48 protein-coding genes, 1 tRNA gene and 1 pseudogene (1 of these 50 running past the window's edge) are annotated in these 57,671 nt (G+C 61.4%); 14 read left to right on the forward strand and 36 right to left on the reverse strand.

The window, feature by feature from the left end:
* Window positions 1–965: aminotransferase class V-fold PLP-dependent enzyme (locus OSA81_10040; protein ID MDE0899347.1), on the forward strand; the 965-nt coding region annotated here is incomplete at its 5' end.
* Here OSA81_10040 and OSA81_10045 read toward each other — a convergent pair.
* The 4 genes from OSA81_10045 to OSA81_10060 form a co-directional block, all read right to left on the reverse strand.
* Complete coding sequence (locus tag OSA81_10045; protein ID MDE0899348.1) at window positions 962–2,272, reverse strand: DEAD/DEAH box helicase; 1,311 nt, start codon at window positions 2,270–2,272, stop codon at window positions 962–964. The genes OSA81_10040 and OSA81_10045 overlap by 4 nt on opposite strands.
* 164 nt (window positions 2,273–2,436) lie before the next feature.
* A complete protein-coding gene (locus OSA81_10050) occupies window positions 2,437–3,840 on the reverse strand; it encodes an MATE family efflux transporter (GenBank protein MDE0899349.1) in 1,404 nt (467 codons plus the stop codon).
* A 101-nt stretch (window positions 3,841–3,941) separates the two neighbouring features.
* The gene (locus tag OSA81_10055) at window positions 3,942–4,994 is read right to left on the reverse strand and encodes an alcohol dehydrogenase catalytic domain-containing protein (protein ID MDE0899350.1); all 1,053 of its coding nucleotides are present in this window, start codon (window positions 4,992–4,994) and stop codon (window positions 3,942–3,944) included.
* A 21-nt stretch (window positions 4,995–5,015) separates the two neighbouring features.
* Complete coding sequence (locus OSA81_10060; protein MDE0899351.1) at window positions 5,016–5,375, reverse strand: DUF3127 domain-containing protein; 360 nt, start codon at window positions 5,373–5,375, stop codon at window positions 5,016–5,018.
* 205 nt (window positions 5,376–5,580) lie between these two features.
* Here OSA81_10060 and fbaA point away from each other — a divergent pair, with 205 nt between their 5' ends.
* Window positions 5,581–6,615, forward strand: a complete 1,035-nt coding sequence (gene fbaA / locus OSA81_10065; protein MDE0899352.1) for a class II fructose-bisphosphate aldolase — start codon at window positions 5,581–5,583, stop codon at window positions 6,613–6,615.
* Between the two features lie 149 nt (window positions 6,616–6,764).
* Here fbaA and OSA81_10070 read toward each other — a convergent pair whose 3' ends face one another.
* The gene (locus OSA81_10070) at window positions 6,765–7,037 is read right to left on the reverse strand and encodes an OsmC family protein (GenBank protein MDE0899353.1); all 273 of its coding nucleotides are present in this window, start codon (window positions 7,035–7,037) and stop codon (window positions 6,765–6,767) included.
* A complete protein-coding gene (locus OSA81_10075) occupies window positions 7,038–7,232 on the reverse strand; it encodes a hypothetical protein (protein ID MDE0899354.1) in 195 nt (64 codons plus the stop codon). It abuts the gene before it with no gap.
* Window positions 7,233–7,467: 235 nt separating this feature from the next.
* On the opposite strand from OSA81_10075, the gene dnaE reads away from it, so the two are divergent.
* Window positions 7,468–10,962 carry a DNA polymerase III subunit alpha gene (dnaE, locus tag OSA81_10080; GenBank protein ID MDE0899355.1) on the forward strand — a complete coding sequence of 1,165 codons (3,495 nt, stop codon included), beginning with the start codon at window positions 7,468–7,470 and terminating at the stop codon, window positions 10,960–10,962.
* 162 nt (window positions 10,963–11,124) lie between these two features.
* Here dnaE and OSA81_10085 read toward each other — a convergent pair whose 3' ends face one another.
* The 9 genes from OSA81_10085 to OSA81_10125 form a co-directional block, all read right to left on the reverse strand.
* Window positions 11,125–13,215, reverse strand: coding sequence for a M1 family metallopeptidase (locus tag OSA81_10085; GenBank protein MDE0899356.1), 2,091 nt, complete (start codon window positions 13,213–13,215; stop codon window positions 11,125–11,127).
* Between the two features lie 8 nt (window positions 13,216–13,223).
* The gene (locus OSA81_10090) at window positions 13,224–14,114 is read right to left on the reverse strand and encodes an MBL fold metallo-hydrolase (protein MDE0899357.1); all 891 of its coding nucleotides are present in this window, start codon (window positions 14,112–14,114) and stop codon (window positions 13,224–13,226) included.
* Between the two features lie 87 nt (window positions 14,115–14,201).
* Window positions 14,202–15,512, reverse strand: a complete 1,311-nt coding sequence (locus OSA81_10095; GenBank protein ID MDE0899358.1) for a citrate synthase — start codon at window positions 15,510–15,512, stop codon at window positions 14,202–14,204.
* 183 nt (window positions 15,513–15,695) lie between these two features.
* Entirely contained in the window at window positions 15,696–16,007 is a 312-nt protein-coding gene (locus OSA81_10100; protein MDE0899359.1) for a hypothetical protein, read from the reverse strand.
* A 62-nt stretch (window positions 16,008–16,069) separates the two neighbouring features.
* Window positions 16,070–16,152, reverse strand: a tRNA-Leu gene (locus OSA81_10105).
* Between the two features lie 148 nt (window positions 16,153–16,300).
* The gene (locus tag OSA81_10110) at window positions 16,301–19,480 is read right to left on the reverse strand and encodes an amidohydrolase family protein (protein ID MDE0899360.1); all 3,180 of its coding nucleotides are present in this window, start codon (window positions 19,478–19,480) and stop codon (window positions 16,301–16,303) included.
* Window positions 19,481–20,240: 760 nt separating this feature from the next.
* Window positions 20,241–20,621: a copper resistance protein CopC gene (locus OSA81_10115; GenBank protein MDE0899361.1), complete on the reverse strand. Its 381-nt coding sequence runs from the start codon at window positions 20,619–20,621 to the stop codon at window positions 20,241–20,243.
* Between the two features lie 36 nt (window positions 20,622–20,657).
* Complete coding sequence (locus tag OSA81_10120; GenBank protein ID MDE0899362.1) at window positions 20,658–21,362, reverse strand: copper resistance protein B; 705 nt, start codon at window positions 21,360–21,362, stop codon at window positions 20,658–20,660.
* The gene (locus OSA81_10125) at window positions 21,359–23,011 is read right to left on the reverse strand and encodes a copper resistance system multicopper oxidase (protein MDE0899363.1); all 1,653 of its coding nucleotides are present in this window, start codon (window positions 23,009–23,011) and stop codon (window positions 21,359–21,361) included. Before OSA81_10125 ends, OSA81_10120 begins: the two co-directional genes overlap by 4 nt.
* 169 nt (window positions 23,012–23,180) lie before the next feature.
* Between OSA81_10125 and OSA81_10130 the strand changes: the two genes are divergently transcribed.
* Together OSA81_10130 and OSA81_10135 are read left to right on the forward strand one after the other, a co-directional pair.
* Window positions 23,181–23,711, forward strand: a complete 531-nt coding sequence (locus tag OSA81_10130) for a hypothetical protein (GenBank protein MDE0899364.1) — start codon at window positions 23,181–23,183, stop codon at window positions 23,709–23,711.
* Between the two features lie 44 nt (window positions 23,712–23,755).
* A complete protein-coding gene (locus OSA81_10135; protein ID MDE0899365.1) occupies window positions 23,756–24,214 on the forward strand; it encodes a nuclear transport factor 2 family protein in 459 nt (152 codons plus the stop codon).
* Window positions 24,215–24,712: 498 nt separating this feature from the next.
* Here the strand turns inward: OSA81_10135 and OSA81_10140 are convergent, their stop codons facing one another.
* The gene (locus OSA81_10140; GenBank protein MDE0899366.1) at window positions 24,713–26,119 is read right to left on the reverse strand and encodes an amidohydrolase family protein; all 1,407 of its coding nucleotides are present in this window, start codon (window positions 26,117–26,119) and stop codon (window positions 24,713–24,715) included.
* 208 nt (window positions 26,120–26,327) lie between these two features.
* Here OSA81_10140 and acnA point away from each other — a divergent pair, with 208 nt between their 5' ends.
* The gene (gene acnA, locus OSA81_10145) at window positions 26,328–29,135 is read left to right on the forward strand and encodes an aconitate hydratase AcnA (protein MDE0899367.1); all 2,808 of its coding nucleotides are present in this window, start codon (window positions 26,328–26,330) and stop codon (window positions 29,133–29,135) included.
* Window positions 29,136–29,177: 42 nt separating this feature from the next.
* On the opposite strand, the gene OSA81_10150 is transcribed toward acnA, so the two are convergent.
* From OSA81_10150 to OSA81_10160, 3 genes are read right to left on the reverse strand one after another with little or no spacing between them, the layout of a single operon-like run.
* Window positions 29,178–29,951 (reverse strand): hypothetical protein, encoded by a 774-nt coding sequence (locus OSA81_10150; protein MDE0899368.1) that lies wholly within the window; start codon window positions 29,949–29,951, stop codon window positions 29,178–29,180.
* A gap of 13 nt (window positions 29,952–29,964) precedes the next feature.
* Complete coding sequence (gene floA, locus OSA81_10155; protein MDE0899369.1) at window positions 29,965–30,954, reverse strand: flotillin-like protein FloA; 990 nt, start codon at window positions 30,952–30,954, stop codon at window positions 29,965–29,967.
* Between the two features lie 37 nt (window positions 30,955–30,991).
* Window positions 30,992–32,350: an ATP-dependent Clp protease proteolytic subunit gene (locus tag OSA81_10160; protein ID MDE0899370.1), complete on the reverse strand. Its 1,359-nt coding sequence runs from the start codon at window positions 32,348–32,350 to the stop codon at window positions 30,992–30,994.
* A 236-nt stretch (window positions 32,351–32,586) separates the two neighbouring features.
* Between OSA81_10160 and OSA81_10165 the strand changes: the two genes are divergently transcribed.
* From OSA81_10165 to OSA81_10200, 8 genes are all read left to right on the forward strand, one after another.
* Window positions 32,587–33,387 carry an enoyl-CoA hydratase/isomerase family protein gene (locus OSA81_10165; protein MDE0899371.1) on the forward strand — a complete coding sequence of 267 codons (801 nt, stop codon included), beginning with the start codon at window positions 32,587–32,589 and terminating at the stop codon, window positions 33,385–33,387.
* Between the two features lie 90 nt (window positions 33,388–33,477).
* Entirely contained in the window at window positions 33,478–34,938 is a 1,461-nt protein-coding gene (locus OSA81_10170) for an aldehyde dehydrogenase family protein (GenBank protein MDE0899372.1), read from the forward strand.
* A 34-nt stretch (window positions 34,939–34,972) separates the two neighbouring features.
* A complete protein-coding gene (locus tag OSA81_10175) occupies window positions 34,973–36,169 on the forward strand; it encodes a thiolase family protein (GenBank protein ID MDE0899373.1) in 1,197 nt (398 codons plus the stop codon).
* Window positions 36,166–37,032 carry a 3-hydroxyacyl-CoA dehydrogenase family protein gene (locus OSA81_10180; protein ID MDE0899374.1) on the forward strand — a complete coding sequence of 289 codons (867 nt, stop codon included), beginning with the start codon at window positions 36,166–36,168 and terminating at the stop codon, window positions 37,030–37,032. Before OSA81_10175 ends, OSA81_10180 begins: the two co-directional genes overlap by 4 nt.
* Window positions 37,033–37,072: 40 nt before the next feature.
* Window positions 37,073–37,855 carry an enoyl-CoA hydratase-related protein gene (locus OSA81_10185; protein MDE0899375.1) on the forward strand — a complete coding sequence of 261 codons (783 nt, stop codon included), beginning with the start codon at window positions 37,073–37,075 and terminating at the stop codon, window positions 37,853–37,855.
* 118 nt (window positions 37,856–37,973) lie between these two features.
* Complete coding sequence (locus OSA81_10190; GenBank protein MDE0899376.1) at window positions 37,974–38,936, forward strand: class A beta-lactamase-related serine hydrolase; 963 nt, start codon at window positions 37,974–37,976, stop codon at window positions 38,934–38,936.
* Window positions 38,933–39,154 carry a DUF3311 domain-containing protein gene (locus OSA81_10195; GenBank protein ID MDE0899377.1) on the forward strand — a complete coding sequence of 74 codons (222 nt, stop codon included), beginning with the start codon at window positions 38,933–38,935 and terminating at the stop codon, window positions 39,152–39,154. The genes OSA81_10190 and OSA81_10195 overlap by 4 nt, the downstream gene beginning before the upstream one ends.
* Window positions 39,154–40,611: a sodium:solute symporter family protein gene (locus tag OSA81_10200; protein MDE0899378.1), complete on the forward strand. Its 1,458-nt coding sequence runs from the start codon at window positions 39,154–39,156 to the stop codon at window positions 40,609–40,611. The genes OSA81_10195 and OSA81_10200 overlap by 1 nt, the downstream gene beginning before the upstream one ends.
* Window positions 40,612–40,686: 75 nt before the next feature.
* Here OSA81_10200 and OSA81_10205 read toward each other — a convergent pair whose 3' ends face one another.
* The 17 genes and pseudogenes from OSA81_10205 to OSA81_10285 form a co-directional block, all read right to left on the reverse strand.
* Entirely contained in the window at window positions 40,687–41,715 is a 1,029-nt protein-coding gene (locus OSA81_10205) for a lytic transglycosylase domain-containing protein (protein ID MDE0899379.1), read from the reverse strand.
* A 181-nt stretch (window positions 41,716–41,896) separates the two neighbouring features.
* Entirely contained in the window at window positions 41,897–42,151 is a 255-nt protein-coding gene (rpmA, locus tag OSA81_10210) for a 50S ribosomal protein L27 (protein MDE0899380.1), read from the reverse strand.
* Window positions 42,152–42,186: 35 nt separating this feature from the next.
* The gene (gene rplU, locus OSA81_10215) at window positions 42,187–42,504 is read right to left on the reverse strand and encodes a 50S ribosomal protein L21 (protein ID MDE0899381.1); all 318 of its coding nucleotides are present in this window, start codon (window positions 42,502–42,504) and stop codon (window positions 42,187–42,189) included.
* 97 nt (window positions 42,505–42,601) lie between these two features.
* Window positions 42,602–44,116 carry an Rne/Rng family ribonuclease gene (locus OSA81_10220; protein ID MDE0899382.1) on the reverse strand — a complete coding sequence of 505 codons (1,515 nt, stop codon included), beginning with the start codon at window positions 44,114–44,116 and terminating at the stop codon, window positions 42,602–42,604.
* A gap of 287 nt (window positions 44,117–44,403) precedes the next feature.
* A pseudogene (locus tag OSA81_10225) lies at window positions 44,404–45,600 on the reverse strand (acyl-CoA dehydrogenase family protein).
* 492 nt (window positions 45,601–46,092) lie between these two features.
* Window positions 46,093–46,338 (reverse strand): hypothetical protein, encoded by a 246-nt coding sequence (locus OSA81_10230; GenBank protein MDE0899383.1) that lies wholly within the window; start codon window positions 46,336–46,338, stop codon window positions 46,093–46,095.
* 10 nt (window positions 46,339–46,348) lie between these two features.
* Window positions 46,349–47,122: an enoyl-CoA hydratase-related protein gene (locus OSA81_10235; protein ID MDE0899384.1), complete on the reverse strand. Its 774-nt coding sequence runs from the start codon at window positions 47,120–47,122 to the stop codon at window positions 46,349–46,351.
* Window positions 47,119–47,496 (reverse strand): hypothetical protein, encoded by a 378-nt coding sequence (locus tag OSA81_10240; protein MDE0899385.1) that lies wholly within the window; start codon window positions 47,494–47,496, stop codon window positions 47,119–47,121. The genes OSA81_10235 and OSA81_10240 overlap by 4 nt, the downstream gene beginning before the upstream one ends.
* Complete coding sequence (locus tag OSA81_10245) at window positions 47,493–48,887, reverse strand: DUF1446 domain-containing protein (protein MDE0899386.1); 1,395 nt, start codon at window positions 48,885–48,887, stop codon at window positions 47,493–47,495. The genes OSA81_10240 and OSA81_10245 overlap by 4 nt, the downstream gene beginning before the upstream one ends.
* Complete coding sequence (locus OSA81_10250) at window positions 48,884–50,536, reverse strand: hypothetical protein (GenBank protein MDE0899387.1); 1,653 nt, start codon at window positions 50,534–50,536, stop codon at window positions 48,884–48,886. The genes OSA81_10245 and OSA81_10250 overlap by 4 nt, the downstream gene beginning before the upstream one ends.
* Complete coding sequence (locus OSA81_10255) at window positions 50,506–50,922, reverse strand: cobalamin B12-binding domain-containing protein (protein MDE0899388.1); 417 nt, start codon at window positions 50,920–50,922, stop codon at window positions 50,506–50,508. The genes OSA81_10250 and OSA81_10255 overlap by 31 nt, the downstream gene beginning before the upstream one ends.
* Window positions 50,923–50,935: 13 nt before the next feature.
* Window positions 50,936–52,651: a methylmalonyl-CoA mutase family protein gene (locus tag OSA81_10260; protein MDE0899389.1), complete on the reverse strand. Its 1,716-nt coding sequence runs from the start codon at window positions 52,649–52,651 to the stop codon at window positions 50,936–50,938.
* A gap of 97 nt (window positions 52,652–52,748) precedes the next feature.
* Window positions 52,749–53,831 (reverse strand): methylmalonyl Co-A mutase-associated GTPase MeaB, encoded by a 1,083-nt coding sequence (gene meaB, locus OSA81_10265; GenBank protein ID MDE0899390.1) that lies wholly within the window; start codon window positions 53,829–53,831, stop codon window positions 52,749–52,751.
* On the reverse strand, window positions 53,828–55,489 hold the full coding sequence (locus OSA81_10270; protein MDE0899391.1) for an AarF/UbiB family protein: 1,662 nt from the start codon (window positions 55,487–55,489) through the stop codon (window positions 53,828–53,830). The genes meaB and OSA81_10270 overlap by 4 nt, the downstream gene beginning before the upstream one ends.
* 46 nt (window positions 55,490–55,535) lie before the next feature.
* Window positions 55,536–56,888, reverse strand: a complete 1,353-nt coding sequence (gene mgtE / locus OSA81_10275) for a magnesium transporter (protein MDE0899392.1) — start codon at window positions 56,886–56,888, stop codon at window positions 55,536–55,538.
* A gap of 142 nt (window positions 56,889–57,030) precedes the next feature.
* Complete coding sequence (gene ybeY / locus OSA81_10280; protein ID MDE0899393.1) at window positions 57,031–57,459, reverse strand: rRNA maturation RNase YbeY; 429 nt, start codon at window positions 57,457–57,459, stop codon at window positions 57,031–57,033.
* 9 nt (window positions 57,460–57,468) lie between these two features.
* A protein-coding gene (locus OSA81_10285) for an HDIG domain-containing protein (protein MDE0899394.1) crosses the window boundary here: on the reverse strand, window positions 57,469–57,671 show its 3' end. The gene runs 2,116 nt beyond the window's last position; the window shows 203 of its 2,319 coding nt (coding positions 2,117–2,319); its start codon lies off the right edge, out of view; the stop codon is at window positions 57,469–57,471.

Below are 57,671 nucleotides of genomic sequence, written 5' to 3' on the forward strand. Positions count from 1 at the left end.
CCCACCACACGGCCCTGGTAACAGCACGCCGCGAGCGACTGCCGGAAGACTTCCGGTCTGGCACGATGTACACATCCGACCAGACGCACCACTCGGTCCGGAAGTCTGCCGTCCTCGCAGGATTTCCTGAAACGAGCGTCCGAGAGATCGCGACGAACGAGCGTCAAGAGATGAAGATCGACGCCCTCAAGGCGCAGATCGCGGAAGATCGGGCCGCGGGACTCACTCCCTTCCTCGTCGTGGGAAGCGCGGGCACGACCAATACCGGTGCCGTTGATCCGCTTATTGACATCGCCGATGTGGCCGAGCGTGAAGGCATGTGGCTCCACGTGGACGGCGCTTACGGGGGATTCTTCGCTATGACGGAGCGGGGTCAGGAAGCCATGAACGGCATCGAACGCGCGGATTCCGTCACGCTTGATCCGCACAAAGGGCTCTTTCTCCCATACGGCACAGGCTGTCTGCTCGTACGCGACGAGGAGTCGCTCCGGCGGGCACATGCCACGTCCGCAGACTACATGCCCGTGATGCAGCACGACGCAGATTTTGTCGACTTCTGTGACCTCTCGCCTGAGCTGTCGCGAGACTTCCGAGGCCTCCGCGCCTGGCTACCGATCAAGATGTTCGGGATCGATGCCTTTCGAGACGCACTCGACGAGAAGCTCGATCTCGCCCGCTGGGCGACCGATCAGCTCCGTACGATCCCCGATTGCGTGATCGTGTCGGAGCCTCGCCTCTCGCTCGTCGGGTTTCGACTCGAACCCGACGGACTGTCCGACACCGCGCTCGACAAACTCAATCGTGACCTCATCGAGCGCGTGAATGCGCGTCGGAACGTCTACCTGACTGGAACTATGGTCGACCGTCGGTTCGCACTCCGGATCTGCGTCCTGTCCGTCCGCACACACATGGACCGGATGGCCTTGTGTCTGGACGACATCCGAGCGGCCATCGCCGAGCTCTAGTCCGGGCGCTTTCCGTAGCGGCGCCGACGGGGACGCGAACTCGTCTCGGCATCACCAGACTTCGCCTCGCCAACCTTCTTTTTCGCGGCCTTTTTGGCAGCGTTCTCACGTGCCTTCGCCCGCGTCGCACGGATCGCCTTAATGCGTTCTCCCCGCGGCACTTCGAGCGGAGCCTCGGCGGTCGCGCCGTACTCGAAGCCCTCGAGTCGGACTCTCTTGATCTTCGATCCAACCGCCTTCTCGATGCGATGGATCTGCCCTTCGTCCTCAGGCGTTACTAGCGTGAATGCCTCACCGAGCGCATCCGCGCGAGCCGTCCGGCCTACGCGATGGATGTAGTCTTCGGGCACAGCTGGCACATCGAAGTTCACGACATGCCCAAGAGCCTCTACATCAATGCCTCGCGCGGCGATATCCGTCGCAACCAGCACTCGAAAATTTCCGGCCTTGAAGCCGGCGAGCGCCTTGGTGCGCTGCGCCTGCGAGCGGTTTCCATGGATTCGATCGGCCAGAATGCCATGGCGATTCAGGACCTTCGCCAGGCGGTCCGCGCGGTGCTTGGTACGCGTGAAGACCAGCGCCTCCTGAATCTGCCCTTTCAGAAACAACTCCGTCAGGAGCGCGCCTTTCAGTGAAGCCGGGACCGGGTACAAGGCCTGCGTAACACCCTTGGCCGGAGCGGCTTTCCGTTGGAGCGCGATCTTGATCGGCTTCCGCAGGATCTGCGCCGTGAGCTTTTCGATCGCTGGCGGCATGGTCGCGCTGAAGAAGAGCGTCTGCTTCGGCGTCGGGATGTGCTTGAGGATCCTCTTGATATCGGGCATGAAGCCCATATCCAGCATGCGATCCGCTTCGTCCAGCACCAGAAATTCGAGTCCCGACAACGCAGCGTATCGGTACTGGAAGTGGTCCAGCAGGCGACCGGGGGTCGCGATGATGAAGTCGGCACCCGTCCGGAAGGCCTTTTCCTGCGGGCCCATGCCTACACCACCATGTACCGCGGCTGCCTTTATACCCGTATGGGGCGCGAGCGCATGGGCATCGGCAAGAATCTGGAGTGCCAGTTCGCGCGTGGGTGCGAGCACGAGCGCCCGAGTGGTCCCCCGCGGCTTGTCCATGAGTTGATGCAGAATGGGCAGGAGGAATGCAGCGGTCTTCCCACTTCCCGTCGCAGCACAGGCGAGAAGATCCCGGCCAGTGAGGGCCTGGGGGATCGCCTGTTCCTGAATGGGGGTTGGGCGTACGAAGCCCAGGTCCTCGACGCCTCTAAGAAGAGTCGGGTGCAAATTAAGTGCAGCAAAAGCCACGATATGTCCGGTTGATGGCGCACAGGGGCCGGCCGGAACATCCGGCTCGATAAGCTGGCGCAGAGTTTGTGCGAGGGCACGCCTCCGGATTCGGAGGCTCTTAGGTGGGATCCCGCAGAGCAGAAGCTAGTGGAAAAGAGGTGACGGGTGTAAGAGGGGCACCGCTAGGCGTGCCCTGGGGCCACCTTCCGCGTTGGATCCGACTTCCACATGAGGTGACGGATCATGAGCCCTGATGTGATCGTCGCCGCGACCCCGCCTGAGAGGATCCCTATCCAGACGCCCTCGATCGACTGATCGAAGATGTTCACCTGAGCATAGGCCATCGGGACGCCGACGAGCAGAACGCGGAGCGTGGTAATGAAAAGCGCCGGGAAGCCATGACCCAGCCCCTGCAGTAGTCGACCCGTGGTCATCCCGATCGCCATCATCGGGTAGACGAAGATCATGAAGCCCAAGTATGTCGTTCCGATGAGGATCGCCTCGGGGTCGTCGGTGAAGATCGGCAGGATCGCACCAGAACTCAGGAACGCGCCGGCTCCGATCACGGTCGCGAGCGTGATGGCCCAGCGGTAGGTATACAGAGACGTGGAGCGCACCAGATCCACTCGACCAGCACCAGCGAACATCCCGACCACCGTGACCGCCGCCCCTGAGAGGCCGAAAATCGGCAGTACGACGATCATGTCCACCTTGGATGCGGCGCCGTAGGCCGCTACTGAGACAGATCCGAAATCGGAGAGCAGAAGATTGTAAAGGATCGTCCCCACTGACATGACGAACATGCTGGCTGCGATGGGGACAGCCAGGCCGAGCAGAGGCTTCAAGACCACGACGCGCGGTGTGAGCGCGGACACCCGCAGCTTCACGAACGCCTCTTTTCGACGCAGGAGCAGAACCGCAAACGAGGATGCCGAGATGACCACGGCAAGAACCGTTGCGTACGCCGCGCCTCTTAGCCCCAAACCAAAACCGAAAATAAACAGCGCATCGAGCCCAATATTCGAGATCGTCGAGACCATCAGTACGATCATGGGCGTCTGCGCATCCCCTTCACCCGTCAGAACCGCTCTCAGCACAGACGAAACGAAGAACAGCGGCATAAAGAGGGCGAGCACCCGGAAATACTCCCAGCCCAGTCGAGCGACATCTCCCTCAGCCCCCAGCAGCGTCAGCATACGGGGGCCCGCAAGCAGGCCTGCGACACCAACCACCAGGCCGAGCAGAAGTCCCGCACTGATCGCAGTTCCGGCAACCGCATCGGCGCTCTCGGCATCCCCTCGACCGACGGCCTGAGCCACCATCGCAGTAACCGCAGTTCCCAGGCCCATCGTCAGGGCCATCACCAGGAAGAACAGTGGAGCAACGAAGGTGGCCGCCGCGAGCGCGTCCGTACCGAGGGTGCCGATGAAGGCCGTGTCCGCAACCACGTACATGGTGTGCACGGTCATGCCTGCGATCATGGGCAGAGCCATGATCCAGAGTGCTCGCCGCGGGTTCCCCAGAAACTCGTCCAAGCGATCTGTGCGACCACCCTTTTCGGGGGTCGCCATGGTCGATTTAGACATGTGGGCACTCGCCGGTAGGCACATTGGGGCGGCCCGCTGGGCAACCATGGTCAAAAGCTAACAGAGGCGAAAAGACCGTTGAGGGTATCTCCCTCTGGTCGCTACGACCCCGGGCTAAGCACGACCTTGTTCCAACCCGGCTCCCGAGCAGCGAAATGCCGATATGCATCAACGCCCTCGGAGAGCGGCAGACGGTGCGAAATGAGCGTCTTGATCAGGTCCTCTTTCCGCGCGGCCAATGCGAGCGAAGCCGGCATATAGTCTCGGGCAGGACAGCGGCCGGCGGCATAGCTGAGGTTCCTGTCGTAGAGCTCACCGGGAGAAAGAGCGAGGTGCTGCTCCGTGTGGACGCCCAGGGCGGCGATTCGGCCTCCAGGGCGAAGGAGATCCGCAGCCGCTCGGGTCGCGGCGGCACTCCCGACCGCTTCGATCGCCGCATCGGCTCCTCGCCCCTGCGTGACGGCCTGCACGATTCCAAGTGGATCATCGGTCTGGAAGTTGACCCCAGTCGCACCAAACGTCGCCGCCGTTTCCAAGCGCGACGCGACGTTATCGACCGCAACTACCTCACGGGCGCCCCGATCGAACGCAGTGAGGATGGCAAGCAGGCCGACCGGACCACATCCCACGACGACAACCATGTCTCCATCGACCACGCCTGAGATATCCGCCCCGAATGAAGCGGTGGAGAGGATATCGCCAGAAAGAAGCGCGACGGCTTCGTCGAGGCCATCAGGCACCGGCACGAGCGTCCCATCAGCATGCGGCACCCGTACATACTCGGCCTGGGCTCCGTGGAGCCCGGACCCGCTCTCTAACCAGCCAAACAACTGACTGTGGTCGCATCGCGCCGTAAGTCCGCTGAGACAATAAAAACACGAGCCACAACTGGTCGTGAAGGGCGCAACTACGCGATCCCCGACGGAGAACGACGTCACTGAAACGCCCACCTCGACGATCTCGCCCAGCAGCTCGTGTCCCATCACGGTGCCGACATCGAGCCCCACCTCGCGACCGAAGTAGGGATGCAGATCCGAGCCACATACTCCTGCGGTGGTCACACGAACGATGACATCGGTATCGTCGACCAACTCAGGATCAGGGACGACCTCATATGAAAGTGATTCGAGATCGTGGAAAGTGATGGCGTGCACGCAGACGCCCCCTTAAGAGTTCTAGAAAGGCAACTCGTCGTCGCTGTCATCACTCGAAGGCTCGGGCCACGGCTCGTCTCCACCGGCCGGCGGGCCTGAACCCTCACCACCGGCCTTCCGCTCGACCCGCCACGCCTTCACATCCGTATACCACTTACCGTTGTACTCGCGGCTCTCGATGTCGATGTGCGCGGTAAGTGTCTCCCCATCCTTCACCCCGAACTCGTCGATCTTGTCACCCCAGACCACAAGGCAGACAGGCTTCGGGTACTGACCAGGGGTCTCGAGGACGAATTCCTGCTTTCGCCAGGTCCCGTTCTTACTCTCGCCTGACTTCTCTTCGAGGATTTGAATGACTTTTCCGGTGATTTCAAGACTCATCGGTTTTTTCTGGAGCTGAGATGGTGTGGTAGAACGCGGGCCGAATGGACCGTTTCATGGATTGCGCACCAAGGCTGTCGAATCAGTGGGGTTCGCGCTAGGTGCACTCTTCGGAAATCCCTATATTGAAGAACAGGTTCTCAAACCCTGCGGCGCTATGGATCGCGCCTCACCTACATCATCTGCCCTCAGCACGCTCAGACCCATGCCCATCGCCACCCCCGCGCAGTTCGCTCAGATGCTCGATTCGGCCCAGGCCGGCGACTACGCCTACCCGGCCATCAACTGCACCTCCATTCTCACGCTCAACGCGGCGATGAAGGGGTTTGCAGACTCGAAATCCGATGGAATTATTCAGTTTTCGACGGGGGCGGGCCAGTTCGCCTCGGGATTGAACCACAAAGACGCGGCGTACGGCTGCATCTTGCTCGCCGAGGCCGCTCATCGGCTCGCCGAGCAGTACGATGTGCTGATCGCCCTGAACACCGACCACTGCCAGCCTGAGAAGGCCGCGGGGTTTCTGAAGCCGCTCATCGAGGCCACCGCGGAGCGGCGCGCCCGGGGTGAAACGAACCTGTTTCAGAACCACATGCTTGATGCGTCGATTCTGCCGCTCGACGAGAATATCGCAATTTCAAAGGAATATCTGAGACTTTGCGCCGAGCAAGAGATCATTCTCGAAGTTGAGGCTGGTGTCGTCGGGGGCGAAGAAGATGGCTCTGCTGGCACGGAGGACATGCCCGAAGACAAGCTGTATACGACTCCGGATGACATGGTCGCGATCTTTGAGGCGCTCCACGAGCTGGGGCGCTTCACCTTCGCGGCCACATTCGGGAACGTGCATGGGCACTACAAGCCCGGCGCCGTCAAGCTTCGACCCCATATCCTCAAGGATGGCCAGGCCGCAGTTACCAGGAAGCACGGCGCCGATGCTCAGATGGACCTGGTGTTCCACGGCGGCTCAGGCAGCCTCCTCGAAGAGATCCGGGAGACGCTCGCGTACGGGGTCATCAAGATGAACGTCGATACCGATGCCCAGTACGCGTTCACCCGGCCCATCGTCGACCACATGCTGACGAACTATGAGGCGGTGCTGAAGGTCGATGGCGAGATCGGCAACAAGAAATTGTACGACCCGCGCTCGTATCTGAAGAAGGGTGAGCAGAGCATGTCAGAGCGCGTGGCTATCGCGTGTGATGACCTATTGAGCGATGGCAAGTCGCTGTTCGGACAGACCTAGAAGCGAGTCGCCGCCAAGGTCGTTGAGGACACAAGTAAATACACAGAAAGGACATGAGAGAATCTTCTCATGCCCTTTCTACATTAAGACAAGTCACCGTACCCGGAGCCCGGCAGCCGATATAGCCGCTCAGTCACCGGTGACTGAGCCTACCCTGCTTGCTCGAGTTCGTACTCCGTCGTGATCTCGATCGCGCTCTTCAGCGTCTTGTAGACCGGACACCGGTCCGCGTGCATCGCATGCACTCGCTCGACCGTCTCCCGATGCTCCTCATCGGCCTTCAGTTTGTATGTGACGTGGATGCGACGGATCACCAGGATACCATCGTCCTTTCCGACCTCTCCACGTACATATCCGCTGAGGTAGCCTTCTCCAGCACTGATCCCGCGCGCCTCCAGCGCGCCTCCGAAGGTTCCGGTCAGTCAGCCGCCGGTCGACGCCATGACATAGTCGAGCGTCGTAGTGATTTCACGGTCGGGATCGGCACCATAGTGCTCCTTGATCGCGCCGTGAACGCCGAACTCGACCGGGCCATCGTGGGCCGGGAGATAGGCGCGTCGGAAAGTTCCTGTGATCCGGTCGATCCGGATGTCGGCCGTGTACACGGTATCTAACATGGGACTCCTCATGAAATGGACGCCGATGGTAAGGCGATTCCACTCCAGCGGAAAGACGAACCAGCGAAAGACCTCAAGATTATTGCATTCCCCAAGTCTTCGGCTTATCTTCGGTGTCCGCGTTCCAGCAGGGAGCGAGGGGCTCGAGTGGCCGCCTTCGGGGTGGCCCAGGCGTGTTCACGGCACGTCCCGGGATCGGATGAGGACGTGATGCGCGGGCCGAAACACCACCACGATGACGATTCCCTACGTCGAGCTGCACTGCCATTCAGGATTCTCTTTCCTGGACGGCGCGTCCCACCCGGAAGAGCTCGTCATGCGGGCCGTCGAGCTGGGCTACCCGGCCCTCGCACTGACTGACCACAATGGCCTGTACGGCTCAATGGAGTTCGCCCAGGCCGCCCGACAGGCGAAACTGCAGCCGATCACCGGCGCCGAAGTCACATTGCGCGAATGCTTTACAGGTGTCGACGAGCCCGAGGGCGGGCATCATGTCACACTGCTCGCTGAAACCCCACAAGGCTACGCGAACCTCTGTCGCCTCCTGACCGAAACGCACATGCACTCGGAGCGGGGTGATGCCCGGCTCCCACTGGAGTCCCTCCTCCGCCTCCCGGAAGGGCTGATTCTCCTCACCGGATGCCTAAAAAGCCCTGTTGCCGCTGCACTCGACTCATCCGTAGCCGACGCGGAGGCGTTCACGAGTAGACTGATCTCAGCGTTCGGACCCGGAAACGTCTTCATGGAGTTGCAGGACAACGCAGTGAAAGGCGACAGAGCCCGAAACAAGGGCCTGGGGCGGCTCGCAGGGCGCATGGGCCTTGGTGTGGTCGCCACGGGGAACGTGCACTACCACCGCCCCGAGCGGCATCGCCTGCAGGACGTGCTCGTTTCGATCCGTAGCCGGGCCACATTAGACGGCGCACACGGCGCCAGAAGGGCCAACCGACTCTTTCACCTCCCCGACGCCTGGGAGATGCACCATCGCTTCCAGAGCCGTCCTGAGGCAGTCACGAACACGCTCCTGATCGCCGAACGGTGCGCACAATTCGATCTGACCGAGGACCTAGGCTACGAATTTCCTGATTTCGCTGGGTCAGAGCGCGGCGGGGGCATCGAATCGCTCGCTGCCATGTGCCTCGGCAAGATCAGCCAGCTCTACGAGCCGGGAAGCGAAGAGGAGCGCGATGCCGAAGAGCGGCTTCACACCGAATTGTGCCTCGTCGACCTGCATGGCCTCGCCGGGTTCTTCCTGGTCTACCGTGACATCATGAAGCTGGCCGGCGAAGTCGCTCGGGAAGTACGCGGAGAGGCGCCCCGGGCCAGTTCCGGGCTGCCGGCCGGACGCGGACGTGGATCATCCGTTTCCTCGATCATCTGCTATCTGATCGGCCTGTCCCATATCGACCCGGTCAAGAACAATCTCTTCCTCGGTCGCTTCCTGAACGAAGCACTGCGCAGCGTCCCGGACATTGATCTCGATTTCCCAAGGGACATAAGAGAAAAGTTGATTTTACGCGTGTATAACAAGTACGGACATGAACATACGGGACTCGTCTGTACTTTCCCAACGTACCGACTGAAGTCTGCAGTGCGTGAGATCGGCAAGGTCCTGGACCTCCCCCTCGGCGAGTTGGAGAAGCTTTCGAAGCTCGCCGAACACCGTTCCGCATCAGGGCTCGCGGACGAGATCGCTTCCCTGCCGGAGTTCAAGGACCGGGCCGATGGCCACCTCTGGAAACTGCTCGGAGAGCTGGCCGAAGACGTGTCCGGACTTCCACGTCACATTTCGCAGCACGTCGGCGGCATGATCATCTCGAGTCGCCCCTTGGTCGAAATCGTCCCACTCGAGCCGGCCGCCTGGGAGGGCCGCGTCCTATGTCAGTGGGACAAGGATTCGTGCGAGGACGCCGGCTTTATCAAAATCGACTTCCTGGCCCTCGGAATGCTGTCCTTGGTCGAGGAAAGCATCGATCTGATTGCCGAGCGGCACGGGGAAGCTCCCGATCTCTCCCGAATCGACTTCGAGGACGAGGTCATTTACGACCGGATCTGCTCCGGGGACACGGTGGGGCTCTTCCAGATCGAAAGTCGGGCTCAGATCCAGATGCTCCGGCGCACGCGACCCCGAAACCTCGACGATCTTTTCGTTCAGGTCGCGATCGTGCGCCCGGGGCCAATCGTCGGCGGCGCGGTGAACCCCTATGTGCGCCGTCGAGAGATGCTGCGCGAGAACCCAGACTACGAGGTCCCCTACCCCCATCCGCTCCTCGAGGAGGCTCTGGGAGAGACGCTGGGGGTGATCATCTTCCAGGATCAGGTCCTAAAGGTCTGTCAGGCCCTCGCGAACTTCTCCGACGGCCAGGCGGAGTCCCTGCGGCGTGCCATGAGCCGGAAACGCTCCAGAGAGGCCCTGACGGCCCACTGGGATGACTTCAGGGAAGGAGCCATGGCCAACGGCATCGACAAGACCACGGCCCGGGAGATCTTCACACAAGTCACCGCGTTCTCGGAATTCGGCTTCCCGAAATCACACGCCGCAGCCTTCGGCCTGCTGGCGTATCAATCGGCCTGGATGCGGCACTACTACCCAATTGAGTTCTATGTGGGGCTGTTCAACAACCAGCCCATGGGCTTCTACTCGCTCGATACTCTAGGCCGAGACGCCCGCAGGAACGGAATCAGAACCCTTCTGCCCGACGTAAACCACAGCGGCGTCGAATGCACGGCCGAGGGTGACGACCTGCGCGTGGGCCTAGGGTTCTTGCGAGGCTGGGGTTCAGAAGTCGCCGAGCGGGTCGTCAACGAACGCCTGAACAATGGTCCGTACCGGTCGATCGTCGAATTCCTGCGACGCACCCCTGCCGCACTCAAGCGTCCTGCCATCGAAAACCTGATCTGGGTCGGTGGATTCGGTGATTTTGGCCTTACCCGACGGGAATTGCTCTGGCAGGCCGGGCTCTGGCTCGGCCCGGAGACAGACGGCGACAGCAGCGGTGGCCGCGAAGACCATGCACAAACCGAACTGGCGCTCGACGACCCCTACGCAGGCATGGCGTTTCCGGACCTTGGGGAGCACGACCAGATGATTGCGGAATACCGCATGCTCCAATTCTCTGCGAACCTGCATCCGCTCACACTGCTACAGCACGCGCTGCCGGAGGAGACTGTCGGTTCAGACCGCCTTCCGCACCTCGAACAGGGCAGTACCGTGCGCGTCGCAGGCTTGGTCACGACACGACAGCGACCGGGAACGGCAAGGGGCTATGTCTTTGTCCTAATAGAAGATGAGTACGGTCCCATCAACGTAATTGTGAAGCCAGACATCTATAAGCGTGACCAATCGTCTGTACGCATGGAGCCGTTCCTCACTGTACGCGGGCGCCTTCAGAAAGACGGTGACACACTCAACGTGATTGCCTTCGAGGTCGAAGCACTGATAGTGCCCGGGACTCCGGTTCGGAGACGAGGTATGTCCAGGTCCTACCCGGACGGTCGCCGGCCGGAAACAGCTGCCGTGCGAGAACTCGCCTCGCCAGATGATGCAGACACCCAGACAGACTCGACCGAGGGCCCCATGGCTCCCACTAGGGACAGCACCTCACTCCACACGTCCCTGCCCGAGCCACTCGAAACGTGGGCGGATCGGGACGAGAAGCCTGTCACCAACCCATACCAGTACCTCACCGCCTTGCGACAGAGCCCGCCAGGCATCAAGAGTTTCGGCTGATGCCAGGCTTGTTATGAATCGACGGCTGGGCTTCACGCTTCTCGCCACGGTGCCTCCCGATCGCACCGCACACTTCGCCATGCTGCAGAAGATCGAAGGTCACGAAAGAGGCGGATCAGACCTGAGGCCCGATCCGCCCATCACAGGTGCGGCAGCGCGGGGTCAGCGCCCCTGGGGCCAGATGTTGTTGCTACGGTCCACGTCAGGGGCTGCTCCAGCTGGATCAATCTCAATCCGACTCACCGCTCCGGCTGTCGAGGCAACGTCGATTTCGTAGCTCGTGTTGCCTGCCAGCCAATGGCTGACGGGAATCTCATGCACGAAGTCCATGCCGTTTCGCGTCCGGATACGGACTGTGGCCGGGAAGACCGCAAGGCTGCGGTCTTCGATCGTCACGATCGCGCCACCTGTCGGCTTGGGCTGCACGGACCCAACCGCGTGGTCCAACGTCCAGGTGTTGTAATAGAACGACGTCCAGAACCAGTCCAGGTCCTCTTCCGCGAATCGCTCGAAGGTATTGAAAAAGTCCCACGGCGCCGGATGCTTGTACGCCCACTCCGAGATGAAGGCCTGGTACGCGGCACGGAAGGTGTCTTCGCCGATCACCGAACGTAGCGCACCAAGCAGCGTTGCAGGCTTCGGATATGACGCGACACCGTAGCCCGGGCCGGGTTCGTAAAAGTCACCATGACGCATCATGCTTTGCTCGAGACCAGCGGCCGCAACCTGAAGGTAAAGAATAGCTTCCACCCTATGGTGATTGACCCCGGGCCAAAGCGCCATCCGACTCTCCTGTTCAAGAAACGACGTCGAGCCTTCGTCGAGCCAGGCGTGCCGCTTCTCGTCCGTTCCCACGATCATCGGCACCCACATGTGGCCGATCTCGTGTGACGTGGTGTTGAAAACGTCCGTCGGCTCCCCACCTTCGTACGGGCCAATGACCGTCATCATCGGGAACTCCATGCCCCCGTCGATGATGTCGGCCCCTTCGACTGAAGTCATGTGGGACCACGGGTATGGAAATCCGGTGTACTCCGAGTGGTGCTCGATTGACTGCTTGCCGTACTCCCACTGCTGTGACCACAGAGGAGCCCGACTTTCTCTCCAGAAGGAGTTGATGAGGATGCGGCGGTCTGCCCCGGGATCCACGTCCGTGGCTTCAGCCGAGACACTTTCCGCTCCCTCCTCGTCTCTCGAGTCGTCCTCGTCGTCCGACATCTCAAGGTCAGATGGGTTCACCCAGGGTTCAGCCAGCGGCCCCACCAGCGCAGAGGTGGCATCCCACTGTTGGACGTTGGACGTCGTCCAGGCAAAGTCCCTGACGTTCTCCGCCGTGAAGTGATACGTCAGCAGCCCTTCGACGCCCTCGGTAGTCACCGTGGCAGCCTCACGCGCAGCCGAGTCTGCAATCGTGACCAGTGTGTCCGCCTCCGCAGCGACAGCGAGAAGGTCCAGAGTCCTCTCCGAGTAGACTTCCTCGGGGTTCTGGAGATCTCCGGTCGCCATCACCGTCCAACCGGCGGGCACCGTCAATTCGACGTTGTAGTCCCCGAACTCATCGTAGAACTCTGCATTTCCGAGGTATGGCTGGGCGCTCCAGCCGCGGAGGTTGTCGAACATCCCGATTTTCGGGAACCAGTACCCGACGAAATAGACCTCATTGTCTGAGTGACCCATGCGGCCCGCGCCCTTTTGGGGAAGCGTGACCTCCCAGTCGATATCGAGCTGGAGGGTGTCGCCACGCTCGAGTCGGATCGACGGGCGCACCTGCATAAGCGTGCCATCGACTTCCCAACCCGGACCGGCTGCGAGTGGTCCCTCGCTCAGTTCTTCCCCGTCCGCGGCCAAGCGCGTAATCGTTACGCCACCCGTAATCTCTTGAGACGCGTATCGGGGTGACCCTTCCTTGTGGATGTTCTGGTGCAGGTGAACAAACACAGAGGCAAGATTGGCCGGCGCATCATGAAAATAGAGGATCTGGGCGGTCCCCTGGAGCTTCGCCGTCTCCGGGTCCAGAGTCGCGCGGATGTCGTAGCCAACCCACTGCTGCCAGTAGCCAGAGCCCGGTGATCCGTCCTCGGTACGCCAGGCGCGCTCCATGGCACGCTCGAACTCGCCGGGCGGCACGGTGGCAGACGGAACCGGCCTGGTTTCCCTTTCCTGGGCCGAAAGAGCCGATCCCGGGTCACCCACGACAAGCGATGCGAGAAGCACAGCCGCCACAACCCATCTATCTATTGCTGATTCCATCATCGATCCCCTCAGGGATTGCGTTTCGCGTAAAAGGCGACGCCTGCCCAGTCCGTCGCAGCCGGGAACATGTCGAAGTAGCGGTTCACCCCCTCTTCGCCCATGAATGGCGCCAATTCGGTGCGCACCTCGGTCTCGAACCGGGCCGCATCCTCCACTTCCTCGTCGATCCCGACCGCAATCGCAGCCCGCACACGAGCTTCTAGTGCGTCCAATCGTTCTGCGAGCTGCTGACGACGCGCCTCCACTTCTCCATGAATCCCGAAGTGGGTCGCACCGAAGCGTTCCGGCCCGATCTGTCCGATCTCTTCCAAAGTACGAGCCCAGTCCAGGAGATTTACCGCGGGCGGAGGTGTTGGTGGATGCTGCGGCCCGCCGCCGAGCACGATTCCCATGGAGTCACCGGAAAACAGCGTCCCGTCCGACTCGTCAAGCCACGAAATATGGTGTGATATGTGTCCGGGTGTGGATATGGGACGAAGCCCGCCCCACGGGCCAGCCTCCCCGGGCCGCCATGCCCTGATCCGATTCACCTCCACTGGCTTCACATCACCCCACAGTGTGTCGTGTAGCTCCCCAAACGTCCGCCTCGTGCTCGATACGAGCCGATCCGGATCCACCATATGTGACGCCCCATCTTCATGAACGTGCACAACCGCATTGGGGAAATGATCCAGGAGGAACCCCGTGCTACCGGCGTGATCCAGGTGAATGTGGGTCAGTAGGACGTGTCGAAGCTCTCCACCCGTGATCCCATACTGCGAGAGCGACTCGAGGAGGCCCTCAAGCGTGGTCGTTGGGCCAGGATCGATAATCGTTGGCTCAATGCCGTCCACGACGTAGCAGCAGATCGCACCCGGGAGATCGAGATGCTCGAGGTCGACACAGATGTGATCGTTCATAAACACTCCATAGGGTCAACGAAAAGGGGCGTCCGCATCGCGGACGCCCCTCCTTTCAAACTATGCCGCTTCGTCGGCAATCCGGCTTCAGCCGCGATCACTCATCGGAACGAAATTACGCTCGTCCGAGCCAGTGAACACCTGGCGGGGCCGGGCAATCCGTAGCTCTGGATCCTCCAGCATCTCCTGCCACTGAGCGAGCCAGCCGACGGTCCGCGGGATGGCGAACAAAACCGGAAACATCTCTACCGGGAAACCCATCGCCTGATAGATCAGGCCCGAGTAGAAGTCGACGTTCGGGTAGAGGTTCCGCTCAACAAAGAAGTCCTCGTTCAGCGCAATCCTCTCGAGCTCCAAGGCGATGTCGAGGAGCGGGTTGCGTCCCGTGACATTGAAGACCTCGTCCGCAGTCCGCTTGATGATCGCGGCGCGAGGATCGTAGGCCTTGTAGACACGGTGCCCAAAGCCCATCAGGCGCTCTTCCCGCTTCTTCACGCCTTCCATGAACGCCGGGATGTTATCAACGCTCCCGATGCGCGTCAGCATGCGGAGCACCGCCTCGTTCGCCCCGCCATGCAACGGGCCGTACAAAGCCCCCATCGCTCCGGCCATCGCCGAATACGGGTCGGAGTTCGCAGAACCGATCACACGCATTGCGGTAGCCGAGCAGTTCTGCTCGTGATCTGCGTGCAGAATGAACAGGATGTCGAGTGCTCGCTCGAGCACTGGGTTCGGCTCGTATTCCCGCGAGCCAATCCGGAACAGCATGTTCCGGAAGTTGGCGGTGTAGTCGAGCTCGTTATCAGGATAGACGTACGGGAGTCCCCGATGATGACGATACGCATAGGCCGAAAGCGTCGGCATCTTCGCGATGAGGCGGATGATCTGCTGCGAACGGGCAGCAGAGTTCTCGATGTCCTTAGCCTCAGGGTAGAACGACGAGAGCGCTGCAACGCCGCTCATGACCATGCCCATGGCATGCGCATCGTAGCGGAAGCCGGAGAAGAGCTCGGTGATGTTCTCGTGCACGTAGGTGTGGAACGTGACCTCGTGGACGAAGTCGTCCAGCTCCGACTGGGCAGGCAGTTCGCCTTTCAACAGGAGGTACGCCACCTCGAGGTGGGTGCTGTGCTCCGCAAGCTGATCGATCGGATACCCGCGGTACCGCAGAATACCCTTGCCACCATCGATGAACGTGACAGAACTCTTGGTCGACGCGGTATTCGTGAAGCCAGGATCGTAGGCCATCATCCCGAAATCGTCGTCGTTGACCTTGATCTGACGCAGGTCCATCGCCCGGATGATGTCGCCACTGTGAATGTCGACCTCGTAGTTCTTTCCAGTCCGGTTATCGCGGATGGAGAGGGTATTCTGCCCCTCGCTCCCGTTCTCTCCCATTTTCTCTCCATTTCGGCCGGATCGCATAGCGGGGCGAGCCAGCTTATGCCTATGCTGAACAGCATTTAATTATATCGGTAGTAAGGGCTCGTGCGAAGATGTCAATTCAGTCTTTCACCCGCACAACCGGAGTGGGCACGCGATCGCTACCGGGTCCACACCAGAATTACGCCGCATTCATTCTCATACGGGGTGCCTTGGTAGCGCATCGGTGCCTGGAACGGACCCCAGCACACCTCGATTGCCTCGACAATGTCGATCGGCAAGATGTCCTCCAGCCCGAAGCCCGCGCCCTGAAGCCCATTGAGCAGATGCGACCCGTTCTCCTGACTCGGAGATGAGCGTTACCGTCGCAAGCGATATCGCCTCGTCCATAACGACGTCGAAGACCAATCCGCGGACAGATTGCGCCGACGCGTGTTCCGGCACGGTCGTCTCAACGACAAACAACAGCGAGCAAAATACCAGCAGCGAGCAGTCGATGAGTCGTAGCATCTGAGCCCAGATCGGGGCTGCCGTACCGTCCGGGCTTCATGCCAGACGTACGGCTCCAAGAGTGCCGGGGGCGGGAGTCGAACCCGCACATCCCAAGGGATAGCGGCTTTTGAGGCCGCCGCGTCTACCGTTCCGCCACCCCGGCAAAGGGCTCAAGCGAGTGCATTATCGCTAACCTCGCGGTTGGCGTCGAGGCGTCGAGCAACTAATCGGGCGACACTCGAACTCGTCTCCCAGCAGCTTAACCGGCCGTACTCTCTGGAAAAGCCACCGCCTCGTTAGCCGTCGTGTCCCTAGCGTGCGCCGATCCACCGAGACTCCGGCGGCGGTCCGAAGTCGACGTACTTGAAGGGACGCAGTGGCTCTTCCCTCGGCCAGATCATGTCCAGCGTGTCCCCGTTGTACAGCTCGCCGCCCTTCATGACATAGCGTATCGATGCGGTGTTCCTGATGTCCTCGAGAGGGTGCCCGTCGAGCACCACTAGGTCCGCCACCTTGCCGACCTCTAGACTCCCGAAGTCGGCCGCCATTCCCATGCCCGTCGCGACGTTGATGGTCGCTGCCCGCAACGCTTCGTGCGGTGTCATCCCGGTCATCTCCAGCATCCAGAGCTCCCAGTGCACCGCTAGGCCGTGGACCTGGCCGTGCCCCCCCGCGGCAACCAAGCCGCCGGCTCTACCGATCGCGGCCGCACCTGCCCCACCCTTCAGGAAATAGTACTCGTCGAGTTCGAAGCGCTGACTCGTCCGCGACTTGTGGTCGAGAGCTGCGTGCGTCAGGAAGTGGGCGAGCTTTTGGTTGGAGTGCACGTCCGTGGTCTGATACCAGTACAGCTCACCTTGGTACGTGCTGGGCGACGCGACGACGAGGGTCGGCGTGTACATCGTCCCGGACCGGGCATAGAGCTGCACGACATCGTCGTACACGTTGACCAGATCGGTGGGAGCGTGTTCGACGGCCGTGTATCCGTCGAGAATCATAGCCACCTGACGCATCATGCCACCGCCCTCAGCCGTCGAATTGATCCCAAGCTCGTCTCCCGCCCTGAGCATCCACTGGATCTGGCGCCGCTGGGGCTGCATGTACTGCTTCGTGGAAAACGAACCACGATCGACGTAACGCTTCACGCCCGCGAAGGCGTCTGCGTAGTTGTCGATCTTAATCGCCCCCGATGTCTGTGATGGCCCTGTCATGAAGATTCTTGGGCCAAGCATACGGCCGGCCGCGATCAGCTCGCGGTAGTGGAACTGATCCGTGGAGGCGTTGACGTCGCGCGCCATGGTCACGCCGAAGGCCAGGTTCACAAGTGGCTCGGGCGCGATCTCGACAAGCACGTCCCGCGGCATACCTCGGATATGCGCGTGCGCGTCGATGAGTCCCGGGATGATGGTCTTGCCCGCCACGTCGATGACGCGTGCCCCATCGGGGATCTGGACCGCGCTCGAGGCCCCGATCGCGCGGATCCGATTCTCGGTCACGACGATCGTCGCATTCTCGAGCACTTCGTCGCCATTCATCGTCACGACGGTCGCCCCGGTCAGCGCGACCGAGCCCTCCGGCTTCGTCATGGGGACGACCAGACGGATCGGGACGGCCTCCGCGAGCCGGTCGAGGCCCTCTTCCGCCGCATCAGGGCCAAACACCTCGTCGAGCTCAAGGTGCGAGAAGACGTTAGCGAACACCCAACTGAGTCCCGCGCCGCCATCAGCCCACCGCAGATCCTGCCCCCCGTCGCGCGTCACTCTTTGGAACGGTCCAGGTCCCGAGTTCTGGCTCAGCGTCACCGTCTCGAGCGAAGGCGGGAGTGCCGCCACGTACACCTCTTCGCGCAGCGTGAAGGCCAGCCACTTCCCATCTGGCGATGGGACCATCTCGACGGCCCCCTCCACCGTCGCGACCTCACGCTGCTGGCTACCATCGAGGCGGACGGAGACGAGCGTCCCGTTCTCGGCATAGGTGATCCGAGAGCCGTCGGCGGTGAACGTGAGCACGTTGTCCGAAGGCGCCGAAACGACGGACTGCGCGTCGCCTCCGGTGCTCGGGATCCACTCGATGAACCCGCGATTATTCGTGTTCCTGTTACGGATGACCGCAGGATCCTCCCGGACGTAGACGATCTTGTCGCCGGCCGCCGACCAGGCCGGGTTCGCGTAGTACGCCGGGTGCGTCGTCAACCGCTGTGGCTCTCCGCCCCGGGTCGGGACTCGCCACACATGCCCGCCGTCCGACGCGTGCCAGCTCACAAAGGCGACACTGGATCCGTCCGGCGAAAACGTAGGCTGATACTGCCCGCCTGCGCCCTCAATAAGGGGCCTTGGCTCGCCGTTCGGCAGATCCATGATCCACAACTGATTGAGCGAGCCAAAGACCAGTGTCGAGCCGTCGGGACCCATCTCGCCATAGCGGACGTTTCGCACGACGAGCGAGTCCTCCTCAAACGGCATCTCATGATAGATCAGCGGCCCAAGTTGTTGTTCAACCGACGCCGTGAACGAGATCTCCCGGACGCCTTTCGTGCGGATGTCGACTTCGTGGAAGGTTCCGTCCTTCACGAACACGACCGCGTTCCCATCGCGTGTGAAGGTGAATCGCGTGCGCTGGTTCAGGTGTTCGTGATCGATCGGGAAGGCCAGCCACTCGTCTTCGTCCGTGACGAGGTTGCGGATCCGGAGCCCGCTCATGGCATCAATGTCGGCCACGTAGACCATTCGCTCCCCGTCCGGCGAGATCGCCGGGCGAGCGGCGCCGGAAGGCACCCGCGTGATCGCCGCTATGTCCCCGGTATGCCGGTCCAGTCGCATGATCTGCGCTGGCTGCGGAAGGCTGTTTCCGCGAAGCGATGTCGCACCGGAGCTTGCCGTCCCACGGAAGTAGACGTAGCGACCGTTCGGTCCCCACCGAAAACCGAGTCCCTCGGCCTCTCCATCCAGCTCCATCCCGCTCCCGCCGCTCAAGTGGATCAGCCAGGGCTTTCGGCCGGTGTTGGGGCTCCCCGACTCGTTCTTGCGGACCATCACGTACTCGCCGTCCTGCGACCATTCGGGATCGTCGAACTGGAAGTCACCACGTTCGGTGGTGACCGAATTCGGGTTCGAACCGTCCGCTTCGATCATCCAGAGATTTTCGTTTCCGCTCCGGTCGCTCACGAACAAGATGCGACTCCCGTCGGGCGAGAAAACCGGCTGCAGATCCAACGCTGGACCCCTGGTGAGCTGCGTAGCAGGTCCCCCGTTCCGCCGCACGGTGTACAGGTCACCCAACAGATCGAAGAGGATCGTCTCGCCGTCGGGCGAGACGTCCACGTTCATCTGCGATCCCTGACTCGTCTCGAAAGAAACGGTGCGACTGGGTGTGATGCAGAGACTGTCGCAGGCACCGCCCGCTTCGGGCTCAACCTGCTCCTGTGCCCCGGCGCCGGCGACGGCGAGCACGACACAAAGTGATGCGGTCACCAGATGGCGATAGCGGACCATGATACAGCTCCTTTGCGATCGATACGTTTATCGGTCCGAAGGTATGCACGTCGCACGCGGCTGGCATGCTCCCCGGCTACTGCTCCACTGGGTCAAGTCATCGTCAGACGATGGTGTCGGGTGAGTGTGCGAATGGGAAGCCGACGTTTTGTGCGCTGTCTTTGAGGTCTGCGGAGGTGATTGGGGAGGAGTTCCGACACGGGACAAACCAGGACGAGGTTCATTCCCTTGTGATACTCACGCTTCCGATCGTGACCACCCGCGTCACCGGGCTGGGTCACCGAGTTGGTCCTCCTCAGCGCGGCCGTCGTACCACACCGATCCGCAGCACAGAGCTATGACGGTGTTATCCGCGGTGTCGGATACGTCTCCCAAAAAGAAACCCCGTCTTGCCACGACATCTCGTGGAGGCGCACGGAGGCAAGGGACTCGCCCAGAATCGGCCTGAAAGCGGCGCTCGATTCACGGTCCGACGACCTACACCTGACACCTCTGGAGCACCATGGCCATGAAAACGCATACGATGGTCAGGCCTTGTCGAGGAACCCACAACGGCTCTGGCCTAGCCCCTACGAGGTCAATAAGCGGGTGCCAGGAATTCGACGAAGTTCGTTTCGTCATGGAAGCCGTAAACGTCGGAATGGAGGCCGGCGGCTGCGACCGCCACGATTCTCATGTCCGTCCTGTAGCTTGACGGCGACAAGTCGGTGGAAAAAGACCCAGCCGTTCAGTGCACTGAACGCGGCCCCCGAGGGATTCGCTATCTATCCACAACGGTGAACTCGAAAGTGTCTCGAACCACGTGACCGTCAGCCCCCATACCCCTCCATGAGACGTTGTACGTACCCGGGGAGAGTTCGCCATGGAGTTGGATAAAGAACGACTGTCCGTCCTCCTCGTCCTGTACAGCGTCCATGACGTGAACTCCGGCGTCCTCCGCTTCTACTAAGCGGATCTGGGTCGTCCCCTCTGCAGGTTCTTCGGTGAACCAGAGACGAATCTCGGACGGCGTCTCGACGGATGAGCCCGCCGCGGGCGCGGAGCGACTCAGTGCGAAATGCTGCACCTCCGCCGGTGAAGCTGCAGCGAGGCCGCCAATAATCAGCATGGAAAGGGCGGCAGCTTTGATGGTGTGGGTCATGTTCAAAGGTCCTCTCTTGGTAATTATTATGAAATGTCAGTAGATGAGCCGGAGGCCGGCGCCGAGCCTGAAGCGGCCGGCCTCGACTGCTCCGGGAAGGAGCGTGCGAGGTTGAGCCTCGTCGACCCACGTCAGGTCCACATAAGGCGCGAACTTCCTACGGATCTCGTATCGCGTACGGATACCGAGTTCGATCGTCCGAAAGCCGGCGTCCAGGTCGAGGGTGTCGTCACCCGTGATGAGCCAATCGGCCTCTCCCCCTAACGTGAGCACCGCGCGTTGAGTCAGGAACAGATCCGTTTCTGCTTCTAAACGGAGGCTAGGATCGCCGTCGTAGCTGACAAAACCAAACAGGCTCACTTCGAACCAATAGGGGGCGAGCCCCATGACACCGACCGTGAGATACCCCTGCGAAGCGGGCAGGACTTCGTGCCGATATCCCACAACCAGGTCCCAGAAACGGCGAACGTAGCGTCCGTAGAGCAGCATCGCCTCGGCGCCCTCGAGCTCTCGGTCGAGACCTTCACCCTCAGTACTCCACCATACGCGATCGAAATCGGTGCCTATCCAACCGGTGGCGTGCCATCGACCCACGACGAAGTCGCTGCTTGTCGCAACATCAACGTCGAGGAGCGAATAGTGGAAGACCGCGTTGTCCGACTCCTGTGCCGCGGCACCGGTAGGGCCCATCGGTGCGAGGAGGAGGGACACCAGGACCACGAGGCCGGCAGCAGTCTTCACGCGGACTCCGTCGTCACGGCGGGGGCCACCTCGAAACGGGCAAACATTCCAGTCATCATGTGAAAAAGCAGATGGCAATGAAACGCCCAAGCCCCCGGCTCTTCAAACGTGAGATGAGCCTCGACCGTCTCGTTGGGCGGCACGCTCACGGTGTGCTTGCGCGGTGCGAACGCCGGATGAGCACCGTTCTGCAGCTCCATGAACACACCATGGAGATGCATGGGATGCTCCATCATCGTCTCGTTGGTCATGACCAGCCGGACCCGCTCACCGACGGTCAGGCGAATGGGTTCGGACTGCGACATCTTTTTGTCGTTAATGGTCCAGAAGTAGCGCTCCATGTCCCCGGTGAGGCGCAGGACGACGTCTCGCGTCGGTTCGCGGGTATCGCGGTTCGGCTCGAGCGCCTGGAGGTCGGCGTACGCGAGTCGCTTCAGGCTCATAGCGCCCGGAGCATGCCCCATCGCGGCATGGTCCATCTCGTCCATTGCGCCGCCCTCCATGCCCATCTCCGACATGTCGTGACCGTCCATCACCATCATGCCCATCGTCCGGAGCGGTCGAGGATCCAGATCCGGAATCTCTGCCGCCATGCCTTCGGACTCGGAGAGTGTGCCCCGGGCAAAGCCTGAACGATCCATCGATTGGGCGAAGATCGTGTACGAGCGTCCGCTCTCGGGCTCCACGATGACGTCATACGTCTCCGCGACCGCGATGCGAAATTCGTCGATCGCTATCGGCTCGACGTCCTGTCCGTCGGCCTGCACCACCGTCATGCGAAGCCCCGGTATCTTCACATCGAAGAACGACATGGCCGCCGCATTGATGAATCGGAGACGGACCCGCTCACCGGGCTCGAAAAGGCCCGTCCAGTTGGCGTCAGCCGAGGCCCCGTTCAACAAATAGTCGTAGGTGGCGCCTGTGACGTCCGCGATATCTGTGGGATCCATGCGCATCCGGCCCCACATCGTCCGGTCCCGGATGGTGGCGCCGGCGTCGTCGAAGAGACCCTCGACGAACTGAGGCAACGTGCGCTTCCCGTAGTTGTAGTAAGCCCCGTTGCCCTTGAGGTTGCGGAGCACTGTCATGGGATCTTCGTCGGTCCAGTCCGAGAGCACGACCACGTGTTCGCGGTCGTAGGACACGGGATCCGTTCCTCGGGGATCGATGACGAGGGGCGCATACATGCCCTCCTGCTCCTGCGTCCCAGAATGGCTATGGTACCAGTAGGTACCCGCCTGACGCACCTCGAAGCGGTAGGTGCGCGTCTCGCCCGGACTGATGCCCTCGAAGCTGAATCCCGGCACCCCGTCCTGATCAGCCGGCACCAGCAGCCCATGCCAGTGCAACGATGTATCCTCGTCCAAGTGATTCGTCACCCGAAGGACCGCTTCTTGCCCCTCCTTCAGGCGAAGAAGCGGACCGGGCACGGACCCGTTGATCGTGGGTGCATGACTCGAGCGATCGTCGACACGAAAACCCGACCTGTCGATCACCAGGTCGTATTCGACAGGTCGCGACTCCGTCCCGCCCTCGCTGGCCACTGCTGCGAAGAGCGTCGGGGGGCGCAGACCAAGGCTACCGCCGATGGTCAATCCGGTGGCGACACGCAAGAAATCGCGCCGTGGGAGGGAGAGTTCGTGGCTCATGGTCCGGAGCTGGGTCCGTCTGGACGGGAGGCGAGGCGAGAACTTCGACAAAGAAAAATGGAGAGGATGAGATGAAATCGATGTGAAGCCACCGTGAAGATATCTTCATTAACGCTTCATGCGGCCCAACACTCGACCGCGAGTCTCTCGAACGCATCCGGTTCTGGGGATGTGTGCCACCGTCCCGATCGTGGGCTGGATTCTATCCTCCTTCGTGTTGCACGGTGTCGGACTGGCGTTCCCGAATGGACTCCAAGGCGTGTACGACCTGGCACCTTACCGCACCACTGCGGTCGCGGTCGAAGACCCACAACTCCTTGCCCAGAACGAGGTGCGCGCGACGCTCGCCATGGAAGGGACGGACCGGCGGTACTGGCTTCGACTCGAGGCCTTCGGGTCTCGTGCCGTCTATGTGGTGAAACCCGGCCCATCTGATCTCGAACGGGCTTACGACGCCCGTTCAGGTGTACGCCTCGACCCGCTGTCCGATGAGATCCCACAAGAAATCGCGGACGAGCAGCTGACCGGCACGTACGTAGCGGATATCGAGGAGGGCGATGAGTTCAGTTGGTACTACGCGCTCGACCGCGTGCCTGCCATCGCCGTGACCATGCTAGGAGATCAGCCTTCCGAGCTGATATTCTCAAGAGCCTCAGGTAGAGTTCCTCCGTCGAACAGACCCGATGGCCGCTACCAGTAGAAGATCCCAACATTGCAGCAACCACCTGACAGAAGGAGCGAACCGTGAAGATCGAGCACTACACCCATCTGGCGCTGGCCGTCGCCATCGGGTTGGGCCTCTCCCCGCACGCTGCGGAAGCACAGGACGCAGAAGCCGCCGTGATCGGAGTGGTCGACACGTACCATGTCGCTTTGGCCAGCGGCGACTCCACAACGGCGCTGGAACTCTTGGCGGACGACGTCACGATTCTCGAGAGTGGCGGTGTTGAGGACAAGGAGCACTACCGCAGCGGACATCTGTCCGGCGACATGAGGTTCGCTCAGGCAGTACCGAGAGAGCGAGGCAAGATCACGGTCCAGGTGATCGGCGACGTCGCGTGGGCTTGGTCGACCAACACCGCCCAGGGACGCATGGGGGAGCGAGACGTGAATTCGCAGGGGGCGGAGCTCGTCGTCTTAGCCCGGGGCGATAACGGCTGGAAGATCAAGGCGATCCACTGGTCCTCGCGGCAGCTGCGGTAGGGACCAACCCGAGGAGGGCCAATCCAATGCGACCCCGAGATCGTGGCCGCCGGAATCCGCATTCCGTGGGACAGCGCATTCCAAGGCCAGAACCGCAGAATCGCATCCGGCTGTTGAACGGGAGCATTCCCAGAGTGTCCAACTGTGTCGAAAATTGCGGCATTTCCCACCGACGCCCACCGACGCCGGACACTCCCCCCCAACGCAGGTGCACTGGCGTGCGATCAAGGAATCTCCGGTAACGTTCGGATAACGAAACTCGGGTCTGCGCAGGGCCGGCCCAAAGTCACGTAGCGCCCGAATCCCCAGAAACGGCCACTTGGTGAGCTGTACGCGGCCCTCTCCCGAGACTTTTGAGACCGCCGCGCCTACTCTTCCGCCACTTCCGCAAATGGTCGGAGCGAGTGGGTTATCGCTGACTTCGCGGTTGGCTGCGAGGCCCCGGGTAACGAATTGGGTAACGTTTCCGTAACAACGGGCAGCTGCGAGCGTCCTCCCCTACCTCACCAAGGCGTCCAGGGCGGCGCGGTTCAGAAGCTGCCCCTTTGTCACCACGGCCTGCACGCTGCGGGTCAGAGTGATGTCATCCAGCGGATTGCCCGAAAGAAGAACGAGATCGGCGAGTCGCCCCGGCTCGATCGTCCCCATCTCACCCTCCAGTCCGAAGAACTCGGCTGGACGCAGGGTCGCTGCCCGCAGAGCCTCCATCGGCGACAGGCCCGCACGCACAAGCATCTCCAATTCGCTATGGAGGCTGTAACCCGGTGCGGCAAATCCGATTGGCGTATCCGTGCCCGCCCCGATGGGAACGCCGGACTCATGCATCAGATTGACCAAGAACATGCTCCAATCTGGGTATGTCGTGTCCGTGCTGCGCCCGCCCATCGAGCCATCCATGGCGCCCCACTCAGCGGCCGCGTCCTCGGGCAGTTTCGCGAGGACTTCGCTCCAGCCGGCCCGCGCGAACGGAGGCTGCAACGCCAGCGCGTTCAGCCGAAGCGTGGGGACCTGGATGGTGGACGTCATCGAGGCCAACACTTCCCGGCAACCCGCCTCGTCGTAGGCCTCAATCGAAGGAATACGATATGCCCTGTGCAGCTGCGAGCGGAGCGTGCCCCCTGGGACTCCTTCAGGGTTGGCCAAGACCAGGCGTCGCTCGGCCACCGTCGCGCCCGGGTTCGCGATGCAGTCCATCTCGATGTTTCGAAGATGCTCAAGCGACTGCACATGGGGACCCACGTCTCTCGCCTGCATGGAGAGCGGCACGTGGCCATCCATGGGAAGGCCACGCGCCTGCGCCTCCTCCACGAGGACCGCGAACACCTCGGGAGACACCATCTCGTAGATCTTCACGAAGTCGACTCCGGCCTCGTCGAGGCGAGCCATATTCGCCCGCGCCGTCGCCTCATCAGGGTTTCCGATGCCGAGGAGGGGCATGTTGTCGCCGTCATAGACGACATGCTCGCCATCGAGCAGCGGGCCTGCGAAGAACACACGAGGGGCTACCGCACCCTCCCGACGAATCGACTCGACGGCAGGGAGAACAAGCCCCAGCGGGCCACCCGTATCGCGAATGCTGGTGATGCCGTGGTTGAGGAAGAGACCGGGCATCGCCTCCGTGAAACGCGGGTCGTACGCGAGGTGCACATGGAAGTCCCACAGCCCCGGGATCAGGTATTGTCCACTTCCGTCTAGGACCTCGACGGCATCCACCGCTTCGCTCGCGGGCTGGACAGCGTCGATCCGACCGTCACGCACGAGGACCGTCTGCGCTTCGCGGACGCCGTTCACCGCATCGATGACGGTGACGTTCTGGATCGCCAGATCGGCAGAGGGCTCGCTGGGCGCGCAGGAGGCCAGGACGAACGTGGCGGCGAGGGGCAGAAAGAGGTGGATCTTGGACATGGGCCGGGCGGTTCAGGGGACCAGACCGGGGCAACCTACGCCACCGATCGGCCAACTGCCAAAAGCGGTTGGCTATGGTCCCGCCCCTCCGCAGTCTCGGAGTCCCCAAGGGCATCCCTGGAGGCCCCTGACACCGCCCCCGACTTTCACCATTCTTAGAGGCTGGGGTGCCCGGCACCCAGGGATGGACGACAGACATGGAGCCAACGTGGCAGAGCTAAGAAGCGACCCCTTCGGTGCCCTTACAAACGTCGACCTGCCGGAAGGGCCGACGTCTTTTTACAGGCTTTCACGGCTTCAGGACGAAGGCGTGGTCGACTCACTCGATCGCCTGCCCTTCTCTATTCGGGTCCTGCTCGAGAACACGCTCCGACACGCGGGAGATGGCTATGTGACCGAAGACCACGTCCAGGCGGTCACCAAGTGGAGCCCAAACAACTCTGGCGCTGACGTCCCCTTCATGCCTACGCGGGTCGTTTTGCAGGACTTTACGGGTGTGCCTGCCGTCGTAGACCTCGCGGCCATGCGTGACGGCCTCAGGGCGATGGGTGGCGATCCCTCACGGATCAACCCTGTCGTCCCGGCCGATCTCGTCATCGACCACTCGGTTCAGGTCGACTTCGCGGGCTTCCGGGACGCATTCCGCTTGAATGTCGAAAAGGAGTTCGAGCGGAATCGTGAGCGATACGCACTCCTTCGCTGGGCCCAAGAGGCGTTCGACAATTTCTCGGTTGTCCCCCCAGGAACCGGCATCGTACACCAGGTGAACCTGGAGTATCTCGCCTCGGTAATTCACCGAAAGGAGCACAACGGGCTCAACCTCGCCTACCCGGACACACTCGTGGGAACCGACTCGCACACGACCATGGTTAACGGACTCGGCGTCCTCGGCTGGGGGGTCGGAGGAATCGAAGCCGAAGCGGTGGTACTTGGACAGCCCTACTACATGCTTCTGCCAGAAGTCGTGGGCATGAAGCTGACGGGGGTTCTCCCCGAGGGTGCGACCGCGACCGATCTGGTGCTTCGCGTCACGGAAATGCTTCGGAGTCATGGGGTCGTAGGCCGCTTCGTCGAGTACTACGGCGCGGGGCTGAGCAACCTCACGCTCCCCGATATGGCCACCCTGGCCAACATGTCGCCTGAGTACGGATCCACCGTCGGCTTCTTCCCGGTCGACGACTCCACGCTGACCTACCTCCGTGGCACGGGCCGAGACGAGGCCATGGTGCAGCGCGTCGAGACGGTGTCTAAGGAACTCGGGCTCTTCCGTACTGATGACACACCTGATCCGGAATTCACGTCGAGTATCGAGCTGGATCTCTCCACGGTAGAGCCGAGCCTCGCCGGTCCAAAGCGCCCACAGGACCGGATTCCCATGGCAGACATGCGGACGCAATTCGAGAAGGATCTGCCGGCACTCGTTCCGGCCGGCTTCGCTCTACCGAACGGTGGGGAGACTGAGGACGAGGGCGCGGTTCAGTCTGGAGAGAGCTGGAGTGGAGCGGCTGGCAGCGAGGCTTCGGCCATCGCGGCGACCGCAGACCCGCGGTGTGTGAGCATCGACTGCGACGGCGAAGAGGTCGAGATCCGGGACGGAACCATCGTCCTCGCGTCGATCACGAGCTGCACGAATACGTCGAACCCCTCGGTCATGGTCGGCGCAGGGCTGGTGGCGAAGAAGGCGGTCGAGAAGGGGCTCAAGGTCAAGCCATGGGTGAAGACGGCGATGGCCCCCGGCAGCCAGGTCGTGACGGACTATCTGACCGAGTCAGGCCTCCTGCCCTACCTCGAGGAGCTTCGTTTCCACGTGGTCGGCTACGGCTGCATGACCTGCATCGGCAACTCAGGTCCGCTTCCGGAGAACATCCACAACGCCATTGAGGAAAACGGCCTGGTCGTTTCGTCGGTGCTCTCGGGCAATCGCAACTTCGAAGCGCGGATTCACCCATTGATTCGAGCCAACTACCTGGCCTCGCCTGGCCTCGTCGTCGCCTATGCGATCGCGGGTCGAATGGATGTCGACCTCTACAACGAGCCGCTCGGACACGGGTCAGACGGACAGCCTGTATTCCTTGCGGACATCTGGCCGACACCGAAGGAAGTGAGCGATACGGTCGCCTCCTCATTGAAGCCCGAGATGTTCACGAAGCGGTACGCCACGGTCTCCACCGGGGACGAGAACTGGCAGGCTCTCCCTCTTCCCGAAGAGGGCAGCCTATACGACTGGGTACCTGACTCCACGTACGTCCGCCTTCCCCCGTTCTTCGAGGGGATGGATCTCGAAGTACCCAAGCCACAGGACATCTCTGGCGCACGAGTGCTGGCGATGCTTGGACAGTCTGTCACGACCGATCATATCTCACCCGCCGGAGCCATTCCAAAGGCCGAGCCAGCCGGGACATACCTGCGCGAACACGGCGTCGCGGTGAAGGATTTCAACACCTTCGGATCGAGACGCGGAAATCACGAGGTGATGATGCGCGGGACGTTCGGCAACGTCCGAATCAAGAATCTCCTTCTCGATGGGACAGAGGGTGGGTACACCCTGCACCTCCCCACGAACGAAGAGATGCCGATTTACGACGCTTCCATGCTGTACCAGGAAGCCGGCACTCCGCTCGTGGTGCTGGCTGGACAGGAGTACGGGACGGGGAGCTCCCGGGACTGGGCGGCGAAGGGCACGATCCTGCTTGGAGTGAAGGCCGTCATCGCCGAGAGCTTCGAGCGCATTCACCGAAGCAACTTGGTTGGCATGGGCGTCCTACCGCTCGAGTTCGTGGATGGTCAAACGCCCACGTCGCTCGGACTCACCGGGCACGAGACATTCGATCTAACCGGGATCGGCGATAGCCTGAAGCCCCGGTGCATGATCAACGTCACGGCCACCGGAACGGATGGTTCGGAAAAGAGCTTTACTGCCAAGGCCCGCCTCGACTCCGATGTGGACGTCGAATACTACGAAAACGGCGGCATTCTCCAGACCGTTCTCAGGAAGATGGCACGCGGCGACATGTAGTTCTTTCCGGCGACCGGGGCGCTCCCTTCAGGAGCGCCCCGGTCAGTCGTCGTCTCGCATCGAAACGGGTGGGCCAAGAACCTCCTGGAGAATCACGGCCTGACGCAGGCCCGAGTCTCCGTGACTGAGCAACTGAGCGCGAACAGCCCGCGCGTCCTTGCTCAGCTCCCAATTCAACGGGTCGAGTCCATCTTGTTCGGAACGCGCCCTTTCAGATGGGTCTGTTCCGTATCCTGCATGCGCCTCATGGACCGGGTGCTCAGAGCCCTGCCTTCCCGCAGAACGATCGACCACTTTCGATCGCGGAGTCCGCGATCGTGGTGGCTCAGGTACCCGTGTCCGGCTCGACGAGGTCCTCGTCGGAGCCGGCAGCGGCGGAGACTGCTTCGGGGTCTTAACCGTGCGCGCTCGCTCGCGCTGCACCTCTGATCTCCGAACTCGCTCCTGTTCCGCCTCGAACTTCCCAGCCAGCCCTGCGAGTTCCTCCAGGAGCCCTCCGGGTAGCATCGTATCCGCTGACGAACTTCTGGACGTCTCGCGCGGGGCGGCATGCCGAGGTTGGAGTGACCCCTCCCCGCGCTCGTCGTAGGACAGTTGCTCATCATAGGAGGGGCCTTCGTCATACGATGGATCCTCATCGTACGTCGGCAGGTCCGGCGGATTGTTCGTCCACTCGAACTGCTGCTCAAGCGGCTCCGAGGGGTCGGGCCGGGATGCCCCACCCGACCCCTCGGTCCTTCCGGCCTTCTTCTTTCTCGCGATCGACTCGGCGATCGAAAAAAAGATGATCACGGCAAAGAAGATCAGCTCTTCCATGGCAGGCTACGCCCTACTCGGAGGCAGAAGTAGGCCCGTCGTCCGGCCCGGCGATCGCCGTCCGCATGTTCGTGTCAGCCTCGATGTTCCGGTACTTGAGGAAGTCCATTACACCAAGGTTTCCAGACCGGAGCGCCTCAGCCATCGCGAGCGGCACCTGCGCCTCGGCCTTCACCACCTCAGCCTGCATCTGACCCACGAGAGCTTTCATTTCCTGCTCTTCTGCCACCGCCATGGCGCGGCGCTCTTCCGCCCTGGCCTGGGCGACGCGCTTGTCGGCCTCAGCCTGATCAGTCTGGAGCTCCGCTCCGATGTTTTTCCCGACGTCGACGTCTGCGATGTCGATGGAGAGAATCTCGAACGCAGTCCCTGAGTCGAGTCCCTTCGCGAGCACGGTCTGGGAGATCGCATCAGGGTCCTGCAGCACGGCCTTGTGCGTTTCAGCCGAGCCGATCGTCGACACGATCCCCTCGCCGACACGGGCCAGAATCGTGTCCTCACCCGCACCACCGACAAGTCGGTTAATGTTCGCCCGAACCGTGACTCGAGCGACCGCGATGAGCTGAATGCCGTCCTTCGCCATCGCTGCCACTTTAGGCGTATTGATGACCTTCGGATTGACCGACACCTGTACGGCCTCAAAGACGTCACGTCCCGCAAGGTCAATGGCAGCCGCCTGATTGAATGCCAACTCGATCCTCGCCTTGTCTGCTGAAATCAGAGCGCCAACGACACGATCGACACGTCCACCCGCCAGATAGTGAGCTTCAAGCGCGTTGATATCGAGGTCGAGACCGGCCTTTGTTGCGTTGATAAGGGGCCGTACGATCGCGGCCGGGGACACTTTGCGAAGCCGCATCCCGATGAGCGTTCCAATCGAAACCGTCACCCCGGCAGACAGAGCCTCCACCCAGAGGCGTACCGGGATCGCCCACAGGACCATAGACAACACCATCACCATGACGACCAGGAAGATCGGCGTGACCATTGCTACACCATCCATGACTTTGCCTCATTTCGAGCAAAAGTGATTGATTAGATCAAGCGTCCTGAGCGGTCTCATCCTCCGAGATCGCGCGCACGACGTGTCGATACCCTTCCGCGCTTATCACGCGGACCGGGGTTCCTTCAGTAATCCATTCCGACTCGGAGACGACGTCGATTCGCTCATCTCCGAACAATGCCGTCCCTGACGGACGCAAATCTGTGATCGCACTTCCGGGCACACCGATCAGGTCTGATCGGATCTCGGCAGACTCGTATCCGATCGCTCGATCCGTGCTGTCGAACAGAAAGATGCCGCTCTTCGCAAGTCGTGAGCTGCCGGGCAGTGTGCGGATCAACACCCACGCGCAGACGGCGATGAGCACAACCGTCGTGCTGAGCACGAGCCCTGCGCGCGCAAAATCCGGAGATGTCGGCAATCCGCCGAGCATACTGAGATACAGGCCAGCCGTCACACCGATCCCCCCAACGAGTCCGAACAGACCGAAGCCCGGAACAAGGAACACTTCAGCTCCGATGAGCAGAAGCCCTGTGCCGAAGATGATGATGTCCTCGAGCCCGGCCAGTCCCACGATCATATGAGATCCGAAGAATAGCGAGAGCGAGAGAAGGCCAGCGGCCCCGGCTAGGCCGAACGTCGGTGTCTTGATTTCGGTGATGAGCCCCAGGAACCCCAGCGTCAGCAGGAACGGGGCGACGACGGGATTCGAGAAGAAGCGAACCACCCTTTCGGCCCAGTTGGCCTCAGCGGTCGTGACCGCGGCCCCCTCGTGCCCGAGTTCGACCAGAAGAGCTTCCAGATCGGCGACCTCCAGGGCGTAGTCGATATCGACCGCCTCGGTGGTGGTCAACGTCAGAAGCTTCCCTGGCTCCACCACACCCTCGATTTCGATATCCTCATCGACCATCGCGGCGGCCACCTCTGGATCCAGACCCGCCGATTCGGCCAGCGCACGCATCTCGCTCCGCATGGCAGAGACGATCTTCTCAGAAGCCTTCGTGCCTGCGCCGTCGACCGGAGTCGCTGCGCCGATCACTGAGCCAGGGCGCATGTAGATGCGATCCGTGGAGAGGGCGATCAGAGCGCCAGCCGAGAAGGCTCGTCGATTCACGAGCGTATATACGGGGATCGAGGCGTCCGTGAGGGCGTCAGAGATACGCTGCGCTGCGTCGACCCGCCCACCCGGCGTATCCATATCAAGAATCAGCGCCAGCGCCCCCGCTGCCGTCGCCTCTTCAATGCTGCGTTCGATAAACGGCGCCAGCCCAAGCTCGACTACCCCGGTCACCGGCACACGAAGCACATAGCCTTCTTCCTGGGCGGCGACAGGACTCGCAATCGCGGAGAGGAGAGCGGCTGCGGCTGTGATCGCGATCGGGATGCGGCGTATCATCTTCAAGATCCTCCAGCGTGTCCTCATGGACACAAGGTACGGTGTTGGATAAACCACACAACGTGACTACACACTCCGGGAAGAAACCCTTCGAATCGAACTCCGCTAGGTTGACCCCCGGGGACGACTTCGGGAGTTTTGAGGCTCTCCGGCGCCCGGCTCGAGCGAGCAGGCGACGCCTCGTTGTGCGGCCCCCGGAGACGTAGTCACGCATTCAACTTCAGGGGTAAGCCCAGATGTCCGATTCGGTATTGGTCCACTACGAGGTTCGGGGCAAAGTTGCCCTCCTGACCCTCGACGACCCGCCCGCGAACACCTACACACACGAAATGATGCGCCAGCTCGACGAGTGCATCGTCAGGGCGCGCTTCGACGAAGCGGCTGAAGTCATCGTTCTGACCGGTAAAGGCGAGAAGTTTTTCTGCGCCGGCGCGAACATCGGCATGCTCTCGCAGGCTGACCCGGAGTGGAAGTACTGCTTCTGCCTGCACGCCAACGAGACCCTCAATCGCCTCGAACAGACCCCGAAGTTGGTCATCGCGGCGCTCAACGGGCACACGGTTGGGGGTGGCCTCGAGATCGCGATGGCCGCTGATATCCGGATCGCACGTAAGGATTCGGGGAAAGTGGGGCTTCCCGAGGTTGCTCTCGGCGTTCTGCCGGGGACCGGCGGTACGCAGCGCCTGGTTCGCCTCGTTGGTAAGCCGACTGCGATTCAGATGATGGCAGAAGGCACGACGTTCGGTTTTGACGACGCCCTCCGCCATGGCATCATCAACGAGGTCTACGACCACGAAGACCGCGACAGCTTCCTCGAGGCGGTGCTCGAGTACGCGAACCAGTTCACGACGCCGAACAAGGCGACCAAAGCCGTCGGACTCATCAAGCGTTCCGTGCAGACCGGTGCCGAGCTGCCGTTCGAGCTGGCTCTTGCCCTGGAGCGTGAATTGCAGGCTCAGCTCTTCGCCAGCAGCGACGCGAAAGAGGGCCTGAACGCCTACGTCGAGAAGCGCAAAGCCAAGTTCACGGGCAGCTGACGCAGCACTCTCGGCTCAATGCCGTGGCGAAGGCGGGGTCCGGAGGCACTCCGGGCCCCGTTTTTGTTTCATCACTATTCGGAGTACACCATGCTGGAGCATACCATCCGGAACCGGATGTGGATCGGAAACGAGTGGGTGGACGCCGCTGACGGCGGGACGTTCGCGACCATCAATCCCGCGACGGGTGAGGTCATTACCGAGGTCGCGTCTGGCCAGGCGGCGGATATCGACAAAGCGGTAGCGGCTGCGAAGGATGCCGCCGGGAGTTCAGAGTGGCGCGACATGAACCCCCACAAGCGCTCACGACTCCTCTGGAAGCTCGCTGATGCGATCGCTGCGGCAGGTGACGAGCTCGGTGCCCTCGAGACGGCAGACAACGGAAAGCCGTACTTCGAGTCGAGGAAGGTGGACGTCCCGAGCGTGGTGGAGAATTTCCGCTACTTCGCGGGGATGGCCGACAAGATCCAAGGAGGGACGATTCCGGTAGCGGGACCGTTCTTCAACTACACGCTTCGTGAGCCAATCGGGGTCGTTGGCTGTATCACGCCGTGGAATTTCCCACTCTCCCTGGCGACGTGGAAGATTGCCCCTGCTCTGGCATGCGGGAACACCGTCGTTCTGAAGCCAGCGGAGCAGACGCCACTGACAGCAATCCGGCTCGCAGAACTCGCTGCCGAAGTCGGCTTCCCCGCTGGCGTGCTCAACGTCGTCCCCGGTTTCGGAGAGACGGCCGGTGCAGCACTGGTCCGTCACCCGGACGTCGACGCCATCTCGTTCACCGGGTCGACCGAGGTGGGCAAGATCGTCATGAGAGAGGCGGCGGAGACACTCAAGAAGGTGTCGCTGGAGCTGGGTGGTAAGTCGCCGAACATCGTCTTGGCCGACGCCGACGTAAAAAGCGCTGTCCGAGGCGCGACAACGGGCATTTTCTACGGCAAGGGCGAGGTTTGCGCGGCGGGTTCACGCGTGCTGGTCGAACGGCCCATCTACGATGAATTCGTCGAAGCCTTTGCAGCACGAGCAGCCAAGCAGACGGTCGGTGACCCGATGGATGCGAATACTCGTCTGGGTGCCATCGTGAGTGAGGAACAGCTCGATCGGGTGATGAGCTACGTCGAGGCAGGCAAAAAGGAAGGCGCCCGTCTGCTGACCGGTGGAGAGCGCACGACGGTTGACGGGAAAGGAAACTTCGTGACCGCGACAGTATTCGCCGACGTCGACTCAAAGATGAGGATCGCGCAGGAAGAAATCTTCGGACCGGTCGCCGCGGTGATTCCCGTGGAGGACGTCGAGGACGCCATTCAGGTCGCCAACGATACGGCCTACGGCCTGGCTGCCGGTATATGGACGCGTGACGTCGGGAAGGCGCATCGGGTGGCCCGTCAGGTGCAAGCCGGTACCGTCTGGATCAACACGTACAACCAGTACGACTCCGCATCCCCGTTCGGTGGCTACAAGCAAAGCGGATTCGGTCGAGATCTGGGCTACGAGGCCGCGCTCGACAAATACACCCAAGTGAAGAGCGTCTGGGTGGCGCTCGACGCCTGACCCCACCGTCATTCGCCAAAGAGACGACTACGATATGCGTGAAGCGTGGATTATCGACGCGGTTCGAACCCCCATCGGTCGACACGGGGGCGGACTCGCCTCGGTCCGTCCAGATGATCTGGCTGCCCTGACGATCGGTGCACTGGTCGAACGCACAGATCTGGATCCCGAGACGATTGATGATGTGCTGTTCGGGTGTAGCAACCAGGCCGGTGAGGACAACCGGAACGTGGCGCGCATGGCGGCTCTGCGCGCCGGACTTCCTCTGAGCGTTCCCGGGCAGACGGTGAACCGTCTGTGTGGTTCGGGTATGCAGGCCGTGCTCTCGGCATCCCACGCGATCGCGGCAGGAGCCGGAGACGTGTTCATCGCCGGCGGTGTGGAAAGCATGAGCCGGGCACCCTATGTCATGCTGAAGCCGTCCATGGGCTACCAGCGGGGCCATCCCGAGACCGCAGATACAGTCCTGGGGTGGAGGTTTGCGAATCCCGCTTTTGACCCTGAATGGACGATCGGCCTTGGGGAAACCGCCGAGGTGGTGGCCGATGAGTTCGGGGTCACGCGAGAGGCGCAGGACGCCTTCGCCGCGGAGAGTCAGCAACGTGCTGAGCGCGCTATCGCAGCGGGCCGCTTCGACGACGAAATCGTTCCAGTCTCCGTGCCTCAGCGTAGAGGTGATCCGGTCATCGTCTCGGCCGATGAGCATCCACGTGCGGATACGACCGCAGAATCCCTGGCGCGTCTGCGCCCCGTATTCCAGAAAGACGGGACGGTCACCGCGGGCAATTCCTCGGGCATCAATGACGGCGCCGCCGCTCTCCTGGTTGTCTCGGAGGAGAAAGGCAGAGAGCTAGGCCTTGAGCCGATGGCGCGAGTTGTGGGCGGGGCTATCGCAGGCCTCGAGCCACAGCGCATGGGTGTCGGCCCCATCCGGGCTACTCGCAAGGCGTTTAGCAGACACGGCTGGTCGGCTTCGGACATCGATCTTGCCGAGTTGAATGAGGCGTTTGCGGCCCAAGCGTTGCCCTGCATGGCTGAGCTGGGCCTCGATGCGGAGCGAGTGAACGTGAACGGTGGCGCCATCGCCCTGGGACACCCCGTGGGATGCTCGGGAGCCCGCATCGTGGTGACGCTGCTCCACGAGATGAAGAAGCAAGACGCCAGTCGAGGCATGGCCTCCATGTGCGTCGGTGTTGGACAGGGGATCACGAGCCTCTGGGAGCGGTCATGAGCGGCGGAGCCAGCCACATCGACACCGTCGCAGTCCTCGGAGCCGGGACCATGGGCCATGGCATCGCCCAGGTATGCGCTGCCGCCGGCTGCACGGTTCGGATGTTCGACATCAACGAAGACGCGGTGTCGGCGGGACTCGGCCGTGTGCGAGGCAACCTCGACAAGGGCATCGCGCGGGGGAAGGTGACGGAGGAGGAGCGGCACGACGTACTGTCTCGACTCACAACCACGACCGCGATCACCGATGCCGTGGATCAGGCCGATCTCGTTATTGAGGCTGCCCCTGAGTCCATGGAACTGAAGGAACGGATCTTTCGCGAGGTAGATGCGGCGGCACCCGCTACAGCTATTCTCGGATCTAATACGTCGTCCTTGTCCATCGCACAGATCGCTACGGTAGTCAGTGATCCCACACGCTTTGTCGGCCTGCACTTCTTCAACCCGGTTCACATCATGAGCCTGGTCGAAGTGGTCTGGGGCCCGGACACGTCAGAGCAGACGCGGGACGCGTCAGTGGCCTTCGCGCATCGACTGGGCAAAGAGCCGATCGTGGTGAGGGACGCGCCCGGCTTTGCTTCTTCCCGTCTCGGCATCGTCCTGGGTATGGAAGCGATCCGAATGGTCGAGCAGGGCGTCGCCAGTCCGGAAGACATCGACAAGGCGATGGAGCTCGGCTACCGACACCCAATGGGCCCCCTCAAGCTTACCGACCTGGTCGGACTCGACGTTCGCTTGGGCATCACCGAGTACCTCCACGAGACGCTCGGTTCAGATGCGTTTAACCCGCCCGCCCTGCTCCGCCAGATGGTCTCGGACGGAAAGCTCGGGAAGAAGAGCGGTCAGGGCTTCTACCAGTGGTAGAGCTTCCGGCAGTTACAATCGTCCATCAGATGGAGATTTCATGAGTACCAGGGCCGTTCTCCTAGAGAAACGTGACGACTTCATCGCAGTAATCACTCTCAATCGACCGGAGAAACTGAACGCGCTGAACGCCGAAGTGCGTGGACTGATCCGCGACATGCTCGACGAGCTCGCGACGGACGACTCCGTTCGCGCCGTCGTGATCCACGGCACAGGCAAGAAAGCTTTTGTCGCCGGCGCGGACGTGACGGAATTCCATGCACGGACCCCCGAAGAGCAGCGCGCGGTGTATGCGCAGCGCCGCATCTACGAAACAATCGCTGACTTTCCGAAGCCGGTGATCGCAGCCATTCACGGATTCTGTATCGGTGGAGGATCGGAGCTCGCGCTCGCGTGTGATATCCGAGTGGCCGACCGTACAACGCGTATCAGCCAAGCAGAAATAAGGATTGGGCTGATCCCCGGCGGAGGGGGTACCCAGAGACTGGCACGGCTCGTGGGGCGCGGATGGGCCTCGATCATCAGTTTTACCGGAGACTTCGTCGAAGCAGACGAAGCAGAGCGAATCGGCCTGATCGACGTCCTCGTGGATGAGGGCAAGGCGCTGGAAAGGGCGCTTGAACTGGCAGGCCGGATGACGCGGTGGAGTCCGGTCTCGCTCAGGCTTGCCAAGGACGCGATCCGGGCGGCGTACGAGATGCCGATGGAGGACGGCCTCGTCTATGAGAAGGAAAGATTCCTCGACGCCTTCGCCTCCGAGGACGGAAAAGAAGGTGTCGCCGCCTTCGTCGAGAAGCGGAAACCTGACTTCAAGGGTCGCTGACTTCGCCGCTCCTTTTGGGCGAACATCGGTGAAATAGAACAACGCTCGAAGATTGACGGGTGCGACTGCGGCCGTCCCACTGTAGGATGCCTCGTCCGATCATCGTCCGGAGGCATCCATGCACCCACGCTGGTTTCCCGACCTGCGGTCCGTCGTCTCAACCCTCCTAGCTCTCTTACTGCTACTCAGCGCCTCCGCATCTGTAGTGAGTGCTCAGGCGGAACACCTGAGCATTATCAGGGGGAAACTCCAGACGGACTTCGAGGGCATCGTAGACACCTACGAGGGTGTTGCAGGCATCCACGTCCTCGACCTGACCACGGGCGATCGGTTCTCTGTTCAGGATGACCTGCTCTTCCCGCAGGCCAGTGCCATCAAGATTCCGATCCTCATCGAGCTCTTTCGCCGAGCAGAGTCTGAGCCCGACCTGCTCCGCAAGCGCATCGAGCTGACAGACGAAGTCCGAACCGCGGGGAGTGGCGTGCTGCAGGTGCTCACAGACGGAGGCTCTGCGTTGGCGCTTGAGGACTACGCCATCTACATGGTCGTGCACTCGGACAACACCGCAACGAACGTGCTCATCGATGAACTGGGCATGGACGCCATCAACGCTCTGTCAGCATCACTTGGGGCGACTCAAACGCTGCTCCAGAGGAAGATGATCCGCCCCGCGGAATCGGCCCGCGGCAATGAGAACCTCTCCACCCCTCGTGACGCAGCCCTGATCATGGAGAAGATCGCGACGTGCGACCTCCCGATGAGCGAGGCGTCCTGTCAGCGCGTTCGTGAGATCCTCGAGATCTACAAGGGTGGCCCCATCCGGACCCCTGTCCCAGCCACGATTCCGATCGCGTTCAAGCCCGGCGGGATCACGGGCGTTTCGACCGTGTGGGGACTGGTCGACGTCCCGGACCGTCCCTACGTGATCTCAGTGATGTCCAACTACGGTGGAAACGGAGGAGCCGTCGTCGAAGCCGCGTCTGCGGCCGCGTTCGACTACTTCAGTCGGTTGTCCGGAATCACGGAGTACGGCACCCGAGTGCCACTCGATGTGAAGCGCCGAATCGGAGATTCACGATGAGCCTGAAGACAGCACGCACCCTCACGGGTGTGTATTTCATCGCGATGCTCGTCGCGGTGACGTGGCCCGGCCTCGTCCCCTTCTCCCGGATCCGGCCGTTCGTCCTGGGCCTGCCCTTCTCGCTGGCCTGGATCGCGCTCTGGATCGCTGGCAGCGTCCTCGTGATCTACCTGCTGGACCAAGTCGAGCAGCAGCATCGTGACGGGGGTGACACCTGATGGAACAGTGGATCGTCGTCACGATCGTAATCGCGCTCTATCTCGGGGTCACGCTGACGATCGGCCTGATGGCCGGTCGCAAGTCCACGGACAGTGTGACTGGGTACGTCGCGGCAGACCGAAGCTTCGGGCTGCTGGTCATGTACTTCGTCACCGGGGCGTCGGTGTTCAGTGCCTTCGCGTTCCTCGGAGGGCCCGGGTGGGCCTATTCGAGGGGTGCGGCCGCGTTCTACATCCTGGCGTACGGGGCGTTGGGCATGGCCCCGTTCTACTGGATCGGGCCGAAAATCGCAAAGCTCGGGCGAACGCATGGCTACGTAACCCAGGCGCAGCTGATCACGGGGCGATTTCCCTCGAAGAGCCTCTCAGGGCTGATCGCCCTCCTCAGCCTTGTGGCCTTCGTCCCCTACGTGACCATCCAGATGCGGGGGGCCGGGATCGTCATCGAGGCGGTCACAGAGGGGCATGTACCTCTCTGGCTCGGCGCCTTGATCGCCTACGGCATCGTCATCATCTACGTGCTTGCTGCGGGCGCGATGGCGGTCGGGTGGACCAATACCTTCCAGGGTATCTTCATGGTGGTGATCGCCTGGACCCTCGGTCTCTACCTGCCGATTCGTCTGTATGGCAGCGTCGGCGAGATGTTCACTCAGATTGCGGCCGTCCGACCCGAGCTCCTCGTACCGCCGGGGCTCGACGCGGCGGGAGACCCATGGAGTTGGGGCGCATTCTCTTCGCTCATCTTGGTGAGCGCGGTCGGGCTGATGATGTGGCCGCATCTCTTCATGAAGGCCTTCACCGCGAAGGATGACGATACGATACGCCGGACGGTCATGTTGTTCCCGACCTTCCAGCTCTTTCTGATACCAGTGTTCCTGATCGGCTTTTCGGGAGTCCTCTTCACGGGAAGTCCGCCGTCGTCGGACTTCATCCTGCCATTCATGATCCTCGAGACAGACTTGCCCGCCCTTGTGGTCGGCCTGTTCTGCGCAGGAGCACTTTCCGCCTCGATGTCGACGGGAGACGCACTCCTACACGCGTCCGCCTCCGTCGTGGTCGAAGACGGAGTCATGCAGTTCGTAGAGATCAAAGAAAAGACACAGCGTCGTCTGATGCAGGCACTGGTGCTACTCACCGGCGCGATTGCTTACTATTTCGCACTCGACCCGAACTCATCGCTGGTTCAGCTGCTGGCCTCGGCATACGGGATCATTTCTCAGTTCGCCCCTCCCGTGTTAGCTGCCCTCTACTGGAAACGCGCCACTACGCAGGGTGCGGTCGCAGGGCTCACCACGGGTGCCCTCGTAGCGTTCTTCTTCTGGCAAAATCCGGAATGGAAGCCCTTCGACATCCATGAGGGCATCCTCGCACTGCTCGTGCACATTCCAGTCCTGGTCGGTGTCAGCCTGACGACGCCAGCTCAGAACGACGAACACGTCGCGCAGTTCGTAAACTAGTCCCCGAGACAGCAAACAAGGTCGGCCGCCAATTGGCAGCCGACCCCGTTTGCACCTCAACACTGCCCTTAGCGACTAGTCGTCATCCGCGAGGCGGGCCGGAAGCTTCCCAGACATTCCTGCGATTACCTGGGCACTCCCACCAACCGGGATCCGCACGCCATAAATCTCGAATGGCGGCGTAACACCCTTCAACAGGTGCGGATTCAGGGCTACCAGATCAGTAACGCCGATGTCGAGCGTTGCAGCCACGCTCTGCAGCGTTGTTCCTCCGGGCACGAAGACGTTCTCGTACCGATACGGCAGGACGTCGGACGCGTCGAAACCGAGCGCATCCGCATCATTCGCGAGCATGGTTACCGCAATCATCTTCGGCACATACTCGCGGGTCTCGCGCGGCAGATACTCGAGCACGTCCCAATAGCTCTCTTCCACGCTGAAACGACCATCAGCGTGCCGATTAAGAATACGCTCCATGCGCCCCGGACCGGCGTTGAACGCCGCGGCAGCGAGGTACCACGAACCGCCGAAGCGGTCATGGAGCCACGCCAGGTAGTCCAGAGCAGCATCCGTGGCCGCAATCGGATCTTTTCGTTCATCGACATAGGCGTCGACACGGAGCCCGTATTGCTGTGCCGTGGGACCCATGAACTGCCATATACCCACAGCGGACACTCGGGATACCGCGAGCGGGGAAAACCCGGATTCGATCATCGCGAGATAGAGCAGTCCTTCCGGCATGCCCCGATCCCGGAGCTTCCCGCGAATCATGTCGGCGTAGACCTCGCGCTGACGCAGCATCGCATCGAACTCTTCCCGCCGCGTGGTTTCGAACGCGGTCACCCAACGTTCCACACGCGGGTTCATTTCGAGGGGGATCGTCGGCGCGGCCGGCACGGGCGAGACAATTGCCTCAAGCGTCGCGGTTCGTAGCGCCGGATCCTGGCCAATCCAGAGGAGGAACACCGCCAGCAGCGGCACGACCAGAAGCGGCCCTAACCAACGGATTCGCGAAAGCTCAACCCTCCGATCCTGCTCAGATTCCACAAGGGAATCCCATCTATCGACACGGACATCAAGCCCGCGAAGGTTCATGGCAGACATCGCCGTCCTCCTTCTATTGTCGCCCTTTCATCTCCGCACGTAATAGCGGAGAATCAGGATTCTGAGATCAAAGATCCGGAATCGGCTCGGGCGTTCCATCTGCGCAACCACGCGCAGATATACAAAGAAGTCCGGCCACGCGTTGTGATGCCGCGGGCCGGACTCCTATAAGCGTTGGGAACTACTCTGCGGCGTAAACTGAAACGACGCTACGGGCCCTCATGCGCTCGAACGTCACGACGCCATCAATGAGAGAAAACAGAGTGTCATCCTTGCCTCGACCGACATTGCGACCGGGGTGAACTCGCGTGCCGCGCTGACGGATGATGATGCCACCAGCTCGCACTGGCTGACCACCAGCTCGCTTCACGCCAAGACGGTTCGGGTTGCTGTCCCGTCCGTTCCTGCTCGAACCACCAGCTTTCTTATGTGCCATTGAATACCCCTTCTATTGAGAGAATCGAGTTACGCTCAACCGAGCGCGACTTCCTCGATTCGAATCTCCGTATAGTTCTGGCGGTGTCCTTGCTTCTTCCGGTAACCCTTCCGGCGCTTCCGCTTGAACACGATGATCTTGTCTGCGCGGCCGTGGCGCAGGACTTCAGCTTTCACTGAAGCACCGTCCACGGTGGGTGCACCGACCTGCACCTTCTCTTCGCCGTCACCGGCGAGAAGAACGTGGTCGAACGTCACTGAATCTCCTGGCTCCACTTCGAGCGAAGGAATCCGGAAGCGGCTACCGGGCTCGGCCCGGAATTGTTTACCACCTGTCTGAAAAACGGCGTACATATCGAGTTCCCAATTGGGCTCGGACTTCGGTGCAGAGCCAGTAAATGTCGAAAGGACCCGCGGGGGGGTCAAGACGTATAGATCGTCAATTCTCTGATCAGGCCGCGTACTTGTCGGTGATGTCGTTCTCCGCGGTTCCGGAAAGGAGGCGGAACTCGTCCAGCCGCATCAGCGGATCGTCTCGGAGTCGAAGGTCCAGGCTGGTTTTGTCCATAAGACGCTTGAGCAAACCTGGCTCCTCTTCGATGACTCGCAACGCGACTTCGGGGTGCACCCGAACGACGATACTCTTCTCCTCGTTTGATGACGCGGCTCGCTTGAGCGTCCGCTCGATCTGGCGCACCACCGTCGCTGGCGTATACACCCGGCCGATTCCGCCACACGACTGACAGATCGACGTGAGAGAATTGAACACTGACGGCCGCACACGCTGGCGGGTCATTTCGATCAGACCGAGATGGGAAATCTCGAACGCCTTCGTACGCGCCCGGTCAAGGCTCAGGTGTGAGCGCAATTCTCTCAGCACCTTGTCGCGGTTCGACTGGGACTCCATGTCGATGAAGTCGACGACGATGATCCCGCCGACGTCTCGCAGGCGAAGCTGTTTCGCCACCTCACCAGCCGCCTCCATGTTCGTCTTCACGATCGTCTCTTCAGGGTCCTTCTTGCCCTTCCCAGTAAAGCGACCGGTGTTCACATCGATGGAGACCAGCGCTTCGGTCGGCTCGATCACCAGACTCCCGCCGGACTTGAGTCGGACGTTACGACGGAAGGCTTTCTGGATGTCCTCCTCGACTCCGAATTCGTCAAAGAGGGATGAAGAGCCTTGGTACCGGTGGACCCGATCGAGCAGGTCAGGGTCGACATTCTTCACGTAGTCGACGATCTCGTCGTACGCACCCTGAGAGTCGACGCGAAGAGCTTCGAACTTGTCGGTAAACAGGTCCCTGATCACGCCGCTGATCAGAGTCGCTTCCCGATTCACAGCAGCCGGGGCGCTCTTCGACTTTGCAGCCGCGTCGATTTCCTTCCAACGCTCGTGAAGTCGCTTGAACTCGCGCTCGAGCTTCTCCGCAGTGACCTCTTCTCCAACCGTGCGTACGATGATTCCACCAGAGTTATCCGGGAGAATCTTCTGAGCCATCTTCCGTAGCTTGGTACGCTGGTCTCGGCCCTCGATCTTGCGGCTGACTCCTACTCGTGATGCCTGAGGCATGTACACTAGGAATCGACCCGGCAGAGAAATCTGCGCGGTTAATCTGGGCCCCTTCGTGCTGATCGCCTCCTTGGTGACCTGCACCAGGAGTGTCTGGCCCTTCCGGATGTGATCCTGGATCGGCGGGAGCTGGCGACTGCGCCGAGGTCCACGACCGCGGCCTTTTCCACTGCCCTCGTCCTCGTCTCCAAGATTCAGATCGGAAACGTGCAGGAATCCTGCTTTCCCGGTCCCGATGTCAACGAAAGCAGCCTGAATGCCCGGAAGCACGGCGTCGACCTTCCCAAGGAAGATGTCGCCAAGGACCCGATTCTGATCGGGGCGGTCAAACATGACCTCGACCAATTTGTTGTCTTCACGGAGCGCGACCCACGATTCTTGTGGGTTCGAGCTCACGAGGATTTCTCTCCTCAAACTGTGTCCTCCAATTGTCTGGTCAGCCCTTTGACCCTCACCGGCACCTTGGGCGTCCCGGGGCTGCTCGTCGCGAAAAACGAAAACGTGCAGCCTCGGCGACCACCAAATTCCGGTGTCTACCAGGCGCAGTAGAGCGGCGTCGTCCCGTAAAACTTCAGACGCACACCCCGACCGCTTTGGACCAACGTTCCTTAGTTCATTTAGACACCGGCCGGCTCCCTAGCCGCGCCCGGTGTTGTTGCCATTTGTGGTTCGGTCATCATCTCGCGAAGCATTGTGCGCGCAATGACGATCTTTTGAATCTCATTCGTTCCTTCACCGATCTCGCAGATTTTTGCGTCACGCATCATCCGTTCCACCGGGTAGTCACTCGTGTACCCAGCGCCACCCATTACTTGGATCGCGTCGAGCGTCGCGCGCATGGAAAGCTCAGAACAGAAGAGCTTCGCCATGGCGGCCTGCTTTCCGAACGGCTGCCCCTGATCCTTGAGCCACGCCGCGTGATAGGTGAGATGGCGTCCGGCTTCAATATCCGTCGCGATCTCAGCCAGCTTGAACTGAACCTGCTGAAAGTCCCAGACGCGCTGACCGAACTGCTCGCGCTCATTCGTGTAACGAACGGCCGTATCAAGAGCGCCTTCCGCAATCCCGAGCGAGAGCGCCGCGACACCAATACGGCCGGCATCGAGCGTCTTCATGAAATTTGTAAAGCCTTGGCCTTCCTCGCCGAGGCGGTGTGCCTCAGGGACGAAAACGTCCTCAAAATGCAGCTCGCGCGTATCAGACGCCCGCCAGCCCATCTTGTCCTCTTTCTCACCAGCCCGGAAACCCTCCGCGAACGGGAGGTCGCTCCGGTGGCCGTAGTCGAGCGTCTCGGCACGCGCGAGGTCGACCGTCGGCTTACACACGATGAAGCTGCTGATCCCCTTGGAGCCCCGACCGGGTGTTGTGACCGCAGTCGCTACGAAGATCTCACCCACGCCTGCGTTCGTGATGAAAATCTTGGATCCATTGAGCCGATATCCATCCCCTTCCCGAACAGCCCTCGTCCGCGTGCCCGAGGCGTCTGAACCGGCCCCCGGCTCGGTCAGCCCAAATCCGCCGAGTACATCTCCCGACGCGAGCGCGGGAACAAATGCCCGCTTCTGCTCATCTGTCCCGAATGAGAGAATCGGCGAGAGACCGAGCGTCGTGTGAGCGGAAACGGTAATCGAGTGGCTCGCGTCAAACTTTCCGAGTTCCTCAACGACGAGGATGTAGCTCAGATAGTCGAGGCCCATTCCCCCGAGGTCACGCGGTACGGGAACACCGAACAGGCCCATCTCAGCCATGCCCTTGATGTTCTCCCACGGGAACTCTCCGGTCTCGTCAATTTCACGAGCCACCGGGGCGATCGCCTCATGTCCAAACCGATTCACACGCTCACGAAGAGCGATGTGCTCGGCGGTCAGATATCTATCCATCAACGGCAGGCATTCCCGATATGAAGTCGCATCCACATCGATCACAGAGTCCACAATCTTCCACTATGATCTCACCAAAGTAGCGTAAAAGAACTTTTCGGCGGCATTCGCGGGTCCGTGCAAACTCTTCCACGGCATCAGGTTTGGCGAATATATGGCGACGGCGATGCGCCGCCGAATCGAGATTCGCCTTACGGAAAAACCCTACCCGGTGCGTCAAGGGCACTGTCGAGCAGCGTGGGTTCTACTGGTCATGGACACACCGGAACCACGCGTCGGATGCCTCCTGAACGGTCCAGTGCGCCCAGCAGCCCGTCCGGCACGTCAGACACAGCCATGTCTCCGGCCGGGTACCCAACAACGCGACTATGGCGGCCGGTGCGGCACTCGGGTACCCGAGTGCCGCGCGAAGAACAGGGGGGGCGACACCATGAAGAAGGGTGTCGGAGAGTCCCGGGCGGTGGGATGCGGGAGCCGGCCTTACGCCTCAGGCTAGTCCGACGAAAGAGAGTCGTCCTTCATGTCAGCTTCGTCATGCCCATCATCCACCGCCGGGTCCGTTGCACGCACGGGAAGGAATCTCAGAAGCATCGCGGACATGAGCAATGCGAGCGCCACGCCTGTAATCCAGCGTTTTTCAAAGAATATGCCCGAGAGCCCGACAGCCGCCGCGATCGAGAAGATCCCGATCTTCCATTCGAGAAACTGGTCGTCGCGACTGCCTCGGCCTCCCCTCATCGTCGGACGGTCAGTCCTTCGACTTCTCGAGGAAGCGCCGGACTCCATCTCGGCACTCCCCTGTCACCCGAGCCTCAACATTCACTTCTGCTGCCCTTTCCATGCCGGAAGCGAAGTCCAGACCGTCGAGCTCATAAAGAAGCGATTTCGTCAGAGCCAGAGCTGAAGCGGGCTTCCTCGCCAGCGCGATCAGATAGGCATGGGCCTCCGTCTCGAATGAGGCGCTTGGCCATACTTGGTTCACGAGCCCGAGGGTCTCTGCTCGCACCGCATCGAACCGGTCGCCCTGAGCAACAAGCTCGAAGGCCCTTCCCTCGCCCATCCTACGGCGCAAAATCGTCATCACCAGCGCGGGAACGAAGCCGAGGTACACCTCCGGATATCCGAACATCGCGTCGTCCGTCGCAAGCACGAGATCGCAGGCCGTCGCGAGGCCACAACCACCGGCCAGTGCACGACCGTGGACCACGGCGACCACTGGCTTTGGACAGGACCGGATCTGAGAAAAGAGAGCGCCGAGCGAACGTGCGTCTTCGAGGTTCTCCGCTGTGCCCATGGTTGAGATCTTCTTGAGCTCAGCGAGATCAGCACCAGAACAAAAGTCTTTTCCAGCGCCACGCAGCGCGACCACGCGGACCGCATCCTCGTCGACTGCTCGAGCGACACCTCTCTTCAGCGCAGCTACGAGAGCCCCGTTCAGGGCGTTGCGCTTCTCCGGACGATTCAGCGTCAGGGTCGCTACGCTATCGGCCACATCATAGATGAGAAGCGAGTCGAGGGTCATTTGGGGCTCCATCCCTCCGGTATCCGCCCACGTCCCGACGTCGCCGCAGCGACCTCTTCAGACACCTCCACTTCCATGCGGAGAAGGGCGGTACTGAAGACCTTGCCCTGAGCGTCGTTCATCAGCGACATCGTCCCCCCACCGCCTAACGCACCGTGGAGCAGAAAATTGAGTGCGCTCAAGTTTGGTAGTTCAAAGCGCTCGACAGGCCCCTTGACCATCGAGCCGAAATGCTCCTTCACTGCCTCCGAAGTCAATTGCTCGCGGAGGAGATCGAAGTGCGCGGCGTCGTACGCGATGACCCCTACGTTGGCTGTGTCTCCCTTGTCGCCTGACCGGGTGTGGGCGAGATGGACCATTTGGATGCGAGTCATACGTCACGAACCTCCACCTTCAGGTGGTCCTCGACGACTTCGCGACGCAGAAGCGCCGGCCAGTACGCCATGATTTCCTGGACTCGAGGCCGACCGCCCGCGAAGCCCGTCACCGACGGAGGGCCGGTGAGTACCAGCGGAGCGATCTCTCGGGAGAAGCGCTCTACGGCAGCGCGGTCACTGGAACGTACTCCGACCCGGAGCTGGACTTCCGGGATGTCGGCGGGGGGCGGACCCACCAGGGGTCCGTGTGTGGAATCCCAACCAACGAGTTCGGTCCGGATCTCATCGAACGTGTGTCCGAGTCGATCCAGGCGCTCGCGCAGAATCTTGTCTGCGACCGTCGCTTTCGCGGCTGCATCGGGCCACGAATACGTGAGCGTACCGGTGGCTTTCCATCCGCCTGCATAGGCGATCGACACTTTGAGGAAGTCCGTACGTGGCCCTCCCTTGATCCCGTGTACGCGCACCCTGTCGTTGCCCTGATCGTCCAGATGGATTGTGGTGAAGTCCGCGACGACATCCGGAGTGATGTAGGTCACAGGGTCACCCATTTCATAGACGATCTGCTCGGCGACGGATGCCCGGGTCACCTTGCCCCCGCTTCCAGCGTGCTTCGTAACGATGAAGGTCCCATCCGGACTCACTTCGACGATCGGGAAGCCGACTGCGGCCAGATTGGGGATGTCCCACCAGTCGATGAGGCAATTTCCTCCTGTGCACTGGGCGCCACACTCATTGATGTGCCCGGCCACGACACCTGCAGCAATCCGGTCGTGGTCGTCCGAAGACCACCCGAATTCATGAACCAAGGGACCGTAGGTGAGCGCTGTGTCGGTACTGCGACCGGTCACGATGACGTCCGCTCCGAGACCGAGGGCCTCGACGATGGGCGCAGCCCCGATGTATGCATTCGCGCTCTGGACTTGATCACGAATCACCGAGAGCGGTTCGCCGGTCTCCATATTCGAGAGGTCGTGCCCGGAATCAAGCAGCTCATCGAGCCGACCCATCAGGTCATCTCCGGTAACCAGTCCGACCTTGGCCTTACCCGAAACCCCGGCACGGTGGCCCGCCTCGACCAGCGCATCCGCACATCCATCCGGATTTACCCCTCCGGCGTTGGTCACGACTCGAACACCATCCTCGACACACTTGGCGAAGATGCGTTCCATCAAAGGAACGAAGTCACGCGCGTATCCGGCTTCCGGATCCCTCGCCCGTTGCTTCTGCATGATCGACATCGTGACCTCGGCCAGATAGTCGAGCATGAGGTAGTCAATATTTCCGCCTTGCACCTGGCGGACCGGAGCCTCGGGATCATCGCCCCAGAACCCCTGCCCACTCGCGATCCGTACCAGGCTTCCGTCTCGCCCCGCGGACTGGCTCATCGCACCCCTTCAGGGATCTGGAACGCACCAATATGCGGGCCCGGGTTCTGTCCCGAGGCGCGCAGAAGTAGCCCGAGCGCCGGTCGCAGCTCCTCGGCAAGCACGACCTCATCCACAAATCCTCGAGCAGCCGCGAAACGGGCGTCGAGCTGACGATCATACTCGGCGCGCACCTCGTCCATCTTCATTGTCAGATCCTCGTCAGGCACGAGTCCTTCCTTTTTGAGTTTGTCTAGTTGGCCACTGAACAGGGCCATCACAGCACTGGAGCCTTCCATGACACCCATCCGGCCGGTGGGGAGGGAAAGAATGAAGTCGGGGTCGAAGCCCTGGCCGGCCATAGCATAGTAACCCGCCCCCGAAGCATGATTGAGCGTCAGGACGAGCTTCGGGACCGTAGCCGTGGCCATGGCTTCCACGAAGTCCGCACCGGCCCGAATGATACCCGAGTGCTCCGCCTCGGTACCCACCATGAAACCGGACACGTCCTGCACAAAGAGCAGGGGCGTCTTGTGACGATTCATGGTCTCAATGAAGTACGCCACCTTCCGGGCACTCTCCGTATACACGATGCCACCAAAGTGAGGCGCGCCTCCGCTGGCGGGCTTGAACATGCCGCGAGCGTTGGCAATCACTCCGATAGGGATTCCGTCCAGAAAACCGGTTCCGCAGATCATTTCGCCTGCATGTTCAGGCTGGAATTCGTCAAGCCCCTCGCCGTCGAGAATACAGTCGAGGACCTCTCGGATGTCATACGGCTGCCGATGATCGTCCGGAAGGAGATCGTACAAATCGTACGCCAGTCGCTTCGGTGGCGTCGCCATGCGGTCGGACACTGGGACTTCGACCGGCAGTTCCGAAACCAGTCGGCGAAGGCGGGTGATGCACGCTTGGTCGTCGGGCACCATGTAGTGGGCCACACCACTGAGCTGAGTGTGCATCTGGGCGCCTCCGAGCTCTTCCGAGCCGACCACTTGTCCAGTGGCACCCTTTACGAGGTTAGGGCCGCCCAGACCCATAAACGACGTGCCTTCCACCATGAGAATGACGTCGGACAGAGCGGGCAGGTACGCCCCACCCGCGATGCACGGGCCCATAACCGCGGCCAGCTGTGGAATCCGCAGGTAGCGACGCATAATCGAGTTGTAGTAGAAGATGCGCGCGGCACCATACTGTCCCGGGAAAACGCCTCCCTGATACGGGAGATTCACCCCCGCAGAGTCGACGAGGTAGACAATCGGGACGCGGCAGCGCATCGCGATTTCCTGAGCCCGCAGAATTTTCGTGATCGTTTCCGGCCACCAGGATCCGGCCTTCACGGTCGCATCGTTTGCGACGACGACGACCTCCCGGCCCTCGACGCGCCCGACCGTGGTTACGACTCCTGCGCCGGGCGCCTCGCCTTCGTACAGGTCGTGCGCCACCAGCATCCCGATCTCTACTGCCGGGGCACCTTCGTCAAGGAGAAGGTCAACCCTCTCACGGGCCGTGAGCTTCCCTTGCTTGTGCTGGCGCTCTACGCGCCTGGTGCCACCCCCTTCACGTATCTGGGCCCGGAGTTCCTTAAGCTCAGCGGAAAGAGATGCCAGGCGACCGGAAGCCTCCTTGGCGACACCAGTCACGAAACCGATCGCTGGGCGGCAAACCATTCCGTCACATACGCGATTGCATCGGACGTGGTCGTCCCGGGACCGAAGAGCCGCCCAATACCGCGAGTCCCGAGCTCCGTCACATCGTCCTCCGGGATGATGCCACCCCCGGTAAGCAGTACCTGGTCTGCCCCTTCCTCGTCGAGCAACGCCTTCACCCTGGGGAAAAGCGTCATATGGGCCCCAGACAGTACCGACATAGCAACGACGTCGACGTCTTCCTGCACGGCCGCGCTCACAATCATCTCAGGTGTTTGATGCAGACCCGTATAGATCACCTCGAATCCGGCATCCCGGAATGCACTTGCGATGATCTTCGCTCCACGATCGTGACCATCGAGGCCGGGCTTGGCGACGAGGATTCTGATTTTTCGTTCGTCAGACATGAATTTAATTCACCTAGAAAAATACGGGCTCTTTGTACGCACCGAAGACCTCTTCCATCGCGGCGCGGATCTCATAAAGAGTACAATACACTCGAGCGCAGTCGAGAATTCTGGGGACGACATTCTCGTCAGTTCCACAGGCTGCCGTCAGGGCAGCGAGTGTCTCGGCGACATGCTCGCCGTCTCGGGCGTCGCGCATCTCGGCCATTTTCGCGACCTGCCGCTCTTCGATCTGCGGATCGAGCTTGAGGATGTCGATCTCGAGCTTCCCCGACCCCTCGGTGAAGTGGTTCACACCAACGACTACCCGGTCGCCCGACTCAATCTCACGCTGTTGGCGCATGGCCGAAGCTGCGATCTCCTGCTGGAACCAACCTTCATCGATACCGGCGACCACGCCCCCCATCGCGTCGATTTCATCGAACAGCTCAAGGGCCTCGCGCTCAAGTTCATCGGTGAGTGACTCGACGTAATAAGAACCCGCCAGCGGGTCGATCGTATTCGCGACGCCGGATTCATACGCCAGAATTTGTTGGCTCCGAAGCGCGATGCGAACCGCTTTCTCCGTCGGTAGAGAGAGCGTCTCATCCATCGAATTGGTGTGAAGGGACTGCGTCCCACCGAGGGCGGCGGCCATCGCCTGGTACGCGACGCGAACGATGTTGTTTTCTGGCTGCTGCGCGGTGAGGCTGACACCTGCCGTTTGGCAGTGAGTGCGCAGGCGCCACGAGTCCGGGTTCTTCGCCCCGTACTTCTCCTTCATGCCACGAGCCCAGATTCGACGCGCCGCACGGAGCTTCGCGATCTCCTCGAAGAAGTCGTTGTGCACATCGAAGAAGAACGAGAGCCGTGGGGCGAAACTGTCCACATCCAGTCCGCGCGCGATCCCGCGCTCGACATACTCGAAGCCGTTGCGAAGGGTGAACGCCAGCTCCTCGACGGCGGTAGAGCCCGCCTCACGGATATGGTATCCGGAAATCGAGATCGGGTTGTACTTGGGTGTGTGCTCGCTGCACCACTCGAACATGTCGACGATGCACCGCAATGCAGGCTCGGGCGGGTACACCCAGGCGTGCTGCGCCTGGTACTCTTTCAGGATGTCGTTCTGCACCGTCCCTCGGAGCACGCTGACATCGACTCCCTGTCGCTCCGCCGCTGCCACGTAGAAGCAGAAGAGAATGATGGCAGGTCCGTTGATGGTCATGGAGACCGAAACCTGATCGAGGGGAATTCCGTCGAACAGCCGTTCCATGTCCGCCAGCGACGAGATCGCGACACCACACACCCCGACCTCACCAAGCGAGCGCGGGTGGTCAGAGTCGTATCCCATGAGGGTCGGGAAGTCGAAGGCGACGCTCAGCCCGGTTTGCCCGTGCGCCAGCAGGTACTTATAGCGCTCGTTCGTCTCCTCAGCGGTCGCGAAACCCGCGAATTGACGCATGGTCCAGAGTCGCGTGCGATACATCGTCGAGTACGGCCCGCGTGTGAACGGGTATTCGCCCGGGTATCCGAGGTCTTCTCCCTCTCCGGTGACGTCCAACTCGGTATAGAGCGGCCGGACCTCACGTCCAGAGACGCTCGTGAACAGGGCGTCCCGCTTTGGCGTGTCGTCGTACGTCTCTTCCCACTCCGAGAGCTCTGCTTTCAGGCGGGCGATCTCGTCCGCCTGGTCCTGAACACGGCCTTCGAGCTGCGTCCGGTCCAGTAAGCCTTTTTCGATGGTCGACATATCTACTCCTGAATGCTTCGAACTCTAGGGAAGATACCGCTGTTTTCGATGTGAGCGCAGGGGTTATGCCGCTATCCGCTCTCGTTCCGGCTGGCAATCAGCGCAGTAGTGTCTCAAGAATTTCGCGCGCCGCCGAATAGGGTGTTCCGGTGCCGGACGCGATCCGCTCCACTCCGGACTCGAGCAACACCGTTGCTTCCGGGGACCGCCACGCTACTCGGCGCAGCTCGCGGTCGACGACATCGCGGATGCGAATCGCAGCCCGTTCTCGTCTCCGGGACGCAAGCTGGCCACTCTCCGTCAGGAACATCCGGTGCGACTCGATCGTTTCGAGCAGCTTCGGAACACCATCCTCGGTGAGAGCAGTTGTCGTCAGGACCGGAATCTCCCACCCATTCGGCTCGGGCGCCGGGGCGTCCGTGTCCTGCTCTTTCTTCAAGACTCGACTCAGATCAACACCGTGATGGGCAGGAACGTCCCTCATGGCGCTTCCGGCACGGAGGTGCAGCGCTTGCCTGAGTTCCTTGACCAGCTTGGGCGCGCCGGGCCGATCCGCCTTGTTCACCACGAAGATGTCGGCAATCTCCATGAGGCCCGCTTTCATCGCTTGAATGGCGTCGCCCGATTCCGGGACGAGCACCACGACCACCGTGTCGGCTGCTGCGGTCACCTCAAGCTCGGTCTGGCCGACTCCGACCGTTTCTACCAGGACGCGGTCGAACCCAAACGCGTCCATGAGGTCAACCACTTCTTTGGTCGTGGTGGCCAGGCCACCCAGTGAGCCACGGGTCGCCATCGACCGGATGAAGATGCCCGGGTCCGTCGCGATGTCATTCATACGAATTCGGTCGCCCAGCAACGCCCCGCCTGAATAGGGCGACGTCGGGTCTACCGCCACGACTCCGACGTGCTCCTCTGCCGCTCGATAAGCCGTTGCGATCGCCGCTACAAGGCTGGACTTGCCGGCCCCCGGGGGTCCGGTGAGCCCCACCCTCATCGCCTTCGGGCCCGTCTCCATTACGGTGTGGAGCAGTTCCTGAAAACCCTCTCGCTCATTTTCTACGATTGAGATCGCGCGGGCGAGAGCGAGCGTCTTCCCTTCCCGAAAGCGTTCTAGCGTCTGGGCAACCGCGGGATTCAAAGCATTGGACACCATGGTGTCAGATCCCCGCCGCGTCACCGTCGCTCATCCGGCCGGATGCCGCGTGCATGTCGAAGAGGATTCTCGAGAAGATGAGTCGGAATGAAGAGCACAACGATGAACATGATGAGTGCTGCGAGCAGGCCAAACCCTAGCAGCCACCAATTCCTCAACGCTATGAAAAGAATCGAGGTAATCACCGCGGTGACTGAGGCGAAAATGCTGAGCAGGAGCCGGCGGGCCTGAAGGTGCAGAAAGCGTTCCTGGGCCTGAATATCTCTGGGATGAACCCGGACGCGAAGCTCCTCACGCTCAGCGCGCGTCACAAGGTCCCGCACGGATCGCACGACTGACTGAGACTCCTCCACGAAATTCTTGGCGATCTGCGCGGGCTGCCTATGGGTCATCTTCAGCAGCTCAACTTTGTTTTCCATCACCACGCCACGGATGAACGAGAGCCCATCGAATCGCCGGTCGTAATTGAAGGCCAAGCCTTCGATAAGGGCCGCAGTGCGGAAGAAGTAGACCAGATCCTGTGGCAGGACGAGCGGCCACGTGTAGAAGGTGTCGAGCAACTCCGCGATCACGTCGTTCACGATGACGGAGTGGTTCGTAGTCTTAGCCCGATCCACGATGCGCAAGATCTCGGTGGCGGCCTCGCGAATCTCGCCTCGGGACACCTCCGCGCTGATCATCCCCAGTCGATACATCTCGTTGATGACAGCGTCGATGTCCTCGCGGCCCAACGCGAGTACGACACCGAGGATCGATTCACGAGTCCAACGTGGCACTTCCAGCACCGAGCCCCAGTCGATTACGACGAGCGTGCCGTCCTTCTCCACCAGAAGATTGCCGGGGTGAGGGTCCGCATGCATGAAGCCATCGACCATCATCATCCTGAGATAGACGTTGGTCAGCGTCTCCATGACCTGTCGAAACGAAAGCCGTCCCGACTCGAACTGGGCGTGCAGACGATCGATCTTAGTTCCTTCGATCCGCTCCATGACGAGTACTCGACGTCGAGTGAACTCGTCGAACACTCTCGGCGCACGCACCTTACGCTGGTCCGCGAAGGCTGCCCGAAAGCGGGCCACATTCAACGCTTCCTGTTCGAAATTCATCTCGTCTTTGACGCGAACCGAGAACTCACGAACGACGTTTGTGAGGCCCCTCACATGATGATTCGGGAACGCGATGTTGAGCCAAAAAAGGAGTCGGAAGGAGATGTCGAGATCGAGGGCGACGGACGCCTCGACCCCGGGCCGCAGCACCTTTACGACCACGTCCTGCCCGTGAACCCTCGCTCGGTGCACTTGCCCCAGACTGGCTGCTGCCATCGGCTCGTCCTCAAACGTCTCGAAGAGATCACTCGTGAGAGAACCCAGTTCTGCCTCGATGACGCGGCGAATTGCCTCTGCTGAATCGGGGGGGACCCGGTCCTGTAGCTTAGCAATTTCAGACAAGTAGGGCTCAGGCAGAATGTCGGCCCGGGCACTCAGGAGTTGAGCGATCTTGATGAACGTAGGCCCCAGTTTCGCCAGCGTGCCGGAGAGCTTCTCCGCCCTCTTGGCGTGGTGCTCGACCGAACGCACAGCCGGCCGGCCGAACAGAATGCAGGAACGGCGATCACGGAGAAACGCGATCGCGAATGGGGTCAGCCGTCGCAGCACCGACAGCGATCGTCTTCGTCTGCTCATCGTGGACACTCAGCGCGCATAGCCCGACCGAGGCGCGGCGATGCGCTCAGTTGAGCAAGAGCTTCGACGCGAGCCCCAGAAGAAGGAAGAATCCGCACAGATCCGTGAGTGTGTGAACGAAGACCGATGAGGCAACAGACGGATCTACCCCTATCCGGTCGAGAGTTGCCGGTACGAAAGCTCCGGCGAAGCCGGCCACGACCTGGTTGCCCCACATCGCGAGCATCACGACGAGGCCGAGCATCGGACTCCCGTCGACTATAATCGCGAGCACGGCGATCCCAACGCCGAGCACACCACCAATGACAAGACCGATCAGGATCTCTTTCAGCACGAAGCCATGCGCGCCTCCGGGCCCCTCGATGGTCAGGCGGCGAATTGTGATCGCAAGCGACTGTGTGCCGGAGCTCCCGCCGAGAGCGGCGATGATCGGAGCGAGGAACGCCAGCGTAATCACCTGCTGAATGACGTCCTCATATACCAGAATGACCAGCGCCGCGAGTGAAGCAGTCACGAGGTTGAGAACGAGCCAGGGAAGCCTGGTGCGAACCGACTCAACCCAGTTGTGTCTCAGTTCATCCTCGTCCGCAATACCAGCGAGTCGGAGGATGTCCTCTGTCTGCTCTGCCTCTAGGACATCAATTACATCATCGAACGTGATGCGCCCGAGGAGATGCCCATCGGGACTGACCACCGGGATCGCCGCCAGGTTGTAACGAGAGATCAGCCGACTGACTTCTTCTTGATCGTCGTGGGGGTCGACGGTCGCGACCGGCTCGGTCACGAGGCCATCGATGCTCGACGACGGGTCGGCAATGACCAGGTCGTCCAGGCGTAACGTGCCGAGCAGCCGCCTGCTGCCGTCAACCACGAACACGGTGTAGAATTCCTCGACCTCGCGGCCCTGAAGCCGCACCTGTTCCAGAGCCGTAGCCGCCGACACAGATCCCTCGACCGCGACGAGGTCGAGAGTCATGAGCCCGCCTGCACTCTCCGCGTCGTACTGGAGCAGCCCAATCAGATATCCGGCGGTCTCGTCCGGCAGCGCATCCAGAAGCTTCTTCTGCTCAGGCGGTTCGAGTTCGCCAATCAGGTCGGCGGCGTCGTCGTCTGCGAGGTCTTCGAGAAGTTCGGCTCCCTTCTCGGTTGTAAGCGCGGCCAGCAGGTCTCCGCGGTCCTCGCCGTGCTCCATCTCGGCCAGGGTCTCTCCCGCGACCTCTGTGGGCAGCGCCGACAGGAACGCGACCCGATACCTGTCCTCAAGTCGCTCGACGATGTCAGCGAGGTCAGAAGGATGAAGATCGCCCACCAACAACGAAGCAGCAGCGAGGTCGCTCTCGGCCAATAGGGCCTCGATTCGGCCCTGCACCGCCTCGTTGTCGTCGCGGACAGGTTTCATCGGGTCTCTCGTGCGCGAGGGCGAAGAATCGGATCCAGAGCGGGTCCGACCGAGTCCTTGAAGATCCCGGCGGACTCGAACCGAAGCAACCCACGGTTCGGAGCACTCACACCCCGATCAGGACAGGACCTCGGTCCGCGTTTCAGATCGTGAGAACCTCGCCGAGCAGGCGCTCCTGAAGCACGAACATCGGACTCTCATTCGGCTCGGCGCCATCGGGATGATCGTGTCCGAGCACATGGAGGGTGCCGTGGATGGCCAGGCGCGCCAGCTCGTCACTCAAGCTAATCCCGAGTTCAGTAGATTGCCGAGTCGCCTGGTCGAAGCCGAGGTAGACGTCTCCCATGAGAGCTTCCTCGTCCAGCGAAAAGGCGATGACATCAGTTGTCCGATCCCGATCGAGATATTCGCGATTCATTTCACGGATCCCGGGGTCGTCCAGCAGGGTGATGCTCACCTCGCCCCCATCTACTCCTGCGTCGATCAGTGCATGCGCCACCGCTCGCTCGAGAAGTGCGTCGTCGACACCCGGGAAGTTCCCGGTGTTGACGACGACTTCGAACTCATTCACCGGGGACGATCAACTCTCTTCGGATTTCCGGTCGACTGCAGTCACCGTAACGCCAGCCTCAAAGGGCTCTGCCTCGGTATCGTCCTCGGCGGCCGCCTGATCTGCCCCGTTCTTCTGATCTGTGAGATGCCGCGTCTCCGGATACTCAATTCTTCGGTGCACGACCCCGCCCAGAATTTTCACGAACTGCTCCTTCACGCGGGCGACCTCCT

This window comes from Longimicrobiales bacterium, from assembly GCA_028823235.1.
Classification (GTDB): domain Bacteria; phylum Gemmatimonadota; class Gemmatimonadetes; order Longimicrobiales; family Gaopeijiaceae; genus UBA2589.

Coding starts and splice junctions, on each gene's coding strand:
- OSA81_10255 (MDE0899388.1), bottom strand. CDS start 50,922: ATGTCTGACGAACGAAAAATCAGAATCCTCGTCGCCAAGCCCGGCCTC.
- OSA81_10130 (MDE0899364.1), top strand. CDS start 23,181: ATGTGTGCCACCGTCCCGATCGTGGGCTGGATTCTATCCTCCTTCGTG.
- OSA81_10205 (MDE0899379.1), bottom strand. CDS start 41,715: ATGTCTGCCATGAACCTTCGCGGGCTTGATGTCCGTGTCGATAGATGG.
- OSA81_10245 (MDE0899386.1), bottom strand. CDS start 48,887: ATGAGCCAGTCCGCGGGGCGAGACGGAAGCCTGGTACGGATCGCGAGT.
- rpmA (MDE0899380.1), bottom strand. CDS start 42,151: ATGGCACATAAGAAAGCTGGTGGTTCGAGCAGGAACGGACGGGACAGC.
- OSA81_10075 (MDE0899354.1), bottom strand. CDS start 7,232: ATGTTAGATACCGTGTACACGGCCGACATCCGGATCGACCGGATCACA.
- rplU (MDE0899381.1), bottom strand. CDS start 42,504: ATGTACGCCGTTTTTCAGACAGGTGGTAAACAATTCCGGGCCGAGCCC.
- OSA81_10170 (MDE0899372.1), top strand. CDS start 33,478: ATGCTGGAGCATACCATCCGGAACCGGATGTGGATCGGAAACGAGTGG.
- OSA81_10090 (MDE0899357.1), bottom strand. CDS start 14,114: ATGAACGATCACATCTGTGTCGACCTCGAGCATCTCGATCTCCCGGGT.
- OSA81_10115 (MDE0899361.1), bottom strand. CDS start 20,621: ATGACCCACACCATCAAAGCTGCCGCCCTTTCCATGCTGATTATTGGC.
- OSA81_10180 (MDE0899374.1), top strand. CDS start 36,166: ATGAGCGGCGGAGCCAGCCACATCGACACCGTCGCAGTCCTCGGAGCC.
- OSA81_10140 (MDE0899366.1), bottom strand. CDS start 26,119: ATGTCCAAGATCCACCTCTTTCTGCCCCTCGCCGCCACGTTCGTCCTG.
- dnaE (MDE0899355.1), top strand. CDS start 7,468: ATGACGATTCCCTACGTCGAGCTGCACTGCCATTCAGGATTCTCTTTC.
- fbaA (MDE0899352.1), top strand. CDS start 5,581: ATGCCCATCGCCACCCCCGCGCAGTTCGCTCAGATGCTCGATTCGGCC.
- OSA81_10110 (MDE0899360.1), bottom strand. CDS start 19,480: ATGGTCCGCTATCGCCATCTGGTGACCGCATCACTTTGTGTCGTGCTC.
- OSA81_10050 (MDE0899349.1), bottom strand. CDS start 3,840: ATGTCTAAATCGACCATGGCGACCCCCGAAAAGGGTGGTCGCACAGAT.
- OSA81_10270 (MDE0899391.1), bottom strand. CDS start 55,489: ATGAGCAGACGAAGACGATCGCTGTCGGTGCTGCGACGGCTGACCCCA.
- floA (MDE0899369.1), bottom strand. CDS start 30,954: ATGGATGGTGTAGCAATGGTCACGCCGATCTTCCTGGTCGTCATGGTG.
- OSA81_10095 (MDE0899358.1), bottom strand. CDS start 15,512: ATGGGAGAGAACGGGAGCGAGGGGCAGAATACCCTCTCCATCCGCGAT.
- OSA81_10190 (MDE0899376.1), top strand. CDS start 37,974: ATGCACCCACGCTGGTTTCCCGACCTGCGGTCCGTCGTCTCAACCCTC.
- OSA81_10150 (MDE0899368.1), bottom strand. CDS start 29,951: ATGGAAGAGCTGATCTTCTTTGCCGTGATCATCTTTTTTTCGATCGCC.
- OSA81_10165 (MDE0899371.1), top strand. CDS start 32,587: ATGTCCGATTCGGTATTGGTCCACTACGAGGTTCGGGGCAAAGTTGCC.
- OSA81_10240 (MDE0899385.1), bottom strand. CDS start 47,496: ATGACTCGCATCCAAATGGTCCATCTCGCCCACACCCGGTCAGGCGAC.
- OSA81_10235 (MDE0899384.1), bottom strand. CDS start 47,122: ATGACCCTCGACTCGCTTCTCATCTATGATGTGGCCGATAGCGTAGCG.
- OSA81_10260 (MDE0899389.1), bottom strand. CDS start 52,651: ATGTCGACCATCGAAAAAGGCTTACTGGACCGGACGCAGCTCGAAGGC.
- OSA81_10060 (MDE0899351.1), bottom strand. CDS start 5,375: ATGAGTCTTGAAATCACCGGAAAAGTCATTCAAATCCTCGAAGAGAAG.
- OSA81_10195 (MDE0899377.1), top strand. CDS start 38,933: ATGAGCCTGAAGACAGCACGCACCCTCACGGGTGTGTATTTCATCGCG.
- OSA81_10175 (MDE0899373.1), top strand. CDS start 34,973: ATGCGTGAAGCGTGGATTATCGACGCGGTTCGAACCCCCATCGGTCGA.
- OSA81_10230 (MDE0899383.1), bottom strand. CDS start 46,338: ATGAGGGGAGGCCGAGGCAGTCGCGACGACCAGTTTCTCGAATGGAAG.
- OSA81_10250 (MDE0899387.1), bottom strand. CDS start 50,536: ATGGTTTGCCGCCCAGCGATCGGTTTCGTGACTGGTGTCGCCAAGGAG.
- OSA81_10100 (MDE0899359.1), bottom strand. CDS start 16,007: ATGCTACGACTCATCGACTGCTCGCTGCTGGTATTTTGCTCGCTGTTG.
- mgtE (MDE0899392.1), bottom strand. CDS start 56,888: ATGAAACCTGTCCGCGACGACAACGAGGCGGTGCAGGGCCGAATCGAG.
- OSA81_10200 (MDE0899378.1), top strand. CDS start 39,154: ATGGAACAGTGGATCGTCGTCACGATCGTAATCGCGCTCTATCTCGGG.
- OSA81_10160 (MDE0899370.1), bottom strand. CDS start 32,350: ATGATACGCCGCATCCCGATCGCGATCACAGCCGCAGCCGCTCTCCTC.
- OSA81_10185 (MDE0899375.1), top strand. CDS start 37,073: ATGAGTACCAGGGCCGTTCTCCTAGAGAAACGTGACGACTTCATCGCA.
- OSA81_10125 (MDE0899363.1), bottom strand. CDS start 23,011: ATGAGCCACGAACTCTCCCTCCCACGGCGCGATTTCTTGCGTGTCGCC.
- OSA81_10085 (MDE0899356.1), bottom strand. CDS start 13,215: ATGATGGAATCAGCAATAGATAGATGGGTTGTGGCGGCTGTGCTTCTC.